We start from the raw sequence: 49,122 nt of genomic DNA, 5'->3' as shown, positions 1-49,122 counted from the left end.
GGCAGCCACGGCCCTGGCGACGATTGCCCCTGAGTCAACGATTGGCAGATTGAGCGACTTTACCATTAAACTTCCGGCCAAGCCCAAGGCGGGAGCAGACAGTGATTATAATACGATACAGCCGATGGGCTCATTGTTCGAACAAAGCCTCCTTGTATTCTACGATGCCATCGTACTGAGGCTGATGGATAAGAAGGGATTGGAATCCGGGGTCATGTACGGAAGACATGCCAATCTGGAGTAGGGGAAACAAAATTCAGCCACGAAATTCTAGATTCATATAGAAGCTGCCTAATAGATTCTAAAAATTCCATACACAGACAAAAACCCTCCATATTCATCAGATATTAGGATTATGAAGTCTTTCTGAAAATATGAAGTTAATTTTCATATGGACAAACTTTACGTAAATTAAACGTTCCTGCTTCAACCATGTGCATCGCGATACATCTTGGCCACAAAAAGACTTCCATTCTTATCTTACCAAAACTTTCGTGCGATTCGATTAGATTTAAACGTGTTTCATATAGCGTACGACAGAAATAACATAGTTATACTCCTGATTTGCAATATAACGGAATGAAGGCGTTATCATGAACAGTTTCACCTACTTAAGGTTGCTCGACATTTCAGAAATTTATCAAATAGACCTATTTGTAAACTAACTCACTAAATTTTAAAAGGGGGATATTATAATGAGCACAGCAGAAAAGGTTTTGCAAAGAGTGCAGCATCCTCTAGAACCACTATCGGCAGAGGAAATTTTAAAAGCGGTTTCAATTTTAAAAGAGAAGAAGAATTTAACTGACTCAGCAAGATTCGAGCAAGTTGGATTATATGAACCTGCCAAAGAAGTTGTATTAAATTTTAAAGAAGGAGATCCGATTTCACGTGAAGCCTTCATAATTGTTCTAGATAGTAAAGATAGTCAAACATATGAAGCAGTCATCTCTGTTACAGACGGTGAAGTTGTTTCGTGGAAGCATATTCCTGGTGTTCAACCATCGTTTCTTCTAGAGGAATATAGTGAACTTGAAGAAACTGTGAAAAAACATCCTGACTTTCATGCAGCTCTTAAAAAACGAGGTATTGAAAGTCCAGATTTAGTTATGGTCGATCCGTGGTCTGTTGGTTACTTCGGTATACCAGAAGATGAAGGTAGAAGGCTCGCTCGTGCACTATGTTTTGTGAGACAGTTCCCTGGTGATAACGCGTATGCTTATCCTCTTACAGGACTATTACCTGTAGTCGACTTAAGCACCATGGAAATTGTAAGAATTGAAGACCATGGGGTAAAACCGATTGCTCCTACAAATGCACTGTATAAACCTGAACAAAATGAAAACATACAAGTGCGAACAGATCTAAAACCTATCGAAATTACACAGCCAGAAGGTCCAAGCTTTGAAGTTAACGGGCACAACATTAAGTGGCAAAAGTGGGACATTCGCATTGGTTATACAGCTAGAGAAGGGCTTGTTCTTCATACAGTAAGTTATGAGGACAAAGGGAAAAAACGCCCAGTGTTATATCGTGCAGCTTTATCAGAAATGGTTGTTCCTTACGGGGATACAAACCCTGCCCATGACTGGCAATGTGCTTTTGATGCAGGTGAATACGGAATAGGGCAGTTAGCGAACTCTTTAGAATTAGGCTGCGACTGTTTGGGGCACATTCAGTACTTCGATGCCACCATGGCAACTGGTAACGGTGGAATACACAAAATCCCTAATGCTATTTGTCTTCATGAAGAGGATTACGGAATCGCATGGAAGCATACTGATTGGAGGACAAATGATGTAGAAGTACGCCGCTCACGTCGTTTAGTAATCTCATTCTTTACTACAGTAGCGAACTATGATTACGGATTCTTCTGGTACTTCTATACGGATGGAAGGATTGAACATGAAGCTAAATTAACAGGAATCTTGAACGTTGGTGCGATTGACGAGGGTGTAAAACCGAAGTATGGATCAGAGGTTGCACCACAGATCAATGCGCCAATCCATCAACATTTCTTTAATTACCGTATTGATACACAAATAGATGGACAAAAGAACTCAGTTCAAGAATTGAACACGGTAGCATCGAAGCCTGATTCAAACAATCCAAATTTAAATGGTTTCTATGCCGAAACGACAACGTTTAAAACAGAATTAGAAGCACAACGCACCATGAATCTTGCAACAGCTAGAGGATGGAAAATTATTAACCCTAACTCCAAAAACTTAGTTGATGAGCCAGTGGGTTATGATCTTGTGCCTGGTCATAACTGTGTTCCATATCTGCATGATGAGTCAAGTGTAATTAAACGCGCAGGATTTATTAAAAATCACTTGCATGTAACAAAATTTGATCGTGATCAAATGTATGCTTCCGGAAAATATCCTAACCAAAATAAGGGTGGAGATACATTAGAACATTGGGTAAAAGCTAACCGCTCAATTGAAAATGAGGATATTGTCGTTTGGTATAACATGGGAGTTCACCATATTGTACGTCCTGAGGATTGGCCAGTAATGCCAACTGCTTATATCGGATTCGAGTTAAAACCTCATGGGTTCTTCGACCGAAATCCGGCGTTGGATCTTCCACGCCCGACAAAAGGTACTAGTTGTTGCAATAAGTAAAAGGGTGTTTGAAAAAGGAATTGTCTTTAAATTCCTTTTTCACCTTTTTCATAATACGTCAAAAATCATTGATTTATGGAGGCGAACCTATGTTACTGCTGATAAGTACCTTACTGGTAATAGTCTATACGATTGTCTGTGTAATTAAAGTGCATACCCATAAAGACAAATTAGTGAATATGACCGGTATGACAGTTGCAATGGTATTGGGGATGGCCAGTAGTTTAACGATGGGCTTAATTGCTGGAATCGAATTTCAAGGGAATTTGTCGCTTTCTACAATTATAGCCATCCACTACAGTCTGATGGTTGGAATTCTTGTAGGAAGACCCATTAATCTTCTTACTCTCGTTGAAGGAATGGCAGCCGGGGTTATGGGAGGTATGATGGGGGCGATGCTGGGAGAAATGCTTCCTTCTGGTGATTTCACCCTCATGCTGGTATTAACAGATATTCTTTTTATGGTAAGTGTCGTATCAATAATTTTCTTAATCAATGCTGAACTTAAGAAAACTGGAGAACCTGTCTCTTTTTATCCCCGTACCTTTCCTTGGATCGTTACATCAGTCATTTCCGCTGTGATTATACTTACTTTAGCAACTCTAGAAACCAAGCCAATGCTCAGCGATAGCAATGTTCAGGAAGAACAGCATCACCATCATGAATGAAAATGAAATGAAATTGTCACCTGAGTAATAACGGAAAATGTTAGTTCTGGTGAAGCTTAAATTAGTGTTTATAGTATATTTTCTACAAATGGAAATGGATGTGGAACTTCAATTATCAGAATAATCTGAAAACGTTGCGACGTCTGCTTTTTATAAGTCGTCAAAGTTTCCCAATCAACCGTGTGCGGGATCAAACTATAAATCCATGCTTTAAAGAAAACTGCTTATCAACAGTGAATATGAAATTTATTATACAAAATATAGGGGGAGGTTCATATGAGTACGAATAATAAATTGGAGTTGAAGAAAGTTTTGGGGCCTATGCAAATATGGGGCATAGGAGTCGGTATCGTAATTTCAGGTTCATACTTTGGTTGGAATTATGGCCTGGCTGCATCTGGCTATATCGGGATGTTAATTGCAACTGCAATAATAGGCATTATGTATGTAACACTGTGTTTGTCACTTTCAGAGTTATCTACAACGATGCCTCACGCAGGAGGAGCGTATGCTTTTACAAGAAGAGCGATGGGTCCATTAGCAGGATTTATTACGGGCATCGGTGTTACATTGGAATTTGCCGTAGGTACAGCAGTTTTTACTTCTGGAGCTGGTTATTACGTGCATTTTTTAATCCCGGCAATCGACCCGATTCTCGCTGCTGCAGTTTTATATGTGTTTTTCTTTATTGTGCATATTCTAGGTGTTAATGAATTTGCAACAATTGAGATGATCCTTGTTACAATATCCGTGGCTGTTGTCCTTCTTTTCTCTTTTTATGGGATGCCGCATTTAAGTGCTGATAAGCTTTTTGGGGGAAGCCTCATTCCTCAAGGTATTTCCGGTATTTGGGCGGCGCTCCCCTATGCAATGTGGCTGTATATCTGCTTGGAAATGTTACCGATGCTATCAGAAGAATGTCGCAATCCCGTTAAAGATATGCCCAAAGGTATCATGAGGGCCATCTACACCCTTGTCATCCTTGCATTCCTTGTAGTCACAGTAACTGTTGGTCTTGCAGGAGTTGTGGATACTTCCAAAGAAGCAAATCCTCTTTCTTATGCGATTGCTACCGGTGTTAACGAAAATTCATGGTTAATTAGTGTTCTCTCTGTAGTGGGTCTGTTCGGTATGCTTTCTAGCCTAGCAGGAGCGATCTTAGCCTATTCCAGACAAACTTTTGCTTTGTCAAGAGCAGGATACCTTCCTGAATTTTTATCTAAATTAAACCCAAAACGCCGTACTCCATATATGGCGATCCTGGTTCCTGGAGCATTGGGATTCATTTTTGTTCTTATGTTTGATCCAGATCGATTAATTTTGATTTCCACCTTTGGGGCATTGGTTTCTTACATTATGATGAATTTATCACTCATTATCCTACGTAAAAAAGAACCGAATCTTGCACGCCCATACAAAGCACCATTTTATCCAATAGTGCCTATCGTGTCGATTATCATTAGTGTACTTGCTTTGTTTTCCAGCGTTTTTAAAGACCCTACCTTTTTCTTCATCAACGTAGCGATTTTTGCTGTATCAATCATTTATTTCTTTGTATGGGCAAGGCATCGTATCAACAAGGATGCCCCAGAAGAACGATTTGCTGCTGAGAAAGGGTATGTGGCAGTGAAACGCATGATACCAGTGACTGAAGCATTAACAGAAACAGAAACGAAAGAAACTGTTCCATTATAATGTAGTGACTTTGTTCTGCAATTTAAATGAATTGCAAGCGTGATAGAATTCATCAATTGTTTAATAGAAAGCAGAGGGATATCATGACCAAGATTGCACCTTCCATTCTTTCAGCTAACTTTGCCAGGCTTGAAGAGGAAATAAAAGATGTTGAACGGGGCGGAGCGGATTATATTCATGTGGATGTCATGGATGGCCATTTTGTTCCGAATATAACAATTGGTCCATTAATTGTTGAGGCAATCAGGCCAATAACAAAATTGACGTTAGATGTACATTTAATGATAGAAAATCCAGACCAATACATTAAAGCGTTTGCCGAAGCAGGAGCTGATTTATTATCGGTCCATATCGAGGCGTGTACACATTTACACAGAACGATTCAACAAATTAAATCTGAAGGAATGAAAGTAGGAGTCGTATTAAATCCACACACTCCTGTCTCGACGATCGAGCCTGTGATCGAAGATGTTGATCTTGTATTGCTCATGACAGTAAATCCAGGTTTTGGAGGACAATCTTTTATTCATTCGGTCCTGCCAAAAATTAAACAAGTGGCTGCCCTTATTGAAGAGCAACAGTTGCAGGTGGAGATTGAAGTGGATGGTGGTGTGACTCCGGAAACCGCTAAGCTTTGTGTCGAAGCAGGAGCGAATGTCCTGGTTGCAGGTTCAGCTATTTATAACAAACAGGATAGACGTCAGGCAATTGAAAGCATTAGAAATAACGCGCATATTATCGCCGCAGAGTAGAATGGCCATTTGTGATCAATATGTCTGGTACAGTTGTACAAAGGGAGAGATAAAAATAAGAAAATTACAGCGGATATTCTACTGTCACTAAAGTATATAACGGTGTCAAAAGGATGGAGGGTTACCCCCTCCTACCTTTATGACAGTTTAACGATATATATGTTCGCCGGAGCTGGAACCTAGATAATTATCGTGATCGTAATGTGATTTTGTATACTGTTCCTTACTTCGATTGGACGGGGCAATACCGACAAAGATGATATCAATAAAGGCTTATTTTGGAACATCTGTGTATCCGCAAAACATATCCATTCTTGTGAAATCATTATCTAAAGAAAGGGAGAGAGGATATGTCGGAGGTGATTCGGAAATCAATTACGCTGCTAACCACTATCATGCCAAATGAGGATAAAGAAGAGTGGAGTGCAACAGAAGTTAGCCGCGAACTAGATATTCCTATACAAACGGTGCATAGGTTGCTTTCTAGTCTTTCTGAATACGGATTTGTATTTAAAAACAAAGAAACGAAAAAATTCCGGTTAGGACTGACTTTAATGCAGCTAGGACTCTCAATACGGGATAACTCATTGGTCCGAAATAGTGCACTTCCAATCATGGAAAAACTGAGGAAGAGAACGAATGAAAGTGTTTATTTGACAGTTCCAGAGGGATATGAAGGGGTGATTATTGACGGCGTTGAGATGGATTTGCTTTTAAAAGTTGCCGAACCGATAGGGATGCGCACACCGTTATGTGTCGGAGCCTCTAAAAAGGCGATATTAGCTCATTTGAAAAGAAAGACCAGACAGCGGATAATCCATGAACTTATCGGATTAGGGAAAATAAAAGACGTAAAGAGACTCGAAAGTGAGTTAAAGGAGATTAAGGAATCGAAGATTGCCATCTCCTTTGGAGAGAGCACAGAGGGAACGGTAAGCATAGCATCACCGATTTTTTCTTGGGAAGACAAGGTTGTTGCATCCATAAGCGTTGGAGGACCAAAAGCAAGGTTTAACCAACAGCAGATCAAGTTTTTTATGTGCGAGACAAAAAAAGCCGCAATAGAAATATCGGAAGAACTGGGTTGGATCAACCTGGACAGATAGTGATTTGACAGGCTAACAACAATCAAACATGGTTTCAGATGATCAAGTCAGGTATCCGCGGTGAGGATACTTTTTTTGTGGCCTGGAGGTGCATTGCACGTTGACAAACCGCGATAAGTACTAACTTGAACATATGCAAAAAGTCCGCGTTGAATTTACAGGAGATTGACATCGTTTCATTTAAAACTGATGCTCAAATGGATACAACACGATTGTAAGCACGCTTTTATCAAGTTTTCTTAATATAAGCACATCCCAATACATAAAAATGTGTTTTTCTCAATATTCAGGAAAATCGGATTTAATTTTTTAAAAATATATGTGAACATAATATCATTACGTAATCAATCCTGTATCTATTACTAATTTTACGTCATCACAGGATCCAGAATAGAACGATTAAAAAGGTGTAGGATTGTGAAAGGAAAACTACAAATAAAAAGGGAGTGAAGATGATACAAAGTCGGTAACATAAACGGATTACATCTACTTAAGTCAAGAGCGGGGCATGCAGGTCATAAAGCAGGCGCGTTATGCACAGGACACAGATTGCCAGAACCTTCGTTTATGTAGAACACTATTGGAGAAGCTGGACACTTACAGATGTGGTTACGATAAGTATCCCACTCGATAAACAATTTTTACTGACCAGAAAATAAGGATGGACACGTTGGTTAATTATTGAGTTTTTCCTATGCATCTTACTTCAAAGGAGGAAAAAGCATGGCAAAAGTTGATTATCTGTCTTTACAGAAAGAGAAAATACCAAATCAGGCGTTACTTGACCGCTTTCCATTTCCATTTAAGGGAGATTCCTATCGTTATTCGAATAATTCAGTGGCTCTAGATCCTGCAGTAGTACTGGATATTACACCAGAATATTTCGAGGAAATTGAACAGAAACGACAAATTTTAGCAGATAAGAAAGCGCAATCATATCAATCCTTCACACATTCTCTGGAGGCACAGTGGGAAATTTTAGATATGATTATGCATGAAATGGCAACCGTGCATCCCAACTATTTCGGTTTGAGTAAAAGTGGCGATAACTGGACCTTCCAGAATCATTTATTAGGAGAAGAACAGGCGTTTATATTTGGGGATGCCTCAAGTTTACCTTATGAACCACTAGATTTCATTGGTCGGCATATTCAAGAGGACTTAATTTATATGGCACAGCGGGACGGGGACCTTTATATGGATGCAGGGCAACTGTGCTTCCCGGCGAATTGGTCGATTGCCTTCGATCTTGGCATGTCGTACTTGGAATTTCATTCTCCTGTTCCTGGCTTTGCTGAAAGCGGTTTAGCAGCGAAGGTTCGGAACTTCATCCTTAGAATGGAAGCTGGAAAACCATGGACCCGATTGAACTGGACGATAACAATTGAACCGATGCTGGATACGGCCCCAGAAACTTTTGATACGTGGGGAACGAAAAAAGATAGCATCACTCTTGATAATCTTGGGAATCTTGTACATTTAAGAGTTGAGGATCAAAGGTTGTTTCGTCTTCCGCGCAGCAACGGTATTCTGTTTGGAATCCATACACATTTGATTTCATTGGACGAATTGACACAAAACCATCAATGGGCGAAACGGTTTCATAGTGTACTAACTGACTTACCGGATCCCCTGGCACAATATAAAGGATTTGTATCCTACAAGGATAAGATAGTGACATACTTGGAGAAGAAAATAAAAGAATTATCCATAGAGTGAAAAGGAGGGGAACGACATTGCATACAATCAAATGCAGACTAATTCAAATAGAGAGAATTCTAGAGCAAGGTTTTATCGCAGAAGCAATATTAGTAGGAGGCATTAGTCCAGAAAAAATTGGCTTTGCAGACCAGGTTCAAACTGATGAAACTATATTTCAGCTACCAATTCATTTGGTTGAAACATCAAAGACAGAGGGAATATACCGACTATTATTCAATACCTCTGCACTTACGGATCAAGAACGTTCTGTGTTAACTGAACAACTCGCACAGCAAAACTTCTTTTTGGAACTTTCGGATGACTCAGTTTTCAAACTCGATCCTAATTTAAAAAAACTGCTGGTGATAATTGATGAGTCAGCTTTCTTTGAAAGTTTGGCGATCATTGAGATGCTGTCTATCAATAATATAGAGACCATTGCTTATGTAAAAACTGAAGAACCACAGAGAGAATTTGTGGATTATCTTCAACAAAAACTCCCAGAAGGCATCTACTTTTTATCATCAATTAGCAGCGATGAAATTCATTCCATCTTTAATCAACAAACAATGGGTACAAAGCTGTTTTTATCTGGGCAGTGGCCAATGATTGATAGTTTGAAAGAGATGGCTTATGCTGCTGGTTTTTCCGATGAGGAAATCCAGTACAAAGGATATGGACGAAAAGTAGAAAAAATATTTTGTGTTAAATGTTACTCTTTCAATAGAAAGAAACAGACAGCTGAAACAAGGTGTGACCGTTGTAACACCGTTCTCGATGTGTCGCCACACTTTTCAAAAAGGCTTGACGCATACCTTGGCTACATTAAAGTTGAATGACTGCAGAGGGGGGAAAGCAGTGTCTTCAGGTACAATTAAGGTGATTGTAGCAGAAATTAAGTATGAATCTCCGACAGTTAAGAGCTTTAAGTTAATAGCAGCAAATGGCTCTTCATTGCCTGGTTTTAGTGGAGGATCTCATCTTACGACGTATATACAGTCCGAATTCGGATTGATTGAACGCCATTATTCACTCACAAACGATCCAGACACAAAAGAATATTATAAAATCGCCATTCGCCGCAGTGATCAGTCAAAAGGTGGCTCGATATTCTGGCATGACCATATAAAGGTGGGTGACCAGCTTGAGATTAGTTATCCTAGAAACCATTTTTCACTGAGTTTCAAGGCTAAACACCATGTCTTTATTGCCGCTGGCATTGGTATAACTCCTTTTTTGGCGATGTCGGCTGAATTGAAAAAGAAGGGAAAATCTTTTGAATTACACTATGCTGCTCCTACAAAGGAATTATGTGCCTTTTATTCGTATCTCTCTTCCACTTATCCTGAAGAAGCGAACTTTTACTTTTCAAAGGAAGGGCGAAGGATGACAACTGATGTAATGAAACATAAACCTATAGGGACGCACGTTTACTTCTGTGGAACTGAAGCAATGGTAAGGGAATACCAGGAAGCGGCGAAGAGCTATGGATATCCTGAAAAAAGTATCCACTTTGAACTGTTTACACCCCCGAGTTCTGGACCGAAGCACGCGTTTCAAGTGAAATTGCGTCAAAGTGATCAGATGATTGATGTTCCGGAAGGGGAAAGTCTGCTGGAAACTCTTTTGAAACACGGTATCCCGGCCCCACATTCATGTAAGATCGGGGGATGTGGCAGTTGTCAAGTTGATGTGTTGGACGGTGAAGTCGACCACAGGGATTTGTTCCTTTCGGATAATGAAAGGAAAGAAATAAATGTCATTTTAACATGTGTCTCAAGAGCGAAGAGCGGCTGCCTTGTGTTGGACTTATAGTATAAAACCACCAATTTTATCTTAAAGGTAACGTCAAATATAAACTGATATAAAGTGGACTGACATCCCCCCATCAGTATTTAAAAATATCATTAAGAGGGAGAGGGGCTAGATGCATACGGTAGAAATCCTGAGCTATACAGATTTCAATTTTGCGATTGAAGGGCAGGATGCCTCTTTGGAAGATATATTACCAGGTTTTAATAAGTGCGATCGTATTGGAGTCGTGGTACGGCAACCTGGTGGAGGCATGGGTGCAAGTGCCTTGCTTATGGCAGCGCTAACACGATTCTACGATCTTTATCGTCCGCTTCTGGGTGATGAGCCTGGGAAACTGCGAATATACCCTGAGTTCTTCGTCTTTCATGTAGGAAGACGCCATATGAATCATTCTTGGATGGATATTTGGCCACCTCATAAGGAGGTAGTAGTCGAGGACGACCCAGAACAGATTTTGGAGGCAATCAACGATCGAGGGATAACACGTTTACTCGTCGAGGATCTCACACCCTCGTCGGCCACATTTTTGCGAGAAACTATTAGCAGTGCTGAACATCGGATAGTCAGTGCTCTGGCGTACTCACCCACTGGACGTGTCGACAAGGCCGATGTGCAAATTATCAGTTGCTCGGTCGCTGAAGACAATGTCCTGTACTCGCTGAATATGTCGGAGGAACTGTCCAAAGAAGTTAAGGAGGAGTTGGCCCAGGCACGAAAACACCTTCTTGTCGGTGGCCGCGTGGCTGAAACTTACCGCCGGATTGAGCTAGCCGATGCGTTTCACATGCTAACGTTATCTACAGAACCGGGAACCACTACTCGCAGCTACATGTCTTTACTGGGAATAAGCAATCAGACATCTAGAAACAAACACCTGTTACATGTTGGAAAACGCTGACAAAAAAAGATGAGGAGAGGATTTAACATGGACGATCGAAAATTCAGAAGTGCAATGGGCAAATTTGCTACAGGAGTCACAGTGATAACAACAGAAGTAGATGGTAACGTACATGGTATGACCGCAAACGCCTTTATGTCTGTTTCCCTTGATCCAAAGTTAGTGGTGGTATCGATTGGCGAAAGGGCGCATATGTTGGCGAAAATTAAGATAAGCAAAAAATATGCTGTCAATATTTTATCCGCCGATCAACAAGAGTTATCAAAGATCTTTGCGGGACAAATCAAAGAGGAAAGAGACGTTCCCTTTGACACATTAAGCGGGGTCCCTGTTTTAAACGGAGCTCTTGCACAAGTGACATGCGAAGTTGTGGGCGAACATGTTGAAGGAGACCACACCTTATTCATTGGAAAAGTAACGAATATCCATCTGGAAGATAATGAACCGCTGATTTTCTTCAATGGTAAGTATCGTTCTTTGCTTACTGATGAGGTAGCTGTCAATAACTAAGTCTTGCTAAAGGAGGGGGCCACTTGGAAGTAATTTATGTGAATAACAGCAACCGAGATACCCATATTTCGAACAGCGAGCCTTGTGTGATCGCGCTTGGTTTTTTCGATGGTCTCCATCTAGGGCATCAACAAGTGATTAAAATCGCGAAGAGAGTAGCTGAGGAAAAGAAGGTATTGCTAGGATGTATGAGCTTTTTTCCACATCCGAAGGAAGTACTCCAAAAAGGGAGTAAAAAGTTTCAGTACCTAATGCCAATAGCGGAAAAGCAGAAAATTCTAAAGGAAATGGGCGTCGAGAAATTTTATATTGTTGAATTTGAGCGCGATTTTGCTTCATTATCCCCCGAACAATTTGTGCACAAATATCTCCTTGACTTTGGAGTGAAGAATGTTGTGGCAGGATTTGACTTTAGATATGGAAGCGACGGACGGGGGCATATGGATCGAATGAAGGATGACTCCAACGGTTTACTTGGAGCAATAAAGGTGGGGAAGGTCGAGTTTCAAGGGGAGAAGATAAGCTCTACTTTAATAAGAAGAACAATTCTTTCGGGAAAAATGGAGATAATTCCTCGTTATTTAGGTAGTCATTATCAAATAGAGGGTGAAGTATCATTAAATAAAACCACAGCTGAGATAAAAGTGAAACCTCATTTTCTCCTTCCTGCTCCAGGCGTCTATGAAGTAATTATTTCAAACGGGAAAGAAACATGGGAGCAAGTGGTTGTAGTCGCAAAGGAACAAATGAAATTTAGTCGTTCTCCCATGACCAACAGTTTATTAATGGATAAACAAACCGTTCGCATTGAGTGGGTAAAAAGTCTGCAATCCGGATTTTTAACCAGTTTAGTAAACCGACAAATTTTAGAAGGAGCCTCACGATCATGACTTTTAGTGATATCAGGGGTCTTCACGGGTCATTCATACATTGGGACAAAGGACAAAGCGCGAATCCAGTTACTTGTAACATAAATGCTAGCAAACTACGATGATTATACGGTGCCAGTCCTGTTAGTGGCCAAACTGTGGATTTGTGTTCACTTCATACGAAAAGTGGGTGTCCCAGAGTCTAATTGGGCCACCTACTTTTAATTTGGTGAAGACTCCTGTGGTTGAGTCGCGATCTCATGGCAACCATTTCCCACAACTCCCAGGCAGTTAATGAGTAGAGCTCATAAAAAAAGCGTATATTATTAAGTGCACCCTTTCATTTTAAAAAATATAAAATAATGAAAACCGTTCTTAGGAGTGTATTTAATGGGAAACAACACGATTGAAGAATGTGCAAACATAATTAGAAAATCAAAGAACATTGTCGTGCTAACCGGTGCTGGTATCAGTACGGAATCAGGAATTAAGGATTTCCGGTCACGAACGGGGATCTATAAAATGGCACCTGAATACATACTTTCGTTGGACTACTTTTATGAAAATCCAAAAGATTTCTATCAATTTGCCTTCGAGAATCTTTACCATCCGGATAGCTCTCCTAACAAAGGCCATGAGATTCTTGCAAAATGGGAAAATGAAGGGCGAGTCAAGCACATCATTACTCAGAATATAGACAGGCTCCATCAAAAAGCGGGGAGTAAAAACGTTATTGAGTTTCATGGAACAATGGAGACTGCAACCTGCTTAAATTGCGGTCATAAATACTCAACTGAGGAAATGGCCAAGCGCTATAATCAAATGGATGATTTTTATGTTTGTGAGCACTGTTCCACTGACGATAAAGAAGATCGGTATATAAAACCTGATGTAGTCTTGTTCGGAGATACAGGTGATTGGTTCACAGTCGAAGGATTTAATACGATCATCGACATCATCACTGAGGCTGACTGCGTCTTAGTCCTTGGTACGAGTTTAAAGGTTACACCGTTCTCAACATTCCCGGCATATAGGGAAACAGGCATGCCATTAATCATTATTAATAAAGGGGACACATCTTACGATTTTGAACCAGATACGTATGTGATTAAGGATTTTATTGGTGAAACCTTAAGAAGGATTGATGAAAGGTTATAAACATGAAATGACAGTCTAGATGATTTTGCGCTCCTTGTTGCCCAAAATAGCTATTATAACCAGTATAATCGGATAAATATAAAAACACTAACATCGGCTGCCCGTTATTCGGGAGCCGATGTTTAATGAAATTGTATGTTTGAGTTTAGCGTCGTGCTTGCTGGCAGTTTTTAAAGGAAGATATAAATCATGTCCCTTGTTTTCTATGATAGAGATAGTCTATCTTTATTGTAATATAATAAATATTTTGAAAGAACATTGTATTAGTGGTTATTATGTGTTATTTTATCAAGTAAAAACTTCGTTCAATCTTACCTTGGTTAAAAACGACATTGATTAGTAGAATAGCTGAGTCAACAGGTTTGCATCTCTTTCAACCAATGCTGTGGAATTGCCGTTCTTTGATTGTATTGTTGTTGGATAAAATATATTCGCTGTTCAAAAATAAATCAAACTGTTATTGGAGGTGATGCTATTGTTAATACAAGTAAATATGGAAGAAGTAAGTGCGACCATCAATAAACTGTTTAACTCATTTCCAGTAAAGGTTGAAATGATACTGGAAGATAAAAGTATTGAAACGCTGCCACAAAAGTGTCCGGTCATTAATAAAATCAAAAAGACCGGCATAGATGTATTCATTCGAAATAAAGAAGAGCAAAATACTTGCATTACATGTTCTCTGAAAGATGAGTGTTTTGTTGAAACGATTATTATAAGATCTATAACCAAAAACAAAAAAGTAATCGGAGTTTTGTTGGTAACTCCCTTGGATGGTCAGGGAGACTGGCTAAAGAGAAACTTGGATAATATTGAAGTTCAACTTGATTTTTGCTGTCAATGGATAGGCAGTAAAATTGAAAATGACGAGTTAAAACAGGAAAACACCTCGATCTTGGAAGAAATGAATGGATTATTCACTTTTATTGAAGATCCCATTTTATTAGTTGGCCAGGATGGAACCATTCATCACTTGAGCAATAGTGTCAGCAAGCATTTTAGAAAAAGTAAGACGGTTTTACTGGGCGGAAACATAAACGAAATTATGCCCGATTCCGACTGGCTTGCTGTGAAGAACGCGAAGAAACAACAGGATTATAAAATTTCTATTGCAACTTCTGAAAATAAACAGGAAGAATATTTGGCTAAAGTTAAACCACTATATTCAAGCGGGATCATTGTTTCATTTCTTATTCAGTTGACACTTATCCAGGATTCAAAAAAGAAAATGAGAGAACAAAGGGTCCTTTACACCTTCAATGATGTGAAAGGCACAAGTGATTCGATTCAAACGGTTGTTGATATGGCGAAGCGGGTTGCACCAAGCGATGCCTCTATTTTATTGAGAGGTGAGAGCGGCACTGGGAAGGAAGTATTTGCACAATCAATCCATCAAGCAAGCCACCGGAAAAACGGAGCTTTTATCGCATTGAATTGTGCTGCCATTCCTGAAGCTTTACTGGAAAGTGAGCTTTTTGGACATGTAAAAGGAGCCTTCACTGGTTCAAGCGGCGACAAGCCTGGCAGATTTGAATTGGCGAATGGCGGGACGATCTTTCTTGATGAAATCGGAGATTTGTCACTGCATTTACAAGCAAAATTATTAAGGGTTGTTCAGGAAAGAAAAATTGAGCGCGTGGGAGATACAAAAAGCACTCCGGTTGATGTAAGGATTATCACAGCTACTCATCGTAATCTTGAAGAGCTTGTATGGAAGGGTGAATTCAGGGAAGATTTATATTATCGTCTAAATGTCATTCCCATTACGATTCCTCCTTTAAGAGAAAGAACAGAAGATATTCCGATTCTGGTTGATTATTTCATGAAAAAATTCTCCAAGGAGCTATTCCGCTCACCTAAGAGACTATCAAATGATGTATACGAACTCTTACTTGAGTATCAATGGTCGGGTAATATAAGGGAATTACAGAATGTTGTCCATCATTTTGTCCAATTAGAGATTGGTGACCTGGTGACCATGAAAAGCCTGCCAGCTTATTTAAGGGATTTATATGTGAAGGATAAAAAAATGGAAATGAAAAAAAGCATAATAATGCCAGCTAAAGGAACCATCCAACAAGATGAAAAAGAACTGATTATTGAATTATTGGATCTGTATGGCAGGGATACTGGTGCTAAAAAGAAGGTGGCAAATCACCTGAATATCAGCTTGCCTACTTTGTATAGAAGGCTTAGCAAATTCAATATTAAATAATCATTAGATTTTTGAGAAAAAATGATAAATTGAGAAAACGTGAGAAAAAATGAGAAAACATTTTATTATTAGACCTTATAGGACATTCTTAGCTTTATCATTATTATAAAATTCTCATAATTCACTAAAATTAAAATCTTGTTATTCCCATCCAGCACAGGCTTGATTGGGTTTCTTTTTTTGGCACAGTTCTTGCATTGTATAAGAGAAAGGAGTACCCAACTATGTCATGGCAGATTAAAAAGCAGGACATACCGTTATTAGCAATTGGTGCAAAAATTTTATCTTGTGGGGGAGGCGGTAATACCAAAACGGTACAGAATTTATTGATGTCTATTATGAGCGATGAGGATGCAATAGTTGTAAAGACCATTTCTGACTTAGTGGATGAACGGGTTGTAGCGGTTGGTATTATGGGATCGACTATTTTATATGATGAACACATCCCAAGCGGGCGAGAGGGAGTGCAAGTTCTAGAAGTGTACGAATCGACTCATGGAACAAAAGTCGATGCACTTATCCCGATAGAAATTGGTGGAGTGAATGCCTTAACTCCTTTAGTAACGGCTGTTCTGAAGAATTTGCCTGTTGTTGATGGAGATGGAATGGGAAGGGCCTACCCCGAGTTATCGATGACAACTTTTCATTTATCAGGTATTCCGGTAGCACCATTAGTCCTGCAAACAGATGATGAAAATATGTTTATTGAGGATGTGGACACCATCCAAAGTACAACAGAACTGGCAAAGGATTTTATGGTCAGAAACGAAGGGTTTGCCCATTTACTTTGTTTCGCAGCTAATGCTAGAAAAATAAAGACATCAATGATTCCAGGATCATTAAAGTTGATTCATCGGTTAGGAGTTGCCGTCAAAAAAGATACACTGAAGAGCCAAAAAATCGAAGAGATCAGCGCCGTATTCGAAAACTCGATCTACGGCAAACCTAATCTGGTCATCAGTGGCGTCGTTTCCGGGGTTAACCGCTGGTTTGAAAAAGGATCATTGGTAGGGAGGCTTATAGTGGAGGGCCGATTTTCATCTTCAAATAAAAGGATTGAAATAGAATTCAAGAATGAGTTCATTTCGATAAAAGAAGAAGAACAGTATGTTTGTACAACACCCGATCTTATCCTTGTATTAAATGAGGAAAATTTGCTCCCGTACAATGTTTCTGAAATACAGGCTGGACATTCTGTCATCGTATTCGCAGTGCAGGCTCCGAATATCCTTCGCACAAAAGAAATGCTTGAGCTTGTTGGTCCTGGGAATTTTGATTTAGCCGTTTCCTATAAATCTCTTCCTGGAGAATTTGATTATGAAACTAGGTATTGATGTTGGAGGAACAAATACAGATGCAGTTATTGTCCGGAATGATGGTAAGCTTCTTTCGTGGTCAAAGCATTTGACCACGAAAGATATTATTACTGGAATTGAGCTGGCCGCAAAGGAAGTATTGAAGGAAGCGAATATCCGGCCTCAACAAATTGATGGTATTTTCGTTGGTACGACGCATGTGCTTAATGCACTCTATCATCTCGTGAATCTCTCGAACACGGCGTTAATCCGGATTATCAAACATCCATCGTTGATTGAGCCTGCTGTAGAATGGCCGGATGGTTTGAAAAAATATTTAGCTAAGGTCTATCACTTCGAGAGCTCATATGATTACACAGGCAAAACGAATAGCCGTTCAACGACGAATTCAGATGCTTTCAAGCAGTTATTCCGCGATTTGAAAGAAATGAATATTGAATCAATCTGTATCGTCGGGGCTTATTCGCCTTTATATGCAAGTGAAGAACTTGAGCTCAGGAATTACATTAAAGAATCTTTCCCTGAGATTCCAATTACAATGTCACATAAAATTGGAAGTACTGGTTTCATAGAAAGGGAAAACGCGACTCTTTTAAATGCCATTGTTTCGAAGGTTATCCGTCAGGCAATGCTTGATTTATCGACCGTTTTCAGGAAGCTTTCACTAGAATGCCCGTGCTGGCTGACTCAAAATGACGGCTCGTTGATGGAAATCCAGGAAGCGATCGATTACCCTATCTTAACAATAGGATCTGGGGTTACCAATAGTCTCAGAGGGGCCAGTATCTTGAGCGGCTTGGACCGCTGTATCGTCGTCGATGTTGGCGGAAGTACAATTGATATCGGAAAGATCCTGAACAGCCAGCCGGAAGTATCGATAGGTTCAACTTCTATTCTGGGCATAGCCGTTAATATGCGGGTTCCGAAAATGTATTCCCTGCCTTATGGCGGAGGCAGTCTGATTTCAATCGAAGATGAATCTGTCCGGATAAAAGACACAATCGCCAGCGATATTGAACAACATGGGATATCATGGGGCGGTAACACGTGGACATTGACCGATTCTTTCCTTAAGGTTTATCCAGATTCTTTTTCAGATAAAAAAATAACACTTACGGGATTAGCAAAACTGTCCGAAGATGACTGTCAAAAAGTGATTAACACAGTAACACGTGAAATCAAGAAAAAGATAGCGAGGCTTCAGCAGAGCAATGAAGCTCTTTCGATTGTTTTAGTTGGTGGAGGCAGTTCCCTGCTTGTGAATAGGCTATTTGGAAAATACCAAAAAGTGTTCCATCCTGTCGGATTTCATATATGCAATGCAGTTGGAGCCTGTTTCGCACCTCTTAGTGCTCAGGTGGATAAAGTGTTCTGGCTTAGAGATAAGACGAAGCAGGAAATTATCGATGAGGAAAAGGAACAACTCATTCAACAGCTACTGAGGAAGGGAGCAACAAGGGACACAATTCAGGTGGTATCTATAGAAGAATTCCCCTTTGATTATTTGAAAGGGGAGGTATTGAGAATCCGTTTAAAGGCTTTAGGAGAATTGGAGTTTATTCCTTGAGGAGGCAAGGCGGTCATTTAATTATCACTGAACATTTATCGCATAATTCCACTAATTAAAAGGAGTGCAAGTAAATGAAAATCAAAGTAATTATGCCAATCACATCTGATATTTTTAATGAGGAAATTCTGGAAGAAGTTAAATTTTATGCATCTGAAACAACGGAAGTTGGAGTGACAAGTCTCGATTATGGCCCTGCATCTGTTGAAAGCGAATATGATGAAGCACTTTGTGTACCTAATTTCCTGGAAAAAGCTAAAGAGGCAGAGGAAGAGGGATACGACGGGGTGATCAGCGACTGCTTCGGTGACCCGGGAGTAAAGCCAGCAAGAGAAATTCTGGACATTCCGGTTGTGGGTGCTTGTGAATCCTCAATGCTGTTCGCAAGCTCATTGGCTAAATCATTTTCTGTCGTGACAGTGCTGCCGAATGTAGTCCCTATGATTGAAAATATCAGCAAAACATTAGGGGTCAACGGTAATTTGGCATCCGTCCGATATGTAAATATTCCTGTACTGGAAGTTCATGATAAGGATCGGCTAAAAAACGGACTGTATGAAGAAATGATCAAAGCAATCGAGCAAGATGGCGCGCACGCCCTAGTGCTGGGCTGTACCGGATTCATGGGTGTTGCAGCAGAACTACAACAACGCCTGAAGCAAAACGGGTACGAGGTTCCGGTCATTGACCCGGTATTCGCGGCAACAAAATTGCTGGAAAGTTTGATCGCTATGGGCGTAAAACAGAGCCGGCTGACTTACATGACGCCGCCTTCAAAAGAGCGGATCAAAGCTTAATTTGTTAAAAATCTTTTTATATGTTTAATTGTCGGAAAGTTCCAAAAATCGCCATTGGATTTTGTCTTGCCGCTTTGAGCGTTCAGGGTTGGACAAAATCCGTCTTTTGAAGGCAGAGGATTGGGGAAATTAATCATTGTAATAGGAGGTTGGATGTAATGGAAGAGACAAAGAAATTAGGAGATGATTATTCTCTGTCCAGAGTTCCGAAATCAGCGAGATTGCCAATGTGGGACATCATGCTTGTCCGGGTAGGCGCTCTTGCCACCCTGTCGCAATTTATGCTCGGTGCTGCGTTAGGTTACGGAATGACTTTTTGGCAGGCGTTTTGGGCGATGTTCTTTGGAAGTGTCATTTTACAGGTTATCAGTTTTCTTATCGGTTATGCGGGTGCAAAGGAAGGTCTTTCTACGAGTTTATTGTCGCGCTGGACTGGATTCGGCCGATACGGTTCCAGCATCATCGGCACGGTCATTGCCATTTGTACAATAGGCTGGTTTGGGGTGCAGAACTCTGTTTTTGCCAATGGATTAGTCGAGGCGACTGATGGGAGATTGACCCTTCCCGTTGCCGCCGCAATAACTGGCATGGGCGTAACAGTATTAGTTATCTTCGGATTCAAGCTGTTAAGTATGACTGCGAAAGTGGCCGTACCCGCCTTTTTATTGGTGGTAGGATTCGGAATCTATCAGGTTCTTAGTGATCATTCGATCAGCGGTTTAATGAGTACTCAGCCTCCGGGTGAGACAATGTCACTTGGAGTAGGTGCAACAATGGTCGCCGGTGGTTTCATGATCGGTGCTGTCATTACTCCTGACTTCAGCAGGTTTGCCCGAAACGGGAAAGATGTTTTCTGGATGACCACGATTGGTACTATTGTTGGTGAGATGGGTGTCGGTATGGTTGCTGTGTTGATGGCCCACGCTGCAAAAACGAGCGATGTTGTCAGTATCATGCTGCAAACATCCGGCTGGCTTGGTGCGGCAGTCGTTGTTTTTTCAACCGTTAAAATCAATAACCTGAATTTATATTCTTCTTCCCTGGGCTTTACGAATATCATTGACTCCGTTTTTAAGGTCAAGCTAAATCGTGGTATCGTGACTCTTGTCATTGGAGTAATTGGCACTGTGCTATCCATTCTGGGGATCCTTGACCGGTTTGTCGACTTCCTTGTTTTACTTGGAATTATGATTCCGCCGATTGCCGGGATCATGGTTGTTGATTATTTTATATTAAAAACGTATCGAACAGCACTTGATGAGAGCAGGAAGAATGGAACCTTGCCAGGCGAGCCTGAAAGATTGAATCCTGTTACACTTGTGGCCTGGATGGCGGGATTTGCAGGCGGTTATTTTATTACTTTTGGCATACCATCGATTAATTCACTCCTGATAAGCGGAGTTATCTATTACGCAGGTGTTTTAGCTGTAAAAGCGATCAGAAGCAAAAATGAGGTAAAAAGTACTGTTGTATCGTAATCTATAGCAAAATTGGAGGACATAAAAAATGAGAAAACTAGGAAAACAAGAAATCGAAGATATCGCGGTTGGTGCTGCCCTACTGGGAACAGGCGGTGGAGGTGACCCTTACATTGGCAAGCTTATGGCCCTTCAAGCTATCGAAGAATACGGGGAAATTACGCTGCTGGATGTGAATGAAGTGCCGGATGACGCCTTAGTCGTCCCTTCCGCGATGATGGGAGCACCGACGGTTATGCTTGAAAAAGCACCAGGCGGAGAGGAAGCCACAGCTGCTTTTAAAAATCTCGAAGCTTATTTGGGTAAGGAAATTTTCGCAACGATGCCAATAGAAGCAGGCGGATTAAATTCGATGCTTCCCCTTGCCCTTGCTGCAAAGCTTGGCTTGCCAGTCGTCGATGTCGATGGAATGGGCCGGGCGTTTCCCGAATTGCAAATGGTCACTTTCTATTTGGATGGGATCGCAGCAACGCCGATGGTTCTGGCGGATGAGAAAGGGAATACTTCATTGCTTTCTACCATCAATAATGTCTGGACTGAGAGAATTGCTCGTGCAGCTACCATTGAAATGGGCGGGTCATCCATGATTGCCATTTATCCAATGACCGGAAAAAACTTAAAGGAAAGCGGAATCAGCAATATCCTTAAGCTTGAAGAAGAGATTGGCAAATCGATCAGGCTTGCGAAGCAAAACAATGCTGACCCGATTAAAGAAGTCCTGAAAAAGGCAAACGGATTTGAGTTGTTCCGCGGCAAAGTCAGCGATATCAACCGGAAAACTGAGACTGGTTTTGCCAGAGGCGTGGCGACATTCGAGGGTATCAATGAGTACAAAGGAGAGACGCTCGAGGTCAGGTTCCAAAATGAGCATTTGCTCGCCCAGACAACCGATCAGCGCCTCCTTTGTGTTACACCAGATTTAATTGCTGTGCTTGATGCGGAAACTGGCCTGCCAATCACAACGGAAGGAATCAGTTATGGCGCCAGATGCGTGGTCATCGGAATGCCTTGCCATCCAAAATGGAGAACAGAGAAGGGCCTTGAAACAGTTGGTCCAAAATACTTTGGCTATGATGTTGATTATGTTCCGTTGGAGGAACTTGTAAAAAAAGGAGTGACAGCATAATGGGCGTTTATCGTATTGGAATTGATGTCGGGGGCACTCATACAGATGCAGTGCTATTAGATGAAAATAATACAGTCATTTCGGAGACGAAATCACCGACGACAGAAGATGTAGCGACTGGTATTTATACAGCGATGAAAAAAATCATCAATGATGCAAATGTTCCGAGAGAGCAAATCAAATATGCGATGCTTGGAACCACCCATTGCACCAACGCAATCGTGGAAAGAAAAAGGCTGAATAATATTGCTGCAATCCGCATTGGTGCTCCAGCCACTTTGGCAGTCAAACCACTGATAGGTGTGCCTGACGACCTCCGCGCGGCACTCGGTAAATATGTCTACCTTATCCGTGGAGGCCATGAATTCGACGGACGGGAAATTGTTGAATTAGATGAAGAACATTTATATCGGATTGCCAAAGAAATCAAAGGGAAAGTCGATTCAATTGCGATAACTTCCGTTTTTTCTCCCGTATCGCAAAAGCATGAACAACGAGCAAGTGAAATTTTGAAAGAAGTACTTGGAGACGACATTTCGGTTTCTTTATCGTCCGAAATCGGTTCAGTCGGATTACTGGAAAGGGAAAATGCTACGATCCTCAATGCAGCTGTTGTAAATGTGGCTAAAACGGCAGCTGACGGATTTATCAATGCTTTGAAAAATGAAGGGATTGAAGCGAGAGTCTTTTTCGGACAAAATGATGGTACATTAATGTCTGTAGAATATGCGGTCAAATACCCAATTTTCACAATCGCCTGCGGACCAACGAACTCATTGCGCGGCGCATCGTACTTGAGTGATTTCTCGGATGCGATCGTTGTCGATGTCGGTGGAACTACGTCCGATATTGGTGTGCTAGTTCAATCGTTCCCAAGAGAATCTTCTTTAGCGGTTGAGATTGGCGGAGCGCGGACAAACTTCCGGATGCCTGACCTTATTTCCATCGGACTTGGTGGGGGTACGATCATCCGGATCAAGGATAATGGGGAATTTACGGTTGGACCAGACAGTGTCGGTTATCGTTTGCCTGAAAAGGCCTTGATTTTTGGAGGGGACACTTTAACAACGACAGATGTTGCTGTGGCCCTTGGAAAAGTAGAGCTTGGTGACCCTTCAAAAGTGGCCCATCTTGATAAGGAATTATTAAATAAAGTTTATGATAAAATGGTAGATCTAGTCGAAGAAGCCATTGATAAGATGAAAACCAGCGCAGCTCCTGTACCAGTCATTCTCGTTGGCGGCGGCGGCATCTTGCTCCCGGAAAAATTAAATGGAGCATCAGAAGTGATTCGCCCTCAGCATTCAGGAGTAGCCAATGCGATCGGCGCAGCCATCTCCCAAGTAAGTGGACAAATTGAAAAAGTCTATGCACTAGCTGAAATCGGCAGAGAAAAAGCATTAGAGCTGGCCAAGGAAAAAGCGGTGTCTGAAGCAATCAATGCCGGTGCTGATCCAGACAGCATCATCATCGTGGACATAGAAGACGTTCCCCTTGCCTACATGCCTGGCAATGCCACTCGTATTCGTGTGAAAGCAGCCGGTGATTTAGCCCAGGTTGATGTGACTGAACTGGTGTGATACAAGCTGAATTCAAAAAGCTCTAGTATAATCTAGAGCTTTTTCTAATACAAGGGAGGTACACAATATGAGCACAAGAACTTGCATAGAAGAAATCAAAAATAAAACATTGATCATTGACGCGCACTTTGATTTATTAATGGACGTCTCCATTCAAAGGGAGAAAGGCAGAAAAAAGGTGATTGAAGCAGATTATTTTTCACGTTTTAAAGAAGGTGGCGTCAATATCATTATTGCAGCCATTTTCATTGATAGTGCTTTCCTGCCTGAAATGGCACTGCGGAAAGCGCTCAATCAAGTAAGTGCCATATATGAAGAAATACAGGAGTCTCCAGATAAATTGATGATTTGCCGGAATAGCGAGGACATGATTGCTGCTCAACAATCCGGGAAAATTGGGTTTCTACTCTCTCTCGAGGGAGTGGAACCAATAGGGACAGATTTAAGCTTATTAAGAGTGTTCTTTGAATTGGGTGTCAGAAACTGCGGCTTGGTTTGGAGCAGAAGGAACGCGGTCGGGGAAGGCAGCCATTTCAGCCCTGTTCGCGAAGGTAGAAAGGGAGGGATTTCCCACTTTGGTGTCCAGTTGATTGAAGAGGCCGAAAAACTTGGTATCACGATCGATGTTTCCCACTTAAATGATGAAGGATTTTGGGATGTTGTGGATATTTCAAAGAAGCCAATCATTGCTTCCCACTCAAATTCAAGGGTCCTGTCCAATACAATGCGCAATTTAACAGATGAACAAATCAAAGCCATTGCCTCAACCGGCGGGGTAATAGGGGTCAACGCAGTTAGTATTGTTGTTGCATCAAATGATGAATACAGCACTCTTGAGCATTATATTAATCATATTGAGCATATTGTTAATCTTGTTGGAATTGACCATGTCGGCATCGGGCTGGACCTGTGTGACGATTTCTTCAAATATGTGTCAGCAGATGACTTAGCCAGTATGCCGCGTAAACCCTTTGACGTAATAGAAGGGCATCAAAATCTTCCCAAATTAATAGAAGGCTTGATTAATAGGGGCTACAAAGATGAAGACTTGAAAAAAATTCTGGGCGGCAATTTTTTAAGAATATTTTAATTCTCGGTGACTGTGGAATATTGACTAATTATTTTACTCATGTGAAACACTCCGCAATGCTGCAGGATGATGTTGTTGTCATTGTCTTCTGCAAACATGAATATCAGCAGGATTGGCTTGAAGAACGGTATCGGCAAGAGGTTTTCTTTACAGTCAAGGAAGTGACTGGAAGGACATATGAAATTGAAATTGAGGTATTAAATTGAAATAGATTTAAATTTCGCAGAGGCTACTATAGACTTTGCGTTTTTTGTTGGTTTCAGATTGCGACCTTTAATTTAGTTTTTCAAATTTCCGGACCATGATTTTACTTACTTGCAAAAGAGAGCAGTTATCGTGGACTTGTTCTTTATCAATTAAATCAAGGAAAACTAGAAATTTCAGAAAAAATAAAAAAATGAATTGACTGAAAGCGCTTTTAATACTAAAATGTGTTTATGATATTATCAAAACTTAACCAAAAGATAACAAAAATAAACAAATGGGGGTGTCTGATCTTAACAAATATTGATAAGGTATCGATTAAATCTTTCAATCACAGGAACAACATGTCCCAACTAGAAACATTACATAAGCAGTGGATTGATTGAAAGCACAACTCAAATGAGGACCTTAATAACATCAACAAATCGACAGCCGCGCGTTACACAATAACAACTTGCAACTAGAAACTACAAAACTCCAAATGTTGATAACCTTTAAATTTGTGAAATTAAGAAACTTAAATCTAAAATATTTATTCGACCGAAAATACCAGATTCCTTCTGAACATTACGACAACTATTTATTTACAGATTTGATTCGCAGTTAAACTGCTCAGTAATTTGCTCTAAAAAGTAAGCGCTTACTAAAAACAAGGGGGTTGAAACAATGACAGTAAGATGTGCTGTTTTAGGACTTGGACGACTAGGCTATCATCATGCGAAAAATCTCGCGACCCACCAAATCAGCGGGGCTGAATTAATTACGGTTTGCGATCCGATGAAAGGACGTGCAGCCGAAGTTGCCCAGGAATTTGGATTGCCAAATTGTACCCGGAGTCCTCAGGAAGTTTTTGAGGATTCAGAGATCGATGCAGTAGTAATTGTTACGCCCACCAGTACGCACGCTAACCTGATTAAACAAGCTGCAAAAGCAGGCAAGCAAATTTTTGTTGAGAAGCCGCTCACGCAAAACCTCACGGAAGCTCAAGAAATAATCAATACGATAAGCGAGCACAATGTTATGTGCCAGGTCGGGTTCATGAGAAGATTTGATCCTGCTTATGCGGAGGCAAAAAAGAGAATTGTAGCAGGCGATATCGGAGAACCAATTTACTTTAAAGGAATCACCCGTGATGCCGGTTCTCCGCCAGAAGAGTTCATCAAGCACAGCGGGCGAATGTTTTTAGATGTCTCGATTCACGACTACGACATTGCACGATATTTAATGAATTCGGAAATCATCTCCGTTTCCGCACAGGGAAAAGTACTGAGGAATGGATTTATGGAAAAATACAATGATGTCGATCAAGCTATTTCCTATATTGAATTCGAATCGGGGGCGGCGGGCGATATTGAAGCCAGCCGCAATTCTCCATACGGGCACGATATCCGTACCGAAGTTATCGGAACAGAGGGATCGATTTTTATTGGAACACTGAGAAATCAAAATATCACTCTCTTAAACTCTAAAGGTTCCAATTATGAGATCATCCCTGATTTTCAAACCCGATTCCATGATGCATACCGGCTTGAACTCGTCGATTTCGCGGATTGTATCCGGACGGGTAACAGGCCTAAAGTCACCGAGTTTGACGGCAAAATCAATCTTGAAATTGCGATTGCCGCAACAGAAGCATTTGATTCCGGAACAACAGTTTATCTTAACAATCAGAACATCGCTGTTAAGTCATAAATAACTAATAAGGGGGAAGTAAGGAAATGAAAAAGGGGTATTTTGTTAGCTTGATTTTAATGTTGATGCTTAGTGTTTTTCTGGCAGGGTGCGGGCAGGAAGCAGCCTCCAAAGATGGCTCAAGCAAGGATGGCAAGATCGTAATTGGTGCAGCTCTGCCGGATTTTGACGATAAATGGCTCAGTTATCTTCAGGATGGAATGAAGGAATATGCAAGTTCACAAAAAGATGTTGAAGTCATTTATGTCGATGCGATGAACGATGCCAATAAGCAGCTTTCACAAGTTGAAAATTTTATTTCGCAGGACGTCGATGCGATCATGATGATTCCTGTTGACACCGTTTCCGCACCAAATATCGTTGACCGCGCGAATAGCGAAGATATTCCAATCGTCATTGTTAACCGGCAGTATGAAGAGGTCGATGCTGCTACAGCATACGTCGGATCTGACTCGCTGAAGGCAGGGACGATGCAAATGGAAGAAGTGGCAAAGCTGTTGGGTGGCAAAGGGAATGTGGCGATCATGGACGGGGTCATGGGCCATGATGCTCAAATCAAGAGAACACAGGGCAATAAGGACGTGGTCGAGAAAAATAAGGATATGAAAATTGTCCTCAATGGAACTGCTGAGTTTGACCGGGCAAAGGGAATGACTCTGGCAGAAAACTGGCTGCAGTCAGGAAAGGAGATTAACGCGATCGTCTCTAATAATGATGAAATGGCAATCGGCGCAATTATGGCTTTGGAGGATGCCGGTAAGCTGGAGGATGTAGTTGTTGCGGGTATTGACGCTACTCCTGATGCTCTTGATTTTGTTAAATCCGGAAAACTGAAAGTGACTGTATTCCAGGATGCCCGGGGACAGGGGAAAGGCGGGCTTGAAACAGCGATCAAGGCTGCAAAAGGCGAAAAGGTCGAGAAATTCAACTGGATTCCTTATGAACTTGTTACCGAGGATAATGTTGACGAGTACATCAAGAAATGGGAGTAAAAACCGTAAATTAACATGGATAAGCATGGCTGGTTGACTGATCAAATAGAAGGTTAATCAGTCAGACCTTTTCTGATGAACGCCCAAAATATAGGGAAAAGAGGTGTGTGCATGAGTGAAAACTATATTTTGCAAATGGACAATGTTACAAAAGAATTTCCTGGTGTAAAGGCTCTTGATTCCGTACAACTCCATGTGGAAAGAGGAACCGTCCATGCCTTAATGGGTGAAAATGGTGCAGGAAAGTCGACTCTCATGAAGATATTGATCGGTATCTATACTCCAGACCAGGGGGTAATCAAGTTCGATGGAGAAGAGCTTCACCTCGCCAATGTAAAGAATGCACTCGACAAAGGCATTTCAATGATCCATCAGGAACTAAGTCCTGTGCCGCAAATGACCGTAGCCGAAAACATCTTTCTTGGCAGGGAGCCCAGCATTGCAGGGTGGGTGAAACAAAAGAAACTGGTAGAAAATACGAAAAAATTATTTGAGCGTCTCGAAATGGATATTAACCCGAGAGCAAAGATGGAAGAATTGAGCATTGCCAATACGCAAATGGTCGAAATTGCCAAGGCGATTTCGTACAATTCAAAGCTAATTATTATGGATGAACCGACCTCGGCGATTTCGGAAAAAGAAGTTCACCACTTGTTTAAAATGATTAAATCTCTGAAAAAAGATGGAGTTTCAATTATTTATATCACTCACAAAATGGATGAGCTCGAAATGATTACAGATGAATTTACCGTGTTCAGGGACGGAAAATATGTCGGAACAAAGCATAGTAAGAATCTTTCAAGAGAAGAGCTTATTCAAATGATGGTCGGCAGGGAGTTGAATCAAGTTTTCAATAAGGTTCCTGCTGAAATCAGTGATGTTGCCTTATCAGTTAAACACTTGTCCAAACAGAATAAGATTAAAGATATTTCATTTGAGGTCAAAAAAGGGGAGATTGTCGGAATTGCCGGACTGATGGGTTCGGGGCGGACAGAAGTGCTTGAAAGCATCTTCGGTGTGCATGCCGCAGATTCCGGGTACATTGAAATACATGGAAAAAAAGTCGCCATCCGGTCTCCGCGTGACGCGATTGCAAGTGGCATGGGTTTATTGACAGAAGACAGAAAGCTGTCGGGATTATTCCTGCCCCTGTCGGTTGAGGACAATATGATTACCGTCAATATTGACCGTTATATAAAGGGTCCGTTTCTCGACAAAAAGAAAATTGCAACAGACTGCAAGAAGCAGCATAACCGGCTCAAAATTAAAACTCCCAATCTTCAACAAAGGATAAATAATTTAAGCGGGGGGAATCAGCAGAAAGCGCTGATTGCCAGATGGCTGCTCCACGATCCGGAGATTTTATTCCTTGATGAACCGACAAGGGGAATCGATGTTGGGGCCAAAACAGAAATCTACAATTTGATCTTTGAGCTAGCGAACAAAGGAAAAGCGATTGTCGTTATCTCATCAGAGCTTCCTGAAATTCTGGGTTTAAGTGACCGGATTATCGTCATGCAGGAAGGCCGAATCATGGGAGAGTTGTCGCGGGAAGAAGCGAGCCAGGAAAAGATTATGGAGCTCGCGACCCGGGAACTGGTCAACAATTAGACTAAGATGGTCTGGAGGTAATCATGAATGCAAAGAGACATTAAGATAACTGAACAAATCGATACACACACGCACTACAGAAAGCTTCAAAAAGAAAAAGCATCCCATTTTCTGGGCAAATATGGGATGCTGCTGATTCTAATCGCCTTAGTCGTCCTTATGTCGATTCTCTCGCCGACTTTTTTCACATCAGGCAATTTGCTCAATATCGTAAGGCAGATGTCGATTATCGGCATTGTCGCCATCGGCGTAACGATGGTCATTATCACAACAGGAATTGATTTATCATCCGGGTCGGTTATCGCCCTAGTGTCGGTCATGGTTGCGACCTTCGCACAGCCCAATAGTTATCCGCTTGTGGTTGCAATTTTCATTGGTCTTGGCATCGGTCTTCTTGCAGGGGTTATTAATGGAACAATCATCGCGAAAGGAAAAATTGCCCCGTTTATCGTGACACTCGGAATGATGACGGCTGCAAGAGGAGCCGCCTTGCTATTCAGTGACGGCCGGCCGATTGGGAACCTTTCTCCAACGTTTACTTTCATCGGCCAGGGTACTTTGCTTGGTATCCCCGTGCCAATCTTTATTTTCGCATTTGTCGGGATCATCTCTTATATGCTTCTTAATCATACGAAATTTGGAAAATATGTTTATGCCATTGGTGGCAATGAACAGGCTGCAATCATCGCAGGTGTCAATGTCGTAAAATACAAGATTTTGATCTATGGCTATGCAGGACTGCTTTCATCGGTTGCCGGGATCGTCTTAACATCCCGGATTGCATCGGGGCAGCCTACAGCCGGAACGATGTACGAATTGGATGCGATTGCAGCCGCGGTTATCGGAGGAACGAGCCTGACAGGCGGAATCGGTACGATTGGCGGCACAATCATCGGAGCATTAATTATTGGCGTTATGAATAACGGTCTTGACCTGCTCAATGTATCTTCATACTGGCAGCAAATCTTAAAGGGCGCGATCATCGTCATCGCTGTGTTAATCGATTCCCGTAAAAATAAAAAGGCTTAATGTAGTAGCCAATGTTCTGGCCCCTTATCAAAACACGAACACCACCGTTCACGTGTTAACAACGGTGGTGTTTTAATGATTATTATGCTCCGCACCGGCCGCTTAAAAAAGAACAGATTGCTATAAAGGAAGCAATTAAAAACACTTCAACAAAACTAATAAAACTATAAAAGTAAAAATTCAGAAAAAAAAGTAAAAACCAATTGACTGAAAGCGTTTTTAATACTAGAATGTAATTAACACATTATCAAAAGTTAATCAAAACATAACAAATTAATACAGAATGGGGGTGCCTGAAGCATACAATTGATAAAGTTCGCTAAACGGATTTTAAAAAATCATTCTAAGGAGGAAGACCATGTCTGATGTGACAAGAATGAAAAATTACATAAATGGTGAATGGGTTGAAAGCAGCACTACTCGATACGAGGAAGTTTACAACCCGGCGACGAAGGAAGTCATTGCATTCGTACCAATATCAACGAAAGAGGATGTTGATCACGCGATTGAAGTAGCAGCGAATGCTTTTCAAGCTTGGCAAAAGATTGCCGTGCCACGCCGTGCAAGAATTCTATTTAACTATCAACAATTACTTACAAAGCATAAAGAAGAATTGGCCCACATCATCACAATGGAAAATGGAAAAAGCCTGACTGAGGCATTGGGTGAAGTCCAGCGTGGAATTGAAAATGTTGAATTTGCAGCAGGAGCCCCTTCTTTAATGATGGGGGATTCGCTAGCTTCAATTGCTACAGATGTCGAAGCGACAAATTACCGCTATCCAATTGGCGTTGTTGGTGGAATTGCACCGTTCAATTTTCCAATGATGGTGCCATGCTGGATGTTCCCGATGGCGATTGCACTCGGCAACACGTTTGTTTTAAAACCATCCGAACGAACGCCGCTGTTAACAGAAAAGTTAGTAGAATTATTTACTGAAGCAGGACTTCCAAACGGTGTGTTTAACGTAGTTCATGGCGCACATGACGTCGTGAACGGAATATTGGATCACCCTGAAGTGAAAGCGATTTCGTTTGTAGGCTCCAAGCCTGTTGGTGAATACGTGTTTAAACGAGGCAGCGAGAACTTGAAACGCGTCCAGGCATTAACAGGCGCTAAAAACCACACAATCGTCTTAAATGATGCTGATCTCGATCAGACGATCACCGACATTATTGCTTCAGCGTTCGGCTCAGCAGGTGAACGTTGTATGGCGTGCTCGGTTGTAACAGTGGAAGAGGGAATTGCCGATGAGTTTTTAGCCAGGCTGAAAGAGAGAACGGCAAACATTAAAATGGGCAATGGCCTTGATGACGGTGTATTGCTCGGTCCAGTCATCAGGGAAGAAAATCAGCAACGTACCATCAGCTATATCGAAAAAGGAATTGAAGAAGGAGCAACGATTGTATGTGACGGCCGAGAACGTTCATTGGATGAAGGGTTTTACATTGGACCTACCATATTCGATGATGTCACAACCGATATGACTATCTGGAAAGATGAAATATTTGCTCCTGTATTATCAATCATGCGCGTCAAGAATTTAAAAGAAGCTGTTGAAACTACGAATAAATCAGAATTTGCAAATGGTGCATGTATCTTTACAACAAATGCTTCATCGATCCGCTACTTCCGTGAAAATATTGATGCAGGTATGTTAGGGGTTAATCTTGGTGTTCCGGCACCGATGGCATTCTTCCCATTCTCCGGATGGAAATCGTCCTTCTATGGTACATTGCATGCGAACGGAAAAGACAGTGTTGATTTCTATACTCGTAAAAAAGTTGTCACAGCACGCTACACAGCACCTAAATTTGAATAGAAATATTTTTCTCAGTACTTCAAGATTTCCGTTAGATTAATAGATTTAACTATGAAATTCGTGATTGGAAGTTCGAGTAACCGGCCCCATTTTATTTAGCAGATAATAGATGGGGCCATTTTATAAGAAGGATTAGCCCGAATCTATAAAACCGCCAAGAACCGGGATTCCAGCGTGGCAATAAGGAGGTACATATGAGTAAATTGCTCCGAAAACCAGAAAAAAACGAAATTTTTCAAGGAGTCACTATTGTTCAGGAAGTAACCGCAGAAACTTCTCCATTAGAATATGTTGGATTTAAAATGATAGATTTAGCTCCTGGTGCAAAATTTTCAGAATCACTAGGGAAACAAGAATGTTGCATCGTCGCCCTAACTGGAAAAATCAATGTAACCGATCATGAAGAAACTTTTGAAAATCTTGGTACCCGCGATAGCGTATTCGAGAAAATCCCGACAGACAGTGTATACGTTTCAAATGACCGCCGTTTTGAAATCGAGGGCGTAAGTCAGGCCCGCGTGGCATTATGCTATTCGCCTTCTAAAAAACAACTGCCTACAAAACTGATAAAAGCTTCGGATAATGGCATCGAACATAGAGGAATCCTCAACAATAAACGTTTAGTGCACAATATTTTGCCCGATTCGGATCCATCTGCCAACAGCTTGCTCGTCGTTGAAGTATACACGGAGAGCGGAAACTGGTCGAGCTATCCTCCTCATAAGCATGATCGTGACAGCTTGCCTGACGAGTCATTTTTGGAAGAATCCTATTATCATGAAATGAATCCGCAGCAGGGCTTTGTCTTCCAGCGAGTCTATACTGATGACCGTTCCCTTGATGAAACAATGACGGTTGAAAATGGTGATGTCGTACTCGTTCCGGCCGGTTATCATCCAGTTGGCGTGCCGGACGGTTATACATCCTATTATTTGAATGTCATGGCAGGGCCGACACGCATTTGGAAGTTTTATAATGATCCGGATCATGAATGGATATTAAAGCGTTAACAAAAAGGCAAGGAGCTGTTACCGGGAATGAAATATGAATTCAGTACTGAAAGAGAGTTTGACATTATTGCGATTGGCCGTGCATGTATCGATTTAAATGCTGCGGAGTATAACCGTCCAATGGAAGAAACGATGACATTTACAAAATATGTGGGAGGTTCGCCTGCCAATATTGCAATTGGCAGCTCCAAATTAGGCTTAAAAGCCGGCTTCATCGGCAAAATTTCCGATGACCAGCATGGACGCTTTATCGAACAATATATGCGTGGTGTGGGAATCGATACATCCGGTCTTGTCCTTGATAAAAAAGGACATAAAACAGGATTGGCATTTACAGAGATTAAGAGCCCGGAAGAGTGCAGTATCCTCATGTACCGCGAGAACGTAGCCGACCTTTATCTTGCACCTTCCGAGGTTCATGAGAACTACATAAAAAAAGCAAAAATCCTGCTTGTCTCAGGAACAGCCTTGTCAAAGAGCCCGTCCCGGGAAGCGGTCTTGAAAGCTGTCAGCCTGGCCAGGAAAAATGATGTGAAAGTTGTTTTTGAATTGGATTACCGCCCGTATTCATGGAATTCTCCTGATGAAACAGCTGTTTATTATTCATTGGTTGCCGAGCAGGCACATATGGTGATTGGCACCCGTGATGAATACGATGTGCTCGAAAACTTAAAAGAAGGAAACAACGAAGAAACGATCAGCTATTTGTTTAAACATTCGCCTGAACTGCTTGTTATTAAACATGGTGTCGAAGGTTCATATGCCTATACAAAAACAGGAGAAAAATTCACAGGCCAAGCGTATCCGACAAAAGTATTGAAAACCTTCGGTGCAGGGGATTCCTACGCTTCAGCTTTCTTATATGCCTTGATCAGCGGCGAAGAAATTGCAACCGCTTTAAAATACGGCAGTGCATCAGCCTCCATTGTTGTAAGCAAGCATAGTTCTTCAGAAGCGATGCCGACTGTCGAAGAAATCGAGCAATTAATCGCTGAAAGATCTTAATTGAAATTAGAGGTGAGAAACCGATGGGAACAATCAGGATAACAACGGCACAAGCGTTAATCAAATTTTTGAATCAGCAATACCATCATGTGGACGGCAAGGAGTTTCCGTTTGTCGAAGGAATTTTCAATGTATTCGGACATGGAAATGTCCTCGGGATTGGTCAGGCCCTTGAACAGGATCCGGGCCATTTGAAAGTAATCCAGGGGAAAAATGAACAAGGCATGGCACATGCGGCCATGGCTTACAGCAAACAAATGCTCCGGCAAAAAATTTATGCAGTTACAACCTCAGTCGGGCCGGGGGCGGCCAACCTGGCAGCTGCAGCAGGTACAGCCCTTGCCAACAATATTCCTGTACTCCTGCTCCCGGCGGATACCTTTGCTTCGCGCCAGCCTGATCCGGTGTTGCAACAGGTCGAGCAGGAATACAGTGCTTCTGTCACGACAAATGATGCACTCAAACCGGTTTCGAGATATTGGGACCGCATCACCCGGCCTGAACAGCTGATGACAAGTTTGATTCGTGCTTTTGAAGTGATGACGGATCCGGGAAAAGCGGGTCCGGCAACGATCTGTATTTCCCAGGATGTTGAAGGGGAAGCATTTGATTTTGAAGAGGCGTTCTTTGAAAGGCGGGTCCATTATCTGGATCGCAAATTGCCGACCGAACGTGAATTGATGGGTGCAGCTGAATTGATCAAAGCAAGCAAAAAACCGCTGATCATTGTTGGCGGCGGTGCGAAATATTCCGAAGCCCGCGATATTTTAATAGCGCTTTCAGAGAAGCATGATATTCCGCTCGTCGAAACGCAGGCCGGCAAATCAACAGTAGAGTCGACATTTAAAAATAATTTGGGCGGCATGGGGATCACCGGAACATTGGCAGCCAATAAAGCGGCACGCCAGGCGGACCTGATCATTGGCATTGGCACCAGGTATACAGATTTTACTACCTCATCAAAAACAGCCTTCAACTTTGAGTCAACAAAATTCCTAAACATCAATGTCAGCCGTTTGCAGGCATATAAATTGGATGCTTTCCAGGTTGTCGCAGATGCAAGGACTACTCTAGAGCAATTATCCCCAATGCTGGAGGGATACAAAAGTGAATTCGGCAATGTGATCACCGAATTGAAAGAACAATGGCTCGCAGAACGCGACCGGCTGAGTAAAGTGACATTTAGCCGCGAAAGCTTCAACCCGGAAATAAAAGGCCAGTTCCGGCAAGAAGTTCTAAATGAATATGCTGAGGCTTTAAACACGGAATTTGCACAAACGGCAGCATTGATAACGATTAACGACACGATCGCTCCTGACAGCGTCATCATCGGTTCGGCGGGATCACTGCCTGGAGACCTGCAGCGTCTTTGGCAATCCACTGTCCCGAACACCTATCATCTTGAGTACGGCTATTCATGCATGGGTTATGAAGTTTCAGGAACATTGGGATTAAAACTGGCCCACCCGGACAAAGAAGTGTACTCGATGGTCGGCGACGGCAGTTTTCTCATGCTGCACTCCGAATTCATCACAGCGATTCAATACAATCACAAGATTAATATTCTTCTATTTGATAATTCGGGATTTGGCTGTATCAGTAATCTGCAAATGGAGCATGGCAGCGGCAGCTATTTTTGTGAATTCAGGACGCATGACAATCGAATCATGAACATTGATTATGCAAAAGTCGCCGAAGGTTACGGAGCGAAAGCATATCGTGCCAATACGGTTGATGAACTGAAAGCGGCGCTGGAAGATGCAAAGAAACAGAGTGTATCGACTTTGATAGAAATGAAAGTGCTTCCAAAGACAATGACAGATGGCTATGACGCCTGGTGGCATGTCGGTGTTGCTGAAGTATCTGAACAAGAAAATGTCCAAAAAGCATTTGAGGCGAAACAGCAGAAACTACAGACTGCCAAACAATACTGAGAGAAGGGGAAAGATGATGGGAGAACAAGGTATCTTATGGGGAATTGCCCCGATTGGCTGGCGCAATGATGATATGCCGGAAATCGGTGCAGAGAACACATTGCAGCAACTATTAAGCGATATTGTCGTGGCGGGGTTTCAAGGGACCGAAGTTGGCGGCTTTTTTCCTGAACCGAAAGTATTGAACAAAGAACTGCAACTTCGAAAGTTGAGAGTAGCAGGGCAGTGGTTCAGCAGCTTCATCATTCGCGATGGCGGCGAAGAGGCTAGCCAAGCCTTCCATAAACATTGTCAATACCTGCAGGAAGTGAATGCGAATGTCGCAGTTGTCTCAGAACAGACGTACAGCGTGCAGAGCACCGAGAAAAACGTCTTTTCGGAAAAGCCATACTTTACGGATGCCGAGTGGGATCAGTTATGTGCGGGACTGAACGATTTGGGGAAAATCGCCGAGAAATACAACTTGAAATTAGTCTATCATCATCATATGGGAACGGGTGTCCAAACATTGGCTGAAATCGACCGGCTGATGGAAAACACGGATGAAAACTATGTGCATTTGCTTTATGACACAGGTCACATCTACGTTTCCGACGGTGACTATATGACGCTATTAAACAAGCATATTGACCGCATTAAACATGTTCATTTTAAAGATGCGAGAAGAAAAGTGCTCGATGATTGCAAGAAGAAAGGCAGGTCGTTCCGTGAATCATTCTTATGCGGGATGTTTACAGTGCCTGGCGATGGCTGCATTGATTTTACAAAACCGTATCAGACGCTGCTCGATCACAATTACAAGGGGTGGATTGTGATAGAAGCCGAGCAGGATCCATCTATAGCCAATCCATTGGAATATGCGTTATTGACCCGAAAATATATTGATCAAAAATTACTGCTCAATTGTTAAAGGGGAAGGGGGAGAAATTGACATGAGTAAACAGGTAAACCAAAAGTCGTTTTTGCGTACGATTATCCTCGTCTCGACATTTGGTGGGCTTCTTTTCGGATACGATACCGGTGTCATCAATGGTGCCTTGCCTTATATGTCTGAATCAGATCAGCTCGGGCTCAACTCATTCACATCAGGTCTTGTGACAAGTTCACTTCTATTTGGGGCTGCATTTGGTGCAGTGTTCGGCGGTCGGCTCGCAGATTATAACGGCCGTCGCAAAAGCATCCTTTACCTTGCCGTGTTGTTCTTTATTGCCACACTTGGTTGTACTCTTGCACCGAATGTTACAGTTATGGTCATCTTTCGGTTCTTGCTGGGGCTTGCTGTAGGAGGAGCGTCAGTAACGGTTCCCGCCTTTTTGGCGGAAATGTCACCTGCGGAAAGCCGGGGTCGTATGGTTACCCAGAACGAATTGATGATCGTTTCCGGACAATTATTGGCCTTCACATTCAACGCCATCATTGGCAACACAATGAGCGATAGCTCGGATGTTTGGCGGTACATGTTGGCCATTGCGTCACTGCCAGCGGTTTTCCTGTTCTTTGGCATGATCAAAGTACCGGAGAGCCCGCGTTGGCTTGTCTCAAAAGGGAAGAATCAGCATGCACTAAATGTCCTCCATAAAATACGTGCGGAAAAGCGGGCTAAATCAGAACTCGCTGAAATTGAGGCAGCGTTTGCCGAAGAGTCGGGCAATCAGAAAGCAACCTTTAAGGACTTGGCTGTGCCATGGGTACGCCGCATCGTGTTTCTCGGGATTGGAATTGCGATCGTACAGCAAATTACGGGAGTCAACTCGATCATGTACTATGGCACCGAAATCCTTAAAGATGCCGGTTTCCAGACAGAGGCCGCGCTTATCGGGAATATTGCCAATGGTGTCATCTCGGTTTTAGCAACGTTTGTAGGGATTTGGCTCCTAGGCAAGGTCGGCCGCCGGCCAATGCTGATTACTGGGCTGATCGGAACGACGTCGGCACTTCTGCTGATCGGGGTATTTTCACTCATGCTTGAAGGGTCTGCCGCGCTTCCATATGTTGTGCTTGCCTTGACAGTAACGTTTCTAGCTTTCCAGCAGGGAGCCATTTCACCAGTAACATGGCTGATGCTTTCAGAAATCTTCCCACTGCGGCTGCGCGGTCTCGGGATGGGCGTCACAGTATTTTGCCTTTGGATCGTAAACTTCCTGATAGGCTTGACGTTTCCGGTTTTACTCGACAAGGTCGGTCTGTCGACAACATTCTTCGTCTTTGTGGTGCTGGGGTTAGCGGCAATTGCATTCGTGAAGAAATACTTGCCGGAAACGAGGGGACTTACACTTGAACAGCTCGAACATAACTTCCGTACCTACGCTGATCGGGGTGCTCAACATTACGCAAATGAGGTAGACGTTAAACAGGTTGATGTTCCACAGGTAAACGTGCAACTAAAGTGATCAATTGTAAAGCAAATAAAATCAAAATCAGGAGGCCCGTTATGACTATAAAAATTGGTGTGATAGGAACCGGAGCGATTGGCAGGGAGCATATTAAAAGAATCACGAACACATTGTCCGGCGGAAAAATTGTTGCCGTCACCGATGTGAATCAAGCTGTCGCTAATCAGGTGGCTGAAGAACTGGTACCCGATGCAGTCATATACCCGGATGATAAAGAACTTATTGCTGCTGAAAACGTTGAGGCAGTACTCGTCGCAAGCTGGGGTCCGGCCCACGAACAAAGCGTATTGGCAGCGATTGAAGCCGGCAAATATGTTTTCTGTGAAAAACCGCTCGCTACAACAGCTGAAGGTTGCAAGAGAATTGTCGAGGCAGAAATGAGACAAGGGAAGCGTCTTGTCCAGGTGGGATTCATGCGGCGTTATGACAGCGGTTATGTGCAGCTAAAAGAAGCGATTGACAGCAATTTTATTGGTGAGCCGCTGATGATTCAGTGTGCCCATCGCAATCCTGAAGTGCCGGACAGCTACACGACAGATATGGCGATAACCGATACGCTGATTCACGAAATTGATGCCTTGCACTGGCTGGTTGATGATGATTATAAGTCAGTACAAGTGGTGTTCCCAAAGAAATCGAAGCATGCATCTGAGCATTTGCAGGATCCGCAAATTATTATGCTCGAAACGAACAGTGGAATTACGATCAATGCTGAAGTGTTCGTCAACTGCAAATACGGATATGACATTCAATGTGAAGTGATCGGTGAAGAAGGGATTGCCAGATTGCCGGAAGTCTCAAGCATCGTTACGCGCAAAAATGCCAAACTCGGTACCAATATTTTAATGGACTGGAAGCAGCGGTTTATCGACGCTTACGATAAAGAACTGCAGGCGTTCATGGATTCGATCAAACTTACAGGGGAACCTGCTGGCCCGACAGTATGGGATGGTTATATCGCAGCTGTCACGGCAGACGCATGTGTGAAAGCACAGCAATCAGGACAACGCGAAACGATCGCGCTTGGCAAAAAACCTGATTTCTATCAAAACAATGTAACTAGCAAAGTCTGATTTAGTATTTTTATAAAAAAACCAAGAGACGGAGGAATGTACTGTGAAAATTGCATTGGATCCAACAATGTATATGAAATTGTCGTTAAAAGAAATGGTCGATAAAGTAGCGGAACTGGGTTATGAGTATATCGAATTATCACCCCGTGAAGATTTTTGCCCATTCTACAAATATCCTAAAGTGGATAGAGAACAAATTAAAAACCTGAAGAGATGGCTGAAAGACGCCGGTGTCCAAATCTCATCGTTGCTGCCGTTATACTATTGGGCAGGCCCTGATGAAGAACGCCGCCAAGCGGCTGTGCGAAATTGGAAGCGCGCTATTGAAGTGGCTGTCGAGCTTGAAGTCGATCTGATGAACAGTGAGTTTAATGGCTCGAAATATGAAGCCGTCATTTGTGAAGAAAAATTTATTAAATCGATGGATGAATTAATCCCGGTCTTTGAAAGAGAAGGGATCAAGTTAAACCTTCAAGCGCATCCGTATGATTTTATTGAAACAAACCAAGGCGCTGTTGATATGATCCGTGCACTTGACAGGCCGTGGATTAATCTTGTTTATTCAACAGCCCATACTTTCTTTTATGATGATGGAGTCGGCGATATCGCTCCGATGTTTGACTACGCCGGTGAGCGGTTAACCCATGTATTGTTCGCGGATACTTTTAACCATAAAGCGGCGCAAGGATTGCGTTATATCGTCAACCCGCCTGGTGCTGAAGCAACCATTCACCAGCATTTAAATATTGGCGAAGGTGAAGTTGATTTCGATACGATCTTTAGGAAATTGAGAGAAAGGGAATTTGACGGCATCGCAACAAGCTCCGTATTCGCTTGGATCGATAAAGCCGATGAATCAAGTAAATTTATGCTGCAAAAAATCAAAGAAGGTCTTGGTATTGCATCTTATCGATAAAAAAGGAGACGGTTTTTGGTGAAACTATGTTTTAACGAAGCTACGACATTGGAAAACTCCAACCTCGCCAAAGACTTGGAGTATTGCGACAAACATGGCTACGATTATATTGAAATTCGCACGATGGACAAATTGCCCGAGTATTTGAAAGAGAATTCACTTGATGATTTGGCGTACTTTTTTGAAACCCACCATATCAAACCGCTGGCATTCAATGCATTAGTTTTTTTCAATAATCGTGATGACGCCGGCTACAAGGAAATTGTCAATGAGTTTAAGCAGATGGTCGAAGCAGCACAAAAACTGGGCGTTAAATATGTGGTGGCAGTGCCGCTTGTGACGGAAGAGAAAATATTGAAGAAAGACATTAAAAATAGTTGTGTAGAAGTACTGAAAGAGCTGTCGGATATTGCTGAGCCATACGGGGTGCAAATAGCCGTCGAATTTGTCGGCCATCCGCAATGTACAGTAAACACATTCGGCCAGGCTTACGATATTGTTGAAACCGTTAACCGTGACAATGTTGGATTGGTACTCGATTGTTTTCACTTCCATGCGATGGGATCAAACCTGGAAGATCTGAAAAAAGCAGACGGGACAAAAATCTTTATTTTACATATCGATGATACCGAAGATTTCCCAATCGGTTTCCTTACGGATGAAGATCGAGTTTGGCCTGGATTGGGTGCTATTGACTTGCATGGCATTTTATCAACGCTGAAAGAGATTGGTTTCTCAGAAGTAGTCTCGGTGGAATTATTCCGGCCGGAATACTATCAGCTGGATGCTGATGAAGCAATTAAGACAGCCAAAGATACGACCGTCAGTGTGGTCACAAAGTATTTTGATTTGGAATAATGCAATTAAATTGATTGGCTATTTTGTTGCTGGGGAGGTGCTCTTAAAATGACGTTGGTATCCATGAAAGAAATGCTTTTAAAAGCGAAAGAAGGCAGCTACGCAGTCGGGCAATATAACATTAACAACCTTGAGTCGGCACAAGCCTTTTTACAGGCTGCGGAAGATGAACGTGCTCCTGTCATTGTGGCGGCTTCCGACAGACTAGTCGATTATTTGGGCGGCTTTAAAACCATTGTGGCTATGATTAAAGGACTTGTAGAAGAAATGTCGATAACCGTTCCGGTGGCGTTGCATTTAGATCATGGCAGGAGTGTGGAAAGATGCAAACAAGCGATTGATGCGGGTTTTAGTTCAGTGATGTTTGACGGCTCCGATTACCCGATTGAAGAAAATATTGCGATGACCAAACAAGTTGTCGAATATGCACGTCCAAAACAAGTATCGGTAGAAGCAGAAGTAGGCTCAGTTGGCGGTACGGAAGATGGGCTCACTGGCGGAATCAAATACGCAGACCCTGACGAATGCTTGTGCATCGTGCAAGAAACGGGGATAGATGCTTTAGCAGCCGCGCTTGGTTCTGTTCATGGGCCATATCAAGGTGAACCGAAACTGGGCTTTGCCGAGATGAAGCAAATCTCAGAAATGACAAATATCCCGCTTGTCCTGCATGGCGGTTCCGGAATTCCCGTCTATCAAATCCAGAAAGCGATCGAACTTGGCCACGCGAAAATCAATGTGAATACTGAATGCATCCAGGCATGGGCGCAGGCTGTCCGCCAATTGCTGAACAGCGACAGCCAGGTTTATGAGCCGCAAACCATCATCACTCCAGGCAGGAACGCAATCACAGCAACCGTTAAGGAGAAAATGAAAGAATTTAAAACGAGTTTTAAAGCATAAGAATGGGCGATGTCTTAAAACGATGAAAAATAAGACATTCCCATTTCTGCTTCAAAAAATTCAAGCGGCGTGAATCACATAATACAAAAACCACTGTCGTATTATGGCGAAACTATGCCGACAATGGGTATAATTGTCTTAACAATCATATTGGCCATACAACACTCATATTTTGTGAAAATAAGAAAAATCACCAAATCAAGAATGGACATAAGAGTATACAAGGGTGGATGGTTATGTTAAAAACAAAACGTGTTAGACAGATTAAAGAATATGTGTTTGAACATCAGACAGTCTCTTTGGATGAACTGGTTGAAGTATTTCATGTATCGAAAAACACAATCAGGCGTGATATTCAAGAGCTCGTTGATCTCGGAGAAATTAAGAAGGTTTATGGCGGTGTCGCGGTGAACCATACGACACTGGAATCATTTCATGATAGACAAACACGTAACCAATACGAAAAGGAATTGATCGGTAAGTTAGCCGCCGGCTATGTTGACGATGGGGATATCATTTATATAGATTCCGGGACGACCACATTGGAAATGATTGAGTGTTTGAAAACGAAAGATGTGACGATTATTACGAATAATCTCGATGTGATCATTACTGCTCTTTCCTATGAGAATTTAAATGTGATATCCACCGGCGGGGTGCTTGAACGTAAAACAAAGTCGTTTGCCAGCTTTAAAAATATGGATTTAATCAAGAATTATAATATTAACAAAGCGTTCATGGCTTCAACGGGCATTTCGATATCCAATGGCGTGACCAACTCATCGCCGCTTGAAAGCGAGTTGAAAAAAACAGTGGTGGACAGAAGCTCGGAAGTATATTTATTAGTGGATCATTATAAATTTGATAAATATGCGCTGATGACTTATTGCGGGTTGGATGAAATTGATTATCTTATTACCGATAAAATTCCAAGTGAGGAATATCAGGAATATGCTAAGGAAAACAATATTCAGCTTGTGTTTCGTGAGTCTGAGGTTAAGGTAACATCCTGACGATATTACTTACATGTCACTTGTATGCTTTCGGTTGTTCATTGACTGGAAGGAAGGTTTTCCAACATGAGACGGTTTAACTCATATTGATGTTGAGGTTGACCATGGAAGACCTCATTTGTATTAATGCATGGCGTCTCTTACACATCTTTAGCAAAAAAATCTTTTAAATAAAGCAATAAGCCTCGATTCTTTGTCGGCAACAAAAGAGTTGAGGCTTTTTTCATTCCAATCAAATAATCATCAATAACCCAATCAAGGAATTCTTTTCTATGATGTGATAAAAGATACTATTATTTTAGCTTTGTAGGTAGATAGATACTTCCTTATATAATCACCATTTAGGCCTTTTCTCTTAAAAATTGTAAAAAGATTATGAAAAGTTTGTAAATGGACGAAAAGCTGTAGATTATCATCTTTTTTTATCTTAAAATGATTACGGGAAAATTTACTTTTGAAAGATGTCACTCTTTCAAATGAAGAGGTGGTTCACTCATAACAAATTGATAGTTTTTGAAAAATGCGTCGTTTTTTGGAGAAACAGTGGCTTAGCTATCCCACTGGCAGCAATTCAACCAAACTGAACTAGTGTCAATTTCTTTTACGATTTCGTTCTTATAGGATGACCAGGATTCTAGGTGTAATAAACGATTAAGATGTAAAAAACTATTATATTGGAGGAATTGGCCTTGAAAATAATGAAGAAACAGTGGTTTATCTTAACTGCCATTATGATGTTGTTAGCAAGTTATATCCTCCCTTTCGCACCGACTGCCAGTGCGGCTGAGCCGATCACGGTTGAACAGGCGATTGCCAACAATTCTGGAACCGCGACCGTGAAGGGCTATATCGTTGGCTATACAAAAAGCAATACTCCATCATATCAATTCGAAGGTCCCTTCACTAGCGATACAAATTTTGCAATCGCTGACAGCCCGAACGAGAGGGATGTTACAAAAATTCTTCCAGTTCAGCTGACGTCAGCGTACAGAAGCGAATTTGGTCTGGCATCAAAACGTGATAACCTTGGGAAGCAAGTATTTGTTACTGGCACGTTAATGAAATATTTTGGTGTTCCAGGCTTGCAAAGTCCGTCAGCTATATCCTTTGAAATGCCTCCTGGGGACCCGGTAGATCCGCCTCCTTTTTCCGGCGTTGAAGGCCTCGAAATTAGCGACATCCAAGGCGCGGGCCACAATTCTCCTTACAAGGACCAGAATGTAAAAGGAGTAGAAGGCATCGTCACCCATGTCGTGAATGCAAGTAATTTCTATATGCAGGACCCAACTCCAGATGAAAACTCGAAAACATCGGAGGGAATTCTTGTTTATAAACCGAGCCATAATGCACAGGCAGGAGATTCTGTAGCTGTCAATGGACTTGTGAAAGAGTGGGTTCTGGACGGTTACAGTGACAAGCTGCAAACAGACCTTGCAATGACAGAAATCAATGCGCAGGATGGTTCTGTTACAAAAATAGCATCGGGACAAGAGCTTCCGGCACCGCTTGTGATTGGCAAAGATGTCAAGCCGCCAACACAAGTTGTTGATAATGATCAATTTGGCACTTTTGATCCTGAACAGGATGGAATTGATTTTTACGAAAGCCTGGAAGGTATGCGTGTCGCGTTAGAAAGTCCAACGGCTGTCGCGCCGCAAAAATATGGCGAAGTTCCTGTCATTACAGAAAAAGTAGAGGGAAAAGTATATACGACCCCGGGTGGAATTCCGCTTGCAAAGGATAACGCCAATCCGGAAAGACTTCACCTGTTATTCGGGGACAGAAATTTTGTTTCCAAAACAGGTGACAAATTCAATGGAACGGTCACTGGGGTAGTAAGCTACTCATTCCAGAATTACAAAATCCTCACAGACAAAGCAGCTCTGCCGCCGCTTGTTGAAAGTGAATATGAGCGTGAAGTATCACAAATTGCAAAAGATGAAGATAAGCTCACGGTTGCCACCTACAACATGGAGAACTACACGTCTGCAAATGCGGAAAAAACAGATAAGATCGCAAAATCGATTGTCCAAAACCTGGGCGCTCCTGACATTGTCGGACTAGTCGAGGTTCAGGATAATAACGGTGAAACAAATGATGGCACAACGGACGCATCGCAAAACTACCAGGCTCTCATTGATTCGATCGTGAAAAATGGCGGGCCATCATACCAGTGGACTGACATTGCCCCGGAAAACAATAAAGACGGCGGGGCTCCTGGCGGAAACATCCGCGTTGGCTACATTTATAATCCTGCCCGTGTTTCATTGGCAGAGGGAACGAAAGGCTCTGCAACACAGGCTGTTGGCTATGAAAATGGTTCATTAACATTGAATCCCGGCAGAGTTGATCCAACTAACCCGGCGTTTGCTTCAAGCCGCAAACCTTTAGCAGCTGAATTCACTTTTAAAGGTGAAGAAGTCATCGTTATTGCAAACCATTTCAACTCCAAAGGCGGGGACGAGCCGATTTATGGGAAAAATCAACCGCCTGAGCTCGGCAGTGAAGCACAACGGATGGACATTGCCAAAGCCGTCAATCGCTTTGTGGCAGATGTAAAAAGTAAAAATGATGGCGCCAATGTGGTCGTACTTGGCGACTTAAACGATTTCGAATTCTCAAATCCGTTAGCAGCATTAAAAGGAAACGAGTTAACGAATTTAATTGAGAAGGTTCCGGCTCAGGAAAGATTTACGTATAACTATCAAGGCAATTCCCAGGTGCTTGACCACCTGCTTGTATCCAATAATCTTGCTGAACGGGCAGAAGTGGATATTGTCCATATCAACTCACCGTTTACAGAAGCCCATGGCCGGGTCAGCGATCATGATCCTGTGCTGGCGCAGCTTGATCTTTCAAAAGCTCCTGCCGGGCCAAAACCGCTGGATCTGTCGATTATGCACACAAACGACAGCCATGCACATGTTGAGCAATATCCCAAGCTTATTACCGCTGTAAACGAAGTGCGTGGCCAAAAGGAGAATTCACTGCTTCTTGACGCCGGGGATGTCATGTCAGGGACGTTATATTTCAGACAATATAAAGGTCTGGCCGACCTTGAATTTATGAATAAGCTCCGCTATGATGCGATGACATTCGGAAACCATGAATTTGACAAGGATTCTGCAACTCTTGCAAATTTTATCAGGGAAGCGAAGTTCCCGATGGTTAGTTCTAATGTAAATGTAACAGCCGATCCTGAATTAGGACCGTTGTTTAAAGATCAAATCGGCGGTCCTGGTGAAGGCGGAGAAATATATCCGGCGATTGTCAAAGAAATTGAAGGCGAAAAAGTTGGAATCTTTGGATTAACAACAGAGGAAACGTCTTTCCTTGCTAACCCTTCTGATCACGTAGTTTTTGAAAATGCAATCGAAAAAGCAGAGGAGACAATTACATCGCTTGAAGGGGAAGGTGTAAATAAAATCATTGCCCTTTCTCACCTCGGCTACAATGTTGATCAGGATCTTGCTGAAACGGTTGATGGAATTGACGTGATTGTCGGCGGACATTCCCATACAAAACTGACGACACCTGAAGTTGTTCAAAAATCAGAACCAACTTTGATCGTGCAAGCGAACGAATATTTATATTATCTTGGCTTGCTCGATGTGTCATTCGATGAGGCCGGGGTCATTACCGCTCACAACGGTCAGCTTCTTGATCTGAAAAACTATACGGCAGATGCAGAGGCAACAGCCCGTGTTGCTGAATTAAGAGCTCCGCTTGATGAGCTTAAGAATACTGTCGTTGGTTCTTCTGATGTGGTACTTAATGGCGAACGCGCTGATGTCCGCACAAAAGAAACGAATCTTGGCAACCTGATTGCTGATGCAATGTTACAAAAAGCAAATGAGTCAGTTCCGACCCAGATCGGTTTCCAAAACGGCGGTGGGATCCGTGCCTCGATTGACGCAGGAGAAGTGACATTAGGCGAAATCCTGACTGTCATGCCGTTTGAAAACCAGCTTGTTACACTTGATTTGACTGGCGACGAAATCAGGCAGGCTCTGGAGATCAGTGTAAGCCAGGTCGAAACCGCGCAAGGCAAGTTCATGCAGGTTTCCGGCCTGCAATTTAAATACGATCCTGCCAAACCGGCTGGTGACCGAGTCTGGTCGATTGAGGTAAAAACTGAAAAAGGTTTTGAGGAAATTGACCCGGCGAAGACTTACACGGTCGCAACCAATGCATTTGTTGCCGATGGCGGCGACGGCTACACCGTCTTCAAGAAAGCAAAAGACGAAGGCCGTATGAAAGAACTTTTTGTTGTAGATTATGAAGTTTTGTCCAGTTATTTTGAAAAGAACAACCCTGTTTCGCCGGCAGTAGAAGGACGCATCATTGCTGGTGAAGAACCGCAGCAGCAAACTGGCTGGGTTCAAGTGGGTGAAAACTGGTATTTCTATAATGAAGCTGGCGTTAAGCAGACTGGCTGGGTTGAGGTTGAGGGCAAAAAGTATTACCTTGATCCGAATGCAGACGGTGCTTTGAAAATAGGCTGGCTTGAGCTGGACGGGAAACGGTACTTCCTCGATCCAAATACACGTGGTGCGATGTGGACTGGCTGGCTTGACAGTGACAGTAAACGCTATTATCTTGACCCGGCAACCGGCGCAATGAAAACAGGCTGGGCCGACATCGAAGGAAAAAGGTATTACTTCAATGCTGATGGCCACATGCAAACCGGTTTGCAAAAAATTGCTGGCAAACAATATTACTTTAATAATGAAGGAGTCATGCAGAAAGGCCTGATGAAAATAAACGGCAAATGGTACTTCTTCAAAGCCGATGGATCCGCGATTACGAATCCAAGGGAACTCGTGCGCTATTTGCTTCGGTTATTGTTTAACAGGTTTTAGCATACTAAGCTAGCTTTCTGATGATCGAAACGTGTTTAGAAGTTTTATTCATCTGTCTACCATCAAAATATGCAAAAGACAGGACCCCTTTCACAATGAAAGGGGTTCTTACCGTTGTAAAAACATATAAAAATATATTTATATTGAAATGATATATCAATGGACGGTAAATTGAGAGGGCCTGGTGCAGCAAACTACTCTTAAGAGGGACTTAGCCCTGAAATCTGTCGGGAAGTTCTTGAACTATGATATGACTCGGTCTTTTGTTATCATGGAGGACTTGTTCATGGCAATTTGAAATAACTCGCACTAAAAATGCGGTTGTTACTATATTTAATGGTTATGTTTCTGGTACTGAAAGACTACTTCTTTCAAAAAATTACATGGAATATATTGAAAGTGTAGGTCGAATGTTGTAAGATTATGACCAGGTAAAAAGTTACATAATCCAACAATATTAACCAACGATAAAGGCAAATCCGATGAAAGTCGGAGACGCAAAGCCACGGGTCTAAAGCAGATGCCATGACAGCCGGGTTGCCGAATGGATTAAAGATGCTTCTTTCAGCTTCTTTTTGTGTGCGGTATCCTTCTGCTTTTAGCTGGTGGTGCCTTTTAGTGAAAGGAGCTGTTTTTGCGTTTTGAAGAAAAGGCTATTCTACAAATCTCTTATTTATTTTCTTACTATTCTATTAATAACGAGTTCCATCCTGCCCGGCCTGGCCAACAAGGCAGAGGCCGCCACGCCGGAAGCGTTTTTAAATCCGCTCCTGGAGGACTGGCTTCCGCAACCGGGACAGCCGCCGGGGTTTTCATCCGGCTTTTCTGCTATTT

The 49,122-nt window shown here is 42.2% G+C and carries 38 protein-coding genes, 1 pseudogene and 1 riboswitch; all 39 genes and pseudogenes read left to right on the top strand.

Going from position 1 to position 49,122, the window contains the following annotated elements:
- Positions 1–244, top strand: a pseudogene (locus CVD23_RS14245) (6-phospho-3-hexuloisomerase); the annotation flags it as partial.
- Positions 245–695: 451 nt separating this feature from the next.
- Complete coding sequence (locus CVD23_RS14240) at positions 696–2,630, top strand: primary-amine oxidase (RefSeq protein ID WP_101666388.1); 1,935 nt, start codon at positions 696–698, stop codon at positions 2,628–2,630.
- Between the two features lie 89 nt (positions 2,631–2,719).
- Positions 2,720–3,298: a hypothetical protein gene (locus CVD23_RS14235; protein WP_101579214.1), complete on the top strand. Its 579-nt coding sequence runs from the start codon at positions 2,720–2,722 to the stop codon at positions 3,296–3,298.
- A gap of 276 nt (positions 3,299–3,574) precedes the next feature.
- A complete protein-coding gene (eat, locus tag CVD23_RS14230; RefSeq protein WP_101666387.1) occupies positions 3,575–4,993 on the top strand; it encodes an ethanolamine permease in 1,419 nt (472 codons plus the stop codon).
- Positions 4,994–5,076: 83 nt separating this feature from the next.
- On the top strand, positions 5,077–5,745 hold the full coding sequence (rpe, locus tag CVD23_RS14225) for a ribulose-phosphate 3-epimerase (protein WP_101666386.1): 669 nt from the start codon (positions 5,077–5,079) through the stop codon (positions 5,743–5,745).
- 350 nt (positions 5,746–6,095) lie between these two features.
- Complete coding sequence (locus tag CVD23_RS14220; RefSeq protein ID WP_101579217.1) at positions 6,096–6,851, top strand: IclR family transcriptional regulator; 756 nt, start codon at positions 6,096–6,098, stop codon at positions 6,849–6,851.
- A 533-nt stretch (positions 6,852–7,384) separates the two neighbouring features.
- Positions 7,385–7,510, top strand: a complete 126-nt coding sequence (locus tag CVD23_RS22565) for a hypothetical protein (protein ID WP_257988494.1) — start codon at positions 7,385–7,387, stop codon at positions 7,508–7,510.
- Between the two features lie 64 nt (positions 7,511–7,574).
- Entirely contained in the window at positions 7,575–8,570 is a 996-nt protein-coding gene (locus CVD23_RS14215; protein WP_101579218.1) for a heme-dependent oxidative N-demethylase family protein, read from the top strand.
- Positions 8,571–8,587: 17 nt separating this feature from the next.
- The gene (locus CVD23_RS14210; RefSeq protein ID WP_101666385.1) at positions 8,588–9,391 is read left to right on the top strand and encodes a dimethylamine monooxygenase subunit DmmA family protein; all 804 of its coding nucleotides are present in this window, start codon (positions 8,588–8,590) and stop codon (positions 9,389–9,391) included.
- A 19-nt stretch (positions 9,392–9,410) separates the two neighbouring features.
- Positions 9,411–10,367, top strand: a complete 957-nt coding sequence (locus tag CVD23_RS14205; protein WP_101579220.1) for a PDR/VanB family oxidoreductase — start codon at positions 9,411–9,413, stop codon at positions 10,365–10,367.
- A 112-nt stretch (positions 10,368–10,479) separates the two neighbouring features.
- Positions 10,480–11,265, top strand: a complete 786-nt coding sequence (locus CVD23_RS14200) for a hypothetical protein (protein WP_101579221.1) — start codon at positions 10,480–10,482, stop codon at positions 11,263–11,265.
- Between the two features lie 27 nt (positions 11,266–11,292).
- Positions 11,293–11,775, top strand: a complete 483-nt coding sequence (locus tag CVD23_RS14195; protein WP_101579222.1) for a flavin reductase family protein — start codon at positions 11,293–11,295, stop codon at positions 11,773–11,775.
- Between the two features lie 23 nt (positions 11,776–11,798).
- Positions 11,799–12,665 (top strand): adenylyltransferase/cytidyltransferase family protein, encoded by an 867-nt coding sequence (locus CVD23_RS14190; protein ID WP_101579223.1) that lies wholly within the window; start codon positions 11,799–11,801, stop codon positions 12,663–12,665.
- 369 nt (positions 12,666–13,034) lie between these two features.
- Positions 13,035–13,802, top strand: coding sequence for an NAD-dependent protein deacylase (locus tag CVD23_RS14185; protein WP_101666384.1), 768 nt, complete (start codon positions 13,035–13,037; stop codon positions 13,800–13,802).
- Between the two features lie 475 nt (positions 13,803–14,277).
- Positions 14,278–16,017, top strand: coding sequence for a sigma-54 interaction domain-containing protein (locus CVD23_RS22730; RefSeq protein ID WP_180955667.1), 1,740 nt, complete (start codon positions 14,278–14,280; stop codon positions 16,015–16,017).
- A 224-nt stretch (positions 16,018–16,241) separates the two neighbouring features.
- Positions 16,242–17,351, top strand: a complete 1,110-nt coding sequence (locus CVD23_RS14175; RefSeq protein ID WP_101666382.1) for a DUF917 domain-containing protein — start codon at positions 16,242–16,244, stop codon at positions 17,349–17,351.
- Positions 17,335–18,900, top strand: a complete 1,566-nt coding sequence (locus tag CVD23_RS14170; RefSeq protein ID WP_101579227.1) for a hydantoinase/oxoprolinase N-terminal domain-containing protein — start codon at positions 17,335–17,337, stop codon at positions 18,898–18,900. The genes CVD23_RS14175 and CVD23_RS14170 overlap by 17 nt, the downstream gene beginning before the upstream one ends.
- Positions 18,901–18,974: 74 nt before the next feature.
- Positions 18,975–19,697 carry an aspartate/glutamate racemase family protein gene (locus tag CVD23_RS14165; RefSeq protein WP_101579228.1) on the top strand — a complete coding sequence of 241 codons (723 nt, stop codon included), beginning with the start codon at positions 18,975–18,977 and terminating at the stop codon, positions 19,695–19,697.
- 158 nt (positions 19,698–19,855) lie between these two features.
- The gene (locus CVD23_RS14160) at positions 19,856–21,175 is read left to right on the top strand and encodes a purine-cytosine permease family protein (protein ID WP_101666381.1); all 1,320 of its coding nucleotides are present in this window, start codon (positions 19,856–19,858) and stop codon (positions 21,173–21,175) included.
- 28 nt (positions 21,176–21,203) lie between these two features.
- Entirely contained in the window at positions 21,204–22,301 is a 1,098-nt protein-coding gene (locus tag CVD23_RS14155) for a DUF917 domain-containing protein (RefSeq protein ID WP_101666380.1), read from the top strand.
- Positions 22,301–23,881 carry a hydantoinase/oxoprolinase N-terminal domain-containing protein gene (locus CVD23_RS14150; protein WP_101579231.1) on the top strand — a complete coding sequence of 527 codons (1,581 nt, stop codon included), beginning with the start codon at positions 22,301–22,303 and terminating at the stop codon, positions 23,879–23,881. Before CVD23_RS14155 ends, CVD23_RS14150 begins: the two co-directional genes overlap by 1 nt.
- 67 nt (positions 23,882–23,948) lie before the next feature.
- On the top strand, positions 23,949–24,971 hold the full coding sequence (locus tag CVD23_RS14145) for a dipeptidase (protein ID WP_101666379.1): 1,023 nt from the start codon (positions 23,949–23,951) through the stop codon (positions 24,969–24,971).
- 20 nt (positions 24,972–24,991) lie between these two features.
- A complete protein-coding gene (locus tag CVD23_RS21665; RefSeq protein WP_101579233.1) occupies positions 24,992–25,177 on the top strand; it encodes a hypothetical protein in 186 nt (61 codons plus the stop codon).
- A gap of 664 nt (positions 25,178–25,841) precedes the next feature.
- Entirely contained in the window at positions 25,842–26,867 is a 1,026-nt protein-coding gene (locus CVD23_RS14140) for a Gfo/Idh/MocA family oxidoreductase (RefSeq protein ID WP_101579148.1), read from the top strand.
- A 26-nt stretch (positions 26,868–26,893) separates the two neighbouring features.
- Positions 26,894–27,859 carry a sugar ABC transporter substrate-binding protein gene (locus CVD23_RS14135; RefSeq protein WP_101579147.1) on the top strand — a complete coding sequence of 322 codons (966 nt, stop codon included), beginning with the start codon at positions 26,894–26,896 and terminating at the stop codon, positions 27,857–27,859.
- A gap of 111 nt (positions 27,860–27,970) precedes the next feature.
- A complete protein-coding gene (locus tag CVD23_RS14130) occupies positions 27,971–29,470 on the top strand; it encodes a sugar ABC transporter ATP-binding protein (RefSeq protein WP_101666378.1) in 1,500 nt (499 codons plus the stop codon).
- 126 nt (positions 29,471–29,596) lie between these two features.
- Positions 29,597–30,499: an ABC transporter permease gene (locus tag CVD23_RS14125; RefSeq protein ID WP_257988497.1), complete on the top strand. Its 903-nt coding sequence runs from the start codon at positions 29,597–29,599 to the stop codon at positions 30,497–30,499.
- A gap of 358 nt (positions 30,500–30,857) precedes the next feature.
- On the top strand, positions 30,858–32,321 hold the full coding sequence (iolA, locus tag CVD23_RS14120) for a methylmalonate-semialdehyde dehydrogenase (RefSeq protein ID WP_101666376.1): 1,464 nt from the start codon (positions 30,858–30,860) through the stop codon (positions 32,319–32,321).
- Positions 32,322–32,515: 194 nt separating this feature from the next.
- A complete protein-coding gene (gene iolB, locus CVD23_RS14115) occupies positions 32,516–33,331 on the top strand; it encodes a 5-deoxy-glucuronate isomerase (protein ID WP_101579143.1) in 816 nt (271 codons plus the stop codon).
- Positions 33,332–33,358: 27 nt separating this feature from the next.
- Complete coding sequence (gene iolC / locus CVD23_RS14110) at positions 33,359–34,336, top strand: 5-dehydro-2-deoxygluconokinase (protein ID WP_101579142.1); 978 nt, start codon at positions 33,359–33,361, stop codon at positions 34,334–34,336.
- 23 nt (positions 34,337–34,359) lie between these two features.
- Positions 34,360–36,270 carry a 3D-(3,5/4)-trihydroxycyclohexane-1,2-dione acylhydrolase (decyclizing) gene (gene iolD / locus CVD23_RS14105; RefSeq protein WP_101666375.1) on the top strand — a complete coding sequence of 637 codons (1,911 nt, stop codon included), beginning with the start codon at positions 34,360–34,362 and terminating at the stop codon, positions 36,268–36,270.
- 16 nt (positions 36,271–36,286) lie between these two features.
- Positions 36,287–37,180: a myo-inosose-2 dehydratase gene (gene iolE, locus CVD23_RS14100; protein ID WP_101579140.1), complete on the top strand. Its 894-nt coding sequence runs from the start codon at positions 36,287–36,289 to the stop codon at positions 37,178–37,180.
- Between the two features lie 22 nt (positions 37,181–37,202).
- Positions 37,203–38,660: a sugar porter family MFS transporter gene (locus CVD23_RS14095; protein ID WP_101666374.1), complete on the top strand. Its 1,458-nt coding sequence runs from the start codon at positions 37,203–37,205 to the stop codon at positions 38,658–38,660.
- Positions 38,661–38,701: 41 nt separating this feature from the next.
- Complete coding sequence (locus CVD23_RS14090; protein ID WP_101666373.1) at positions 38,702–39,736, top strand: Gfo/Idh/MocA family protein; 1,035 nt, start codon at positions 38,702–38,704, stop codon at positions 39,734–39,736.
- A 43-nt stretch (positions 39,737–39,779) separates the two neighbouring features.
- Entirely contained in the window at positions 39,780–40,652 is an 873-nt protein-coding gene (locus tag CVD23_RS14085) for a sugar phosphate isomerase/epimerase family protein (RefSeq protein ID WP_101666372.1), read from the top strand.
- Between the two features lie 18 nt (positions 40,653–40,670).
- Positions 40,671–41,510 (top strand): 2-keto-myo-inositol isomerase, encoded by an 840-nt coding sequence (iolI, locus tag CVD23_RS14080; protein ID WP_101579136.1) that lies wholly within the window; start codon positions 40,671–40,673, stop codon positions 41,508–41,510.
- Positions 41,511–41,558: 48 nt separating this feature from the next.
- Positions 41,559–42,413, top strand: coding sequence for a class II fructose-1,6-bisphosphate aldolase (fba, locus tag CVD23_RS14075; protein ID WP_101579135.1), 855 nt, complete (start codon positions 41,559–41,561; stop codon positions 42,411–42,413).
- Between the two features lie 236 nt (positions 42,414–42,649).
- On the top strand, positions 42,650–43,426 hold the full coding sequence (locus CVD23_RS14070; RefSeq protein ID WP_101579134.1) for a DeoR/GlpR family DNA-binding transcription regulator: 777 nt from the start codon (positions 42,650–42,652) through the stop codon (positions 43,424–43,426).
- A gap of 698 nt (positions 43,427–44,124) precedes the next feature.
- The gene (locus tag CVD23_RS14065; protein ID WP_101666389.1) at positions 44,125–48,288 is read left to right on the top strand and encodes a 5'-nucleotidase C-terminal domain-containing protein; all 4,164 of its coding nucleotides are present in this window, start codon (positions 44,125–44,127) and stop codon (positions 48,286–48,288) included.
- Positions 48,289–48,750: 462 nt separating this feature from the next.
- A riboswitch (cyclic di-GMP riboswitch) is annotated at positions 48,751–48,833 on the top strand.
- Positions 48,834–49,122 lie beyond the last annotated feature (289 nt).

It is taken from the genome of Bacillus sp. V33-4, from assembly GCF_002860225.1.
In the GTDB taxonomy this organism is placed as follows: Bacteria; Bacillota; Bacilli; order Bacillales; family Cytobacillaceae; genus Bacillus_BJ; species Bacillus_BJ canaveralius.
The sequence above is the reverse complement of the archived record's forward strand: the minus strand, read 5'-3'. Positions and strand labels throughout refer to the sequence as shown.

Coding starts and splice junctions, on each gene's coding strand:
- CVD23_RS14240 (WP_101666388.1), top strand. CDS start 696: ATGAGCACAGCAGAAAAGGTTTTGCAAAGAGTGCAGCATCCTCTAGAA.
- CVD23_RS14235 (WP_101579214.1), top strand. CDS start 2,720: ATGTTACTGCTGATAAGTACCTTACTGGTAATAGTCTATACGATTGTC.
- eat (WP_101666387.1), top strand. CDS start 3,575: ATGAGTACGAATAATAAATTGGAGTTGAAGAAAGTTTTGGGGCCTATG.
- rpe (WP_101666386.1), top strand. CDS start 5,077: ATGACCAAGATTGCACCTTCCATTCTTTCAGCTAACTTTGCCAGGCTT.
- CVD23_RS14220 (WP_101579217.1), top strand. CDS start 6,096: ATGTCGGAGGTGATTCGGAAATCAATTACGCTGCTAACCACTATCATG.
- CVD23_RS22565 (WP_257988494.1), top strand. CDS start 7,385: ATGCACAGGACACAGATTGCCAGAACCTTCGTTTATGTAGAACACTAT.
- CVD23_RS14215 (WP_101579218.1), top strand. CDS start 7,575: ATGGCAAAAGTTGATTATCTGTCTTTACAGAAAGAGAAAATACCAAAT.
- CVD23_RS14200 (WP_101579221.1), top strand. CDS start 10,480: ATGCATACGGTAGAAATCCTGAGCTATACAGATTTCAATTTTGCGATT.
- CVD23_RS14195 (WP_101579222.1), top strand. CDS start 11,293: ATGGACGATCGAAAATTCAGAAGTGCAATGGGCAAATTTGCTACAGGA.
- CVD23_RS14185 (WP_101666384.1), top strand. CDS start 13,035: ATGGGAAACAACACGATTGAAGAATGTGCAAACATAATTAGAAAATCA.
- CVD23_RS14175 (WP_101666382.1), top strand. CDS start 16,242: ATGTCATGGCAGATTAAAAAGCAGGACATACCGTTATTAGCAATTGGT.
- CVD23_RS14170 (WP_101579227.1), top strand. CDS start 17,335: ATGAAACTAGGTATTGATGTTGGAGGAACAAATACAGATGCAGTTATT.
- CVD23_RS14165 (WP_101579228.1), top strand. CDS start 18,975: ATGAAAATCAAAGTAATTATGCCAATCACATCTGATATTTTTAATGAG.
- CVD23_RS14160 (WP_101666381.1), top strand. CDS start 19,856: ATGGAAGAGACAAAGAAATTAGGAGATGATTATTCTCTGTCCAGAGTT.
- CVD23_RS14155 (WP_101666380.1), top strand. CDS start 21,204: ATGAGAAAACTAGGAAAACAAGAAATCGAAGATATCGCGGTTGGTGCT.
- CVD23_RS14150 (WP_101579231.1), top strand. CDS start 22,301: ATGGGCGTTTATCGTATTGGAATTGATGTCGGGGGCACTCATACAGAT.
- CVD23_RS14145 (WP_101666379.1), top strand. CDS start 23,949: ATGAGCACAAGAACTTGCATAGAAGAAATCAAAAATAAAACATTGATC.
- CVD23_RS14140 (WP_101579148.1), top strand. CDS start 25,842: ATGACAGTAAGATGTGCTGTTTTAGGACTTGGACGACTAGGCTATCAT.
- CVD23_RS14135 (WP_101579147.1), top strand. CDS start 26,894: ATGAAAAAGGGGTATTTTGTTAGCTTGATTTTAATGTTGATGCTTAGT.
- CVD23_RS14130 (WP_101666378.1), top strand. CDS start 27,971: ATGAGTGAAAACTATATTTTGCAAATGGACAATGTTACAAAAGAATTT.
- CVD23_RS14125 (WP_257988497.1), top strand. CDS start 29,597: ATGCTGCTGATTCTAATCGCCTTAGTCGTCCTTATGTCGATTCTCTCG.
- iolA (WP_101666376.1), top strand. CDS start 30,858: ATGTCTGATGTGACAAGAATGAAAAATTACATAAATGGTGAATGGGTT.
- iolB (WP_101579143.1), top strand. CDS start 32,516: ATGAGTAAATTGCTCCGAAAACCAGAAAAAAACGAAATTTTTCAAGGA.
- iolC (WP_101579142.1), top strand. CDS start 33,359: ATGAAATATGAATTCAGTACTGAAAGAGAGTTTGACATTATTGCGATT.
- iolD (WP_101666375.1), top strand. CDS start 34,360: ATGGGAACAATCAGGATAACAACGGCACAAGCGTTAATCAAATTTTTG.
- iolE (WP_101579140.1), top strand. CDS start 36,287: ATGGGAGAACAAGGTATCTTATGGGGAATTGCCCCGATTGGCTGGCGC.
- CVD23_RS14095 (WP_101666374.1), top strand. CDS start 37,203: ATGAGTAAACAGGTAAACCAAAAGTCGTTTTTGCGTACGATTATCCTC.
- CVD23_RS14090 (WP_101666373.1), top strand. CDS start 38,702: ATGACTATAAAAATTGGTGTGATAGGAACCGGAGCGATTGGCAGGGAG.
- fba (WP_101579135.1), top strand. CDS start 41,559: ATGACGTTGGTATCCATGAAAGAAATGCTTTTAAAAGCGAAAGAAGGC.
- CVD23_RS14070 (WP_101579134.1), top strand. CDS start 42,650: ATGTTAAAAACAAAACGTGTTAGACAGATTAAAGAATATGTGTTTGAA.
- CVD23_RS14065 (WP_101666389.1), top strand. CDS start 44,125: ATGAAGAAACAGTGGTTTATCTTAACTGCCATTATGATGTTGTTAGCA.